We start from the raw sequence: 57,671 nt of genomic DNA, 5'->3' as shown, positions 1-57,671 counted from the left end.
ACACACCTTCAGCTCAGGCATTTTAGTAATCGGATCCTGCGCCGTATTCGTTAATTGGTTAGAAGGTGCTTCTTTGAAATGGTATGGCATGCTTACCAGCCCCGGCGGCACATCATCAGTGATCATGGCGCGTGTCTCGATATAGCCACGTCGGGAACGGACACCTACAGGCGCATAGCGGGTAATTTTCAGCGAACGGGCATCATCGGGATTGATAAACAGCACACCCGGCGGGATTTCCCGTTCAAGCAAAGGGGATTTTCGAGTCATAGAACCGCAGCCATAATGAAAATGGAGCCGGTTGGTGGTCAGCAGCAAGGGATACTGATCATCTGCCGGTTCATCAATTTCAGTGTAATGAACCGGTATCAGCTTCGCTTTGCCTATCGGGAAACTGTTGCGATGGAGAATGTCTGTCCCTTCCGGCGCATCCTGATTGCATGGCCACTGCAACCCCTGCTCTCGATCAATCGCTTCATAACTCATTCCCTGATAAGAAGGCGTCAGGGATGTCATTTCATTGAACACTTCTTCACTGTTTAACCAACTAAGTTGATTACTGCCAAGACGCTCTGCCAGCGCCTTCATCCATTGCCAGTCCCCCATTGCAGAGCCGGGAGGACTGAGTGCCGGAGTGATATGCTGTACGCGGCGCTCACAGTTGGTAAAGGTGCCCTCTTTTTCGGCGAATGACGCGGCAGGAAGAATAATGTCAGCCATTTTGGCAGTTTCGGTCATACTCAACTCGGCAACTACCAGCAAATCCAATTCCTTAAGCGCCGCCCGGACATGGTTCTGATCCGGATCTGTCACTACGGGATCTTCACCAAAAAGAATAAGCGCACGAAAATCACCGGCTAACGTCGCTTTTGTCATTCCTAGTGACGTCAGCCCCGGTTGATCAGCAACGTCCCCTTCCCATGCCTGAGAGAACTTTGCCTGAGTATCGGTGCTGTCCGCCCCCTGATAACCGGGATAGACATTGGGCAGACAGCCCATATCACAGGCTCCCTGCACGTTGTTTTGTCCCCGCAGCGGGTTAATCCCGGTTCCCGGCCTGCCTATATGACCACAAGCCAACGCCAGGTTAGAAAGACCAATCACACTCTGTGTCCCGCTGACAAACTGGGTGATCCCCATACCGTAGAGGATCATGGCGCTTTTCGCCTGACTGTAAGCCTTAGCTACCTGTCGTATCTGTTCGGCACTGACACACGTTGACCTCTCAACTGACTCGGGCGTGACATCCTCAACATTCTTCGCCAGTTCATCAAAACCTTCACAACGCTGGCTGATAAAATCCCGGTTGTGCCAGTTCTCTTTGATGATGACATGCAACATCGCATTGAGCAGCGCGATATTACTGCCCGGCCTTAGCTGAACATGCATATCAGCGACCTTGGCAAGACGAGTAACTCTGGGGTCGATGACAATCAACTTCGCCCCTTTTTGCTGCGCTTCGAATATCTGCCCGCCAAACACGCTGTGATTTTCTGTCGGATCTGCGCCGATAACGAGAATAAGATCAGTGGCAAAGATGTCTTTGGCACTATTGGTCATCGCTCCTGAACCTAATGTTTGCTTTAACCCGGCTACTGTCGGGCTGTGACAAATTCGAGCGCAGTGGTCGACATTGTTAGTTCTGAGCACCGCTCGGGCAAGCTTCTGAGCGGCGTAGTTATCTTCATTGGTGGCACGAGCACTACTAATCACCCCAACAGCAGCGGGGCCAGACTCTTCCAACACATCCTTCAGTGAACTACTGATAGTGTCCAGCGCTTCATCCCAGGTGATTGGCTCGAAATGATCTTTGATACGTTTGAGAGGTTCGGTGATCCGGTTGTCCGGATTAATGGCATAGGCTGTACTCCAGCCTTTTTCACAGAGTTTACCGTGACTCATCGGATGGTTGGGCAAAGGCTCAACACCCGTGAGCATTCCCTTTTCATCGACTTTCAGGTTAATCCCGCAACCTACACCGCAAAACGGACAGACAGTTTTAACAATTGAGGAAGTCATCGTCATACACAGCCTATGTCGAGTATTGGTCTGAGTATAGCAATCATGCCGAACCTCAATAGAAGCAGGCATGAGAATAGCGCCATAAAATCAGTAAGATTAATCCTTCGGCTTAGTCGGGTTCGCCCCTCTGAGGTAAATCACATGATAAACAAGGCCCACCAGCACACTACCACCGACAAGGTTCCCTAGAATCACAGGAATCAGGTTGCCGATAAATCCCATCATGGTGACCGACTCCGCCGCAATCCCGGCATCACCGGATAATTTCAGCAGCATCGCCAACGGGATGAAATACATATTAGCGATACTGTGCTCAAAACCGGCGGCAACGAAAGCTGAAATCGGGAAGATAATCGCCACCGCTTTATCAATCACACTGCGCCCAGCCAGTGCCATCCACACTGCCATACACACCAGCACATTACAGAGCACACCGCGAAAGAAAGCGGTCCAAAATGGCATATCACATTTCGCTTCCGCAATCTTGAGATAAACCGCGGCAATCGCCCCGTTATTAAGGTCGGTATGACCGGAAAGGAAAACCAAAATCGCCAGCCCTGTCGCACCGACAAAATTAGACACACAAACAACCAGCCAGTTTTTCAGCAGCTCTGCGGTAGTAATTTTGTTATCCGCCCAGGCCATTGCCAACAAATTATTCCCGGTAAAGAGTTCAGCCCCGGCCACAATGACCAGCAGCAAGCCCATCGAAAACATCATGCCACCAAGAACCTGCCCGGTGGCATAACTGAAAGAAGCGTCAGATTTAACCAGAGTGAAATACAAAGCGCCGAGACCAATGAATGCGCCAGCCAACACCCCCAGCATCACCATAGAGAGCAGTGGTAACCTTGCTTTCGTGACTCCGAGCGTATCGACTTTCTCAGCAATTTGCTTGGGAGAAAACGCATCAAAACCGTAAAGATCAGCCATGCCAACTCCTTGGTATTAAATCTGACAAGTCCCCGTGACAAAAATAAAAAGCAACGGGGGGAAATCTGCTTTTTAAGCTAGACCAGATTGCTGTTTTATCAATATAAAGCCCTAATAAATGTGGATGATTTTGCTTTCACATTGCTGATAAACAACTCTTATAAATGTGTCAAAGCTCTCAACAATCCCGATTCCATCCTGATTATTTCCTGCTGTGTGCTTAACTTAGTTTTAGTTCTTAAGGGGTTAGATGTTGGATTAAGGAGAACATGGATGAAAAACGGCCACCACCAACAGTCAACCTCTTCGTTTCCGCCATGGCATGCTGAAACGCCAGAGCATATAACTGAAAACTTAAAATCATCATTTGAAGGCCTGAGCGAACCACAAGCTCAGGAGAGGCTGAATCGTGATGGCCCGAATAAACTCCCTGAGGCTAAACGGCGAAGTCCCTTAGTTCGCTTCCTTTACCAATTCCATAATGTTCTGGTTTATGTACTGCTTATTGCTTGTTTTACCACAGCTATTCTCGGTCATTGGCTTGATGCCGGAGTGATCCTTGGCGTCGTGCTGGTTAATGCTGTTATCGGTTTCATTCAGGAAGGCAAAGCTGAAGATGCACTCAAAGCAATACGGCAAATGCTGTCACCTAATGCGTTAGTGATCAGAAATAACCGCCAAATGACAATTCCCGCGGAAGAACTGGTCTGCGGCGATGTTGTTATGCTCCAATCCGGAGATAAAGTACCGGCTGATCTCCGACTGTTTAAAGTCAAAAGTTTCCAGATCAACGAAGCAGTACTGACAGGGGAATCTGTCACTGTGGAAAAGCACACAGATACGGTCAAATCAGATGCGATTCTTGGTGATCGTTTCTGCATGGCGTTTTCCGGCACCTTAGTTACTCATGGTCAGGCAAGCGGCATTGTCGTTGCTACCGCCTCTGATACTGAAATTGGCAGAATCAGCACTCTGGTCTCAGAAATCGAGCATGAAACCACACCGCTGTTAATTCAAATGAGTCGCTTTGCCCGCTGGCTGACCGCATGGATCCTTGCCATCGCACTGGCAACTTTCGCTATCGGAGTCTTTCTTCGTGATTATTCAGCCACTCAAATGTTCCTCGCAGCTGTCAGTATTGCGGTTGCCGCCATTCCAGAAGGCTTACCAGCCATTATGACCATCACACTGGCTATTGGTGTACAGCGCATGGCACGCCGTAATGCCATCATCCGCCGTCTGCCAGCGGTTGAGACGCTGGGCTCTGTCAGTGTTATCTGTACCGATAAAACCGGCACCATCACCCGCAATGAAATGACTGCACGTTCCATTGTCACAACAAATACTCTCTACACGCTCACCGGTACCGGATATGACCCTCATGGTGTTGTTATGGTTGGAGAGCAAACCGTTCCAGCCGACGAACAACCTTTGCTAACTGAAATAATACGCGCTGCCGTTTTGTGTAACGACGCCTCACTAGAGCAAAACAGCCATGGCTGGTGCGTGCATGGCGATCCAATGGAGGGAGCGCTTCTGGTTGCCGGATTGAAAACCGGACAGGAGCAGGACACAGAAACTAAGCAATACCCTCGGGATGATCTAATCCCGTTCGAGTCAGAACACCGATTTATGGCAACCCTGCACCACAGTCATAATCACGATCACAGCAAAGATAGCTTTATCTTCGTCAAAGGTGCCCCTGAACGGGTACTGGAAATGTGTGAACAGCAAAAAACAGACTCCTCACTTGAGCAAGTAGATCACCAGTTCTGGCAACAACAAATCGAGCAATTAGCCTCGCAAGGACAGCGTGTACTGGCTGTTGCCTACAAACCGGCACGTAAGGGCCAGAAAGAACTGAGGTTTGCTGATGTCGAGGAAGATTTCATCATGCTGGGTTTGTTCGGGTTGATTGACCCGCCAAGGGAAGAAGCCATAAGAGCAGTCAATAAGTGCAAGCAAGCAGGGATCAGAGTCAAAATGATCACCGGGGATCATGCGATGACAGCAAAAGCGATCGCCCAACGATTAAAATTACTAAATCCTGATGATGTCCTGACCGGACAACAACTTCAGCACCTCACAGACAAACAACTTCAGAACGAAGTCGATAACGTTGATGTTTATGCCAGAGTCAGTCCTGAGCATAAAGTCCGCCTGATTAACGCTCTCAAGCAAAAAAGATCTATCGTTGCTATGACCGGTGACGGCGTTAACGATGCCCCGGCACTAAGGCGCTGTGATGTTGGCACAGCCATGGGCAAAAATGGGACTGAAGCGGCAAAAGAAGCGGCAGAAATGGTACTTGCCGACGATAACTTTGCCTCCATTGCCTATGCCGTCGAAGAAGGACGGACGGTATACGACAACCTGAAAAAAGCGATTTTGTTTATCCTACCGACCAGCGGCGGCGTTTCACTTTGTATCATTGCGGCTGTCGCCTACGGCTTTCACCAACTCCCGCTGACCCCAGTGCAAATTCTCTGGATCAATATGATTACTACCGTCACCCTTGCCCTGTCACTTGGTTTTGAGCCTCCGGAGAGCGAGGTGATGAAACGTCCGCCACGTGATGCTGATGAACCTATGCTTGATACCCTGCTGACCTGGCGGATTATCTTTGTATCATTCATTCTTATGTGCGGAACATTAGGTATTTTTCTTTGGGAGACAGGGAACGGACAAAGCGTGGATTACGCAAGAACTGCTGCCGTGAATACTCTGGTGATGTTTGAAATCTTCTACCTATTCAATTCGCGCTATATCACCGGCTCTGTTTTTTCATGGGAAGGATTCACCGGTAATCGCTTTATTCTGCTGGCTATCGCTGTATTGATTGTTTTTCAACTAGGCTTTACTTATCTGCTGCCTTTCCAGCTTCTGTTTTCAACGACAGCAATTAATGCAAACACTTGGTTTAACATTACTTTGATCGCCTCATCAGTGCTGTTTCTGGTGGAACTGGAGAAATACCTAGTTCGTCGTTTTCACCCTAACCGAACCAAATCGGCAGATAACATTTAATACAGATCCAGCAATATAGTCTCATGATCCTAAACCGCAGCCATAGTCATTAACTGAAGTCTGTGGTTTAGAAATTGCGTTCAAATATCTACTTACCTCTGACTCAGAATCAGATACGAATAAAATTATTACGTCAATATTAATTAAACAAAACAACTGACGCTAATTAATATAAATAGCAATTGAAAAAGTACCCAGTCATATAACGCTTACAGCATAAGTTATCGACGAACATCTCACAAAACTATAGCAAAATGCATTTTCAACTGCTAATTATTGATTCAGAACCAAGTAGCCATTAACTTGTGGAATCCTATTGAGAGTTTACGTACCACTACGTAAATATCTTGTTAAGTATAATGACAATGGAATTTAATAATGAAAATCAGTGATCTCATTACAGAGATAAAACAGAGTTACTATATTTCGGATAAAATCGCGGATGACATTAGTGAATTTGTATTCAATCAAGAACAGTCCGCAATATATTCTGGCTCTAAAGATCATTTCGCTGGTTTTTACATTAGAAATATCATCCGTGAGTTAAAGTCTGTCGACGACGATGCGCTTTATATCCAGCGTTTTCTAGCCGCACTTCTAAGCTCAGCATCAAATTTTGACTGGCTAGAAGCAGTAGATATTGATGAGTTAATAGCATTCTATCCAGATTTTTATACGTTGCTAGGTAACAACACAGAAGAAATTCTCGACAAAGTATTCACTCTTGATGAATGGGATGACATCAAAAAAGCCTTCTTCAAACTATCAAAAATCAGCTTCCCAGAACAGGAAGTGAGTGACTTTCTCCAACATGACAAGCACAAATCAGAAGGTTTCTATAACTACTCGCACCACCTTTACCTAAAGCTATACCTTCAACCAAAGATGAGGGAAGCCTATGATAAAAAAGACTGTGCTGAGTTTGATGCCATTTTCCGCGAGTACTTTATCGCTTGTCTTCAGGATCACAACAAAAAAATCCACAACCGTCGCGATAAGTTCAATGGCGCCTTGTACCGCACCGCATTGCCGCAGGAAGCCTTTGACCGCTTCGTAGCACTTTTTGACGGTACAGGAAACTGGGAAACGGATCTCGAGTTCGTTGCCTCTCAACTAGCGACAGACAAAGATCGCTATTCATCCAGCGAAAAAGAAGAATTCACCCTTCTCCACGATGAAGAATTCAAGGAGTTGATTCATTTCATCCTTGATTTGGATCTATTCCATCGGTTTGGCGATTCCAAATACGTATATAACTTCTCGAAAATTATCCTCGGACTGGATATCAAAACATGGATTGATCAATTACGTTTCTTCTCTTCCTACAACTACTGTGCATTCAAAAATGCAAATACATTAATGGAAGAACTGGACGATGCCATAAAGTTGTACCCTGCTCTCCAGACAAGCTTCATCCAATACCTGATGAATTATATTAGTCAACACTATCACTGTTGCCTGAGAAATTACGAAACACCCAAAGCAGAACACTTCACCAACAATCCACACCTGCAACTGCTGAAATTATTGTGTGAACGATTCGGCGCTACCAATATTTGGGATTGGTATTACAACGACAACCCAACCAAGCCAGAATGTGACATTATCCATGGACTGTTGGCTCAAATTTCAGATGCGCCGGAACTGTCAGAGCGCAAGGATCTTTTCGACCAAGCCTTACTGCGTAAATATATTCCTCGTATCACTAAAAAAGAGCAAGACAATGACGCCCTGCTACATTTCATCCTTACAGGGGAAAATGCAGATAGGGTTGCAAAAGTCGCGCTGGATAACAGCAACATTAAATACCTATCATGGCTATCCCAACCTTATTTGGAGCGCTTAGCGACAGTATTCTTTAATGGCAAAAACAACAAACTGGTTGTCGACTTTGTTGATAATGCCGCCAACGAATACCAGTCAAACCCTCTTCGCCAGCTAAGCAATGTTGCAATCAAGTACCCGCAGTGTGAAGCGAGTTATATGAAGGGGCTGATTGGCTATACTCAAAACATTAACAAGCAATGTAAACTCGATATTGATAGCAAAGTTTGCTATTACGAAGGGATCTACTACCCGGAGATAATGTCGAAAACTGAATTAGCCTACTTGCAGCAACATAATATTCCTTGTGTCAAACACATTGCTGCCGGCTCGGCATCCGTCAAGGCTCTGCTGCTGATCTGCCTGAAAGGCACCATTACCGATCACGATCAGGCAATATTGCTCATCGACATGCTCAAAGAAAAGCAAAAGGGCCTGAATGCCAACTTGCAAGCCTGTATTAGTTCACTGCCGGACGCACTAAAACAAGCCGTGCGATCAACCATCGCAGAACAGTTGGAAGATTTCAGCGGCCAAAAGGAAATCAATGCGGTTGAGTGTCTGTGCCAAGGCTCCCTTAACGAAGAAACCGCCCTTGACCTGCTGAATAAAGTCAGCGAGACCCAGTCTCGTACCCTGCTAATCCAGCATGGTAATATCAACTTTGTCCATCTCTACAAAACCGCCGATGGTCGTTTTGATTTGGCAGCTTACCTTGCCGAAAGCTATCAAGCACCGAAAAAACTGCCGGTCAGCGAGGAGATCCTTAATCTCATCGAAACCAAGGACGGCAGCAACGGTTACGAAGCGGCCATTCAGTTACTGCAGGTTTACCAGCATCATGAAGCCTTCGTGCCAAGTTCAGAAGGCGAAGCAATTCTGTCACAAATCACCGAAGACTCGCTTGATAGCTTCATGTGCTACCTGATCAGCCAGTACGCGGATAGCATCACAGCCAAGAACCGTTGGTTGCTGACAATCCCGGCCCTTCACGCCAGCATCAACACCGTCAAACTGCTAATGCCGCTTATCGAGCGTTGGGCGAACGGGTCGAAACACCAATTGGCAGCCCACCTCATCAAGCAGATGGGTGGCAGCGGACTAACTCAGGTCTACATGGGGCTGGATCGTCTGAGCCGCAATACCAAGAAACAAAGTGTAAAAGAAGCGATCCAAGAAGCCTTTGCCATCGGCGCCAGCCAAAAAGGCATCACTAAAGGTGAACTGGGTGATAGCTTGGTCGACAACATCGGCTTTGTCGACAATACCATTCCGTTATCATACTGCGGTCAGGACTTTGCTCTGATCCTCAACAAGGAGCTGAAGTTCTCTATCCGCAAACCAGACAGGAAAATTGTCAAATCCCTTCCGAAGCCAAAATTCGATGACGATGCGCAAGCCGCGGCGGCAGTCAGCAAGCACTTCACCGATCTGAAGAAGATGCTCAAGGATATGGTGACACTGCAAACCCACCGCCTGGAAGACGCCTTTGTCGTATGGCGCCAATGGCAATACGACAAATGGGCAGAGCTGTTCCTTGCCAACCCTGTCATGAATAAGCTCGCCAGCCAGCTTGTATGGGGGATCTACGAACAAAATACGCTGACACAAACCTTCACCGTCAACCCGGCTGTTATTACCGTAGATGACGAAGCACTAGATATCGCTCCGAACAGCCATATCGGCCTGGTTCATCCAAGTGAGCTGACAGCGGAACAACTGGCCGAGTGGCTGGATTACTTCGCTGACTGGGAAATTTCGGTACTGTTCGATCAGCTATCACGCCCGATGCTGACTCTGACACCAACCGAAAAAGATCCGCTGGCCTATGTCCCGAACCTTACTTTCCGCAAGTCGCCATCGACTGTGATCAACCGCCTGCGCAAAAAAGGCTGGGCTATTGGCTCAGTACGCGATGCCGGCAGCTTTGATGAGCTGTATAAGGAAATCGACGAAGGCGAACTAGGTATCGAAATCACCTTCGACGAAGCAGTATGGCACGGCGGTTATGGCTATGAATCAGACGAGAGTGACATCGCCATTGACAAGATTGAATTCTACCAAGCCGGAGCCCTGCCTCGCGGCAGCTACTGCTATGCAGAACTCGATGAGCCTGAATACAAAAAGCTCAAAAAAGATATCGAGCAACTGCCACTGCGACTGGTACAGGAACTGGTTCGCGAAGCCGTCAACGGGTATCAATAATCGATTCCACCCCGTTTATGGCATCGCTCCCGCGGCCTGAAACGGGAACTTTTTAATTAACAGCCAAAGCGACTTCCGCTTTGGCTGTATTGCATAGAGCAATATCATGAACGTACAGCGCCTGCCCGCAGAGCAGCAATACCAGAACCAACTTAACGCCCTTCGCGAAGCCGATACTTTTGCCAAACCCGCAGGCTGGCAGTTAAGCCCGAAAATGGTTCGCACCTTCATTCTTGGCAGCGAACAGCCTATTGCGGGCCAAGCCATTACCCGCAAGATCTACGGTAACGATAGTGCCGTCGAACGCGCCATTGTTACCCTGCTGGGACAGCAAGGCCTGTTATTGGTCGGCGAACCCGGTACGGCCAAATCCTTGCTTTCTGAGTTACTGACAGCAGCAATCTGCGGTAACAGCACCCTCACGGTACAAGGCAGTGCCGGCTTGTTTGAGGAAAATATCCGCTACAGCTGGAACTATGCCGCCCTGTTGAAATCAGGACCGACGCTTGATGCCATGGTGCCGGGTCCGCTCTACCAAGCGATGAAGAACGGAGCCATCATGCGTTTCGAAGAACTCACCCGCTGCCCGACCGAAGTGCAGGACAGCCTGATCCCGGTTCTTTCTGACCGTATTTTGCATATTCCCGAAATCCAGCATGAGCAGAACTACCTGCTGTCACAACCGGGATTCAACATCATCGCCACGGCCAACCTCAATGACCGCGGTGTAAACCAAATTTCCTCTGCCCTAAAACGCCGTTTCAACTTCGAAACACTAAAACCGCTGGCACAGCGCAAGGACCGTATTGAGCTGGTACTAAGCCAAGTTAACGACAGGCTACAATATGACGACATCGGTCTGCGCCTGGATCAAGATACCGCAACCCTGTTAGTGACCGTGTTCGACGAACTCAAAGCTGGCACGGTTGCCGGTATCGCCATTGAGTCGCCATCAACCTTGTTGTCTGTGCCGGAGGCTATCAACCTCGCCTACCATGCCGCAATGCAATGCCATTACTTCGGTGAGCAAGCCATCACCCCGGCCCACCTTGCCACCTACCTGCAAGGTGCCGTGATCAAAGACAACCACAAAGACGAAGCCTGTCTGCATGATTATCTGCGTGTAATCAAACGCAAGCGTAGCAATGATCCGCTATGGTGTTCATTCCTCGAAGGCAGCCAAGATGCCGGACGCTAACAAAATGGCTTTGGAGGCACTCAACGGCAACCCCAACCTGATCTGGGCACCGGTTCGTCACCATAGTCCAATCTGTAGCTGGCAATTGCTGCGACTGATCAAACGGCACAAGCCCGATGTGATTTTAATTGAAACCCCTGCTGATGCGCAGTCGCTAATCGCCTACTTGCAATCCAGCGAGACAAAACCGCCCGTAGCCGCGTACATGTACAGCATCGCCAAAGACAACCAAGCTCGACGCGGTTTTATCCCGTTCGCCCCAATGTCACCCGAATGGAATGCCCTGCAGGCCGGGAAACTACACAACATACCCTGCCAGTTTATCGATCTGCCATATACCCACTGGCCAATACAATTGGGTGAGGACGAAGACGAGGAAATATCAAACACAGATCCGCTGCTCTACGATAGCGAAGCTACTTTCAGCCAAACCTATATCGAGGCATTGCTTGCCAAGAGCCATTGTGAGTCATTTGACCAATGGTGGGACCGCTACTTTGAGCATCAATACTCGGCTTCAGCTGAGTCCTTCTTCGAACAAATGCAGTTGTTTGGCAGCCAGATGCGTCAGCACCAAACCGGTGCCGAACCACATACCCTGCTGCGCGAACAGTACATGGCAAGCCGTATCGCACCATGCCTCGCCGCCGGACAAAAAGTCCTGGTCGTATGCGGCGCATTCCACTGTCAGGGAATTTGGCATTTCCTCCAGCAGGAACAGTCTCTTAATCTTGAGCCGGAACGCGACCAGCGATCCGGCTGCCACCTCGTCCCTTATCCGCTGTCACGGCTAAGTCACCGCCATTATGGAGCCAGCCTCAGCCACAGTGGTTACTATGCGCACTGGTGGAAAAAGCTGAAAACGGCTCCACTCAAAAAGCTCGGGACTCTAACCCGTCATGTTCACACTGAACTGGCCACTGAACTAATGAGCTTCCTTACCAGCAAAGGCCACAACGTTGCCATGCCGCAATGCGTAGACTTGGTTGTGGCCGCTGAACAACTGGCACAGCTGCGTGATATTGCCCCGGGACGAAGCGAATTCATCGAAGCTGCGCAACTGACTTTTATCAAAGAAACCCAACACGCATTCCATGCCTGGATTGATGAGTTCTTTACTGAGTCAAAAGCAGGAAGCCTTGCCAAAAATTTACCAACTGCGCCGATTGTCATCGATTTTCGTGAACGCAGTAGCCAATTGAAGCTACCTTCACAGCTGATCGACGGTGAAACCCGCAAGGAACTAGCTATCTACCGACAGGCCAACCACCTTCGGCAATCACATTTTTTGCACCAGTTGGCGTTCCTGAGTGTTCCCTACGCGACACAATTGGGTGGCCCTAATTTCGCTGACCAATCTGAATTACAGCGGGTACGGGAACAATGGTTAATCCGATTCAGCCCGGAAACCGAAAGTGCTCTTGTCGAACAGAGTCACCTTGGTAGCACGATAGAAGAAGTGATCCACAATACCCTCCGCCAGCGACTAAACCGCAGCGATATGACAAGCTACCAGAGCGTCACGTTACTGCTCGCGGTCCTGCAAATGGGCATGCCAAACTGGTTATCGCCGTTACTTACACTGGTCAAACGCCAAATCGACAGCGAAACGGATCTGACACAACTCTATCCCTCACTGTCATTACTTTTCCAGTGCCTGTCGGGCAACCGGCTGCTTGCTCACAGCCACCAGCATGAGTTTGAGCAGGTAATACAGCACAGTTTCGTTCGGCTCTGTGCCCGCCTGCCAAGACTGGTCGATCCGCGCCATGAAAAAGAACTATTACCGCTGCTGGCAGAGCTTCTGAAGCTGACGCAACAACGTGCCGATATTTGCCAGCCGAGCTACCTGCAAGATGCATTAATCGCTATCCCGGCCAGCCAGTACACCGATTCCCTTCATGGTGCCTGTGCTGCCATCGCAACAGTACTATCCCAAGCAGATAACTGTCCGATTCTGGGCGACGCCCTGCAAAACGTCATCGAACAGTGCCACCGAGAGCCAGATGCTTTGGGTGATTTTTGCTATGGTATCGCCATCGCAGCTGACTATTTGCTATACCAGCAAGCCAGCCTGAAACAACAATTAGATCAATTTCTAACCTCGTGCGACGAAACGCTATTCCTGCAAGTTCTGCCAGCCATGCGACGGGCATTCCTGCAACTCAATTACGATGCTTTTGCGCAAATCAGTGAACTTTGCCAGCAAGATCCCGATCAGATCGCATATGAAAGACAACCCGATGCCTGTGACATTGCATTGATGCAACAAATCAGACAGCACGCACTGCAAGGTTTAGAATTCTGGGGGATCGACTATGAATAATCACGAACTTTCCCGCCGCTGGCGCCTGATCCTCGGTAGCCGGTTTCCACAGACACTCGGCGAAGACGACACGCGCAAAGATGAATGTCTGGATGAGCTTTATGACAGGGAGTATCAGGCAAGGGTGCCATGGCACCACATCGGCGGAAGACACTCCGGCTCGCCCTGCCCGGTCGACTGGCTGCACAAAGTGCGCCGAGCCTTCCCGAAAGCAACGGCCGATATCTTGCAACGTCACGGATTAGACCATTACGGTTTGACTGAATTGCTGATGGACGAAGAACTGCTGCGTCAACAAAAGCCGGATATGGCACTGCTACAAACCTTACTGGCCTTCAAGGACAAACTACCAGAAAGCCTGTCGCCAGAGATCGAGCGTATTATCAGCACCGTCTGTGAAGAACTTGAACAAGTGTTATCACAGCCGGTTCGCAGCATGTTCAGCCGCCAACGGATCCCGCTGACACAAGCTCGCCCCATGCCCTTGTCCTATACCGACTGGCAACGCACGATAACGCGCAACTTGAAGCATTACCAGCCGGAAGACGACACGTTTATTCTGGAAAGACCATTTTTCTACCAGACCCAACACAATCAGATCCCGTGGGATATCTACCTGGTAATTGATCAGAGCGGCTCAATGCTCAGCGCCCTGATCCACGCTTCAGTAATTGCTGCGATATTCTGCCGCTTGCCGATGCTCAACATCCGGCTCTACCTCTTCGATACCCGGGTTGTCGATTTTACCGAACAGGCCGATTCACCACTCAATGTGCTGCTAAATGTGCAGATGGGTGGCGGAACAGACATCGGTAGTGCACTTGCCTTTACCCACAGCCAAATTGAGCACCCACAACGTTCTATCGTTGTCCTTGTCAGCGACTTTGCTGAAGGCGGATCGCCACAGCCACTCTATCAAACTGTCGACAAGATGCAGCAAGATGGCATTACCCTCCTCGGCCTGACAGCATTGGATCAACAGGGCAATGCCCAGTACAACAACCATGTAACCGAACATTTGCTCGTGAAAGGTATGCCCATCGCATCAATGACACCGGAAAACTTGAGCCAATGGATTGCCGAGGTGATAAAGAAATGACGCTGCTAGCCTGGACCCAACAAATTACCGATGAATTCCTGCTGACCTGGACCAATCGTGGCCTGCTCCGCCGTGCCAAAAAGCAGGCAGCCAATGCAGATATCACTCAATGGCAGATCGAAGAAAATACAATTAGCGGCCACATTGATAGTTTTCAGGTCACTCTGGCAACCCCCGAACTGACTGCCTTACAATGCGATTGCGGAGCCCTTGAGCCTTGCAGCCATAAAATAGCCTTTATACTTGCTCTGCAATCCCTGCCTGCATCGCAACCCGCAGCAAGCCCCGTAGCATTCGAACTAGCCCCATGGCTTGTCGAAAACTATGCAGAGCTGGAAGCTATTTTTGGCAAGACCAAAAGCCAGAAAGCGCTGACAAGCTGGCATAAAGGCGCACCCATAAAACTGAGTACTCATCCCGATCACGCGCTGATCGACTGCCAGATTGGCAAAAAAACCTATCAAGTATATTTGCCCGCCCAAGTTGACTGGAGCCGCCTCGTTTGCTCTTGTCAGGAAACTCGTTGTCAACACCAAGCCTTGGCAATAATAGGGCTATCGGTGCAGGAGTCTCGCTTCACCTTGCCTTCTGAGCAACAACAAACACAACTAAAAGAGCCTCAGCAAGAGAAAATTAAGGAGGTCGAACACTGGCTCAACCAAATACTGGGCTATGGACTGAAGAACGTCTTACCGATCCAGCTAACGCAAGGAGAGAGCTTCGTTACCGAACTGGGTCAGCACGACCTACCGAAAATCGCCACCTTGCTGGGAAAACTGCTGCGAACCCTTGATGGTGTGACCAAACGGCATCTCACCGCAACGGCTGATATTGCCCTTGAACAAATTGGACAGTTGCTGCTTTATCTGCGAGCAATTCAGGCCGCACCGAGCCAACTCCCCCTTTACCAACTGGCAGGTCGACACAAAAGGCAATATACCCCTGTCACCTTACAGGATGTCATGGCTGTCAGCGCTGAATACTGGCATAGCGAAGACGATGCCAGAGGCTACCGTTTCTACCTGTATGAACGACAAGCCGCGCGCTGGTACTGCATTAGTGAAGGTCGCAAAGCCCATATGGATCGCAGTTGGGACCACCGTGCCGCACTAAAGGGACAACGGATTATCACGGCAGACAATCAGACGGTTTCCCTACCTGAACTGGCCTTGCAAAGTGTCGATTTTAAGGGCCAAGTGAGCGATAACCAGTCGTTGAAAATAGACCGCCTGCTTTCAACCCCGCAAACTATCAGTTGGGACAATTTGGTGAACGACCCGTCCTTGTCGGTCCATGCACAGTGGCAACGACTGGGAAACCAGTACAGTCAACCTTTTTTCGACCCACTGACCGATGCATTAGGCTGGGTGATCACTGACAGCGATATGATGGTGGCTTGGCACTCACACCAAGCCTATGGCAGCTGCACCGTAGAGACCCTATGCGGTCAAACGCTCGCCATTACCCTTGGCGCACATTGCCAAAGGAAAGCGGGATACAAGGGCCCCAAACTGTTATTCGGACGTTGGGCGCCCAGCGTATCAGCGGTGGGATTCCATGTATTGGATATATTCACTGCAACGGACTTCAATACTAAGGCAAAAAGCCATGCACAACCATAATCTCAGCACCTTTTTCAGCCAGTGGCACCAGATCGCCCAAATTATTTGCCTGCAGGGAACAGACAACCTGACACCATCAATCCGCACCCAGCTAAAACGATGGCAGCAGGATGCTGAACTATTGGGTCTTGTCGAAGTGCTTCCCCTTAGCCAACAGCTGACCACTGATGCAAACAATAATACCAGCACGGCACCAGCGTTCGCTCAACTGCTGGTCCTGATGCAGGCCATTGAACGCTCTGCCATCAGCTGGCAGCTCTCTCAATAGTTAACCCATTTTTGATCAATACGAAAAAAGGAGCGCTTTGCGCTCCTTCCAATTATCTTTTCGCTTGAATGAGTTAAATGTTTTTCTTCGGCTCACCAGTGGCAGTCGGATTGGCTGGATCACCGCTCCATTCATACCAGCCACCATCAAACACACTGATATCTTTCCAGCCCATCACATAGGTGTAGAAGAAAGTTTCTGAAGCTCGCCATCCGGTACCGCAGTAGAAAGAGACTTTCTGATCTTTATTAATTCCCCATGGCTGCCAATAACGCATCATGACACTTGGGCTGACCATAGTCTGATCCGGATTTCGAAAATCTTCCAGGTGCAATGAGTCAGAACCGGCATGCCCCCATTTAGAACCGACAATCCGACCTTTCGGCTTGATGTAGGTATAACCGCTGATCTTACCAATATACTCATCCCAAGTACGGATACTCACCAGTGACTTATGCTCAGGATCAGTCAGAATATCTCTCGCTTCCGGCACATCAATGATGTACTGAGGATTTGCCGGAATCTGTTTACCAAAATCAACCGGTTCAGCATGGTTACGCATAGGTTCTGTCTGATAACCGGCATCAACCCAGGCAGTCCAGCCACCATTGAGTAACCGCACATCCTTAACTCCAGCGTACATCAGAATATTAGCTGCACGTGCTGCCGGAATATTATCGCGGCCATACAAAATTACGGTTGTATCAAAGCGAATACCTAGGTTTCTGATCGTTTCTGCCAACTTTTTATCATCAACCTTATTCCACAATGGTTCAGATTCGATATCGTTGGTATTGAGGTACTGGGCAGAAGGGATATGTGAAACCAGATATTTTGTCGGCGGACCGTATGCCACCTCCACAATTGCATAACCTTTATCCGGTGAAAAACTGACTTCCTGACTGTCAACCAGTTGCTTCAACCATGATGCTGGAACCAGTTGCTGATAGTTTTCCAATGCTTCAAGTTCGCCTTTATAGGCGGTTACATCCTCTTCGATGAGCCCGACATTCTTCATTCCCATCTGAGCTAATCTCTGTTGCAGTTGCTGCGCTTTATCGGCTTCGCAATACAGAAAAGTGCTCTTACCCTTTTGAATACCATGCTTATCAAGCAAAGCGGCAAAATCGTCTGAATTGAGGCCATCCAGCCAATCCGCGTCAATATTGAACGCCCCTGGATAATGGCCACCACGACTCTGGTCTGCTTCCGGCCAGCCGTTGTAATGATTACTGGAACGGCAATCAATGACCTGATAGTCATTCGAACTCAGTTCTGCCAAATCATTGAAACTTGCAGCCATCGCCGGATAAGAAAAAATTGCAACAGAAGATAACATTAACAGTCTGTTTTTTAACATAATAAACCGCCAAATATAAAATTAATGGCATATGTTACCTTATCGATATCATGCTTTATTGCTCGGTGATCACACTCCCTGAATTCCCAAAAGCTGCCATACTCTGAACAGCTTATATAATTAAAAATATTTATTATTACGGTTACAGGTGTGTTGCGTATGTCTGTCCAGCAAATCTTGACTGCCCGACTAAATATCTCATCAATACTGTCAACAACAATCACAGCCATTGTGCTGACAGGCTGCAGTTCATTTTCAGACTCAGATTACAACATGCACACTTACCGCTTCCACGATTCAGCCAAAGGCTTTATTAGCCTTAATGACACTCGCATTAACGGTGCAATTGTCGATAAAGGCCTTTTCTACCCTAAAAGCGCCTTCTCATTTACCTACCGTTATTGCGCAAAAAACACACAGAGTGCAGCCGCTGATATAGAAGAGTTCGATCTTCTGGCTAAAAGGGTCTGTGATGCTAACCATGGCCAACTAATCCACCAACAAACAGGAACATGGTGTGTTGATGATGCCAATACAGTACAAGAATACCCTTTGTTCTATGCCAAAATTTCAAGGACCGAATTATGGGCAGATTTATGCCTGGATGGCCCTTTTGTCACTCTGAAAGTCATAGAAAATACTGAAGCAAGCCGGGATCAGTGGTTTGAAGCAGCTCAGATTCTGGGCTATCAGCCCTACTCTTCCAACCGCAGATTAGTTGTACCAGACTCAACACACGGACACCTCTACGATGCTCCTAAGGAGCCAGTGGCAACAGAATTCTGGAACGAAGAGAGTGAATATATCTACACCCAAATCGGCGCTGTCGTCTGCCTCTATAACCGACCTGAAGATACTAATATTGGTTACACCTATCGGGGAACAGTCCACAGTGTCGGCAACGGAATGGTGAAAGTCGCCGCAACCACTAAATTGAGAGGCGATATTCGAACAGCCCCGGTATTGGAAGAAATTGAGTGGCACCGGCTGGCGTATATTACCGCCGCTGCCAACTCATGGTTTGTTTGTGGTTAGTTATTAGTAACTTAAGCAATATATAGGTTGATTAACGCAGTTCGAAGAAACGCACCTGCTCTTCTACCTGCTGGCTGACATGATTCATCTCGTTACTGCTGGCAACGGTATCTGAAGATATCTGGGCAGCTCTGTTAGACAGCTCCTGTACCACATGCATATTGGTACTGATTTCAGCCGCTACCGAACTCTGCTCTTCCGCTGCCGTTGCGATTTGTTGAGTCTGAGCATTTACTTGCTGGATCATCGCCAGAATCTCTTCAATCATCTCATTACTTTCAACAACCCTGCCTTCTGCAGACGTCGCAATTTCAGTACTCTCAGCCATCATACTCACCGCATGCTCACAGGCAGAACTCAGTTGAGTCAGCATGGTCTCAATTTCATTCACTGAAGACTGAGATCGCTGAGCCAGGCTACGAACCTCATCAGCAACAACGGCAAAACCGCGCCCCTGCTCACCAGCACGCGCTGCTTCAATCGCCGCATTCAATGCCAGCAGGTTAGTCTGCTCAGAAATGCCACGGATCACATCAAGAATACTTTCGATCCGGCTGGACTCATCGCGAAGTTGCCCCACTACAGCCGAAGCCTTATCGAGGTTGCTCACCAGCCCCATCACCGCATCTTTAGTTTCATGAGATGATTCAATTCCTTTATGAGCCAGTGCAGTCATACTGTCAGAAGTATGCGCGGTTTCAGAAGTATTATTAGCGATATCTTTACTAGTGATAGTCAACTCTTCAATTGCTGTCGCTGCCTGAACTGTATTATCAGAAACCTCTGTCGCAACACTTTGGATATGATTATTCGCTTCAAGCAATGTCTGGCTGTTATTAGTCACAACCATGGTTGAACTGCTAATTGCCGCCAGAGTCTTGTTCAGGTTCTGAATGGTGATATTCAGGGCATCGCTAAGTTGCGCAATCTCATCTCCGCCTTCAACATCACAATGGGTAGTCAGCTTGCCTTTCGCTAGGTCATCTGCTGCATCTTTTACCTTATTGATGTTGCGGATCATTTTATTCGAGAACCAGACAGCAACGATGCCGGCTACAGCAAGGGCAATGACCATTGAGATATAGTACATCCAGGTGGCATTATCGATAGCATCAGTCGCATCTTTATACGAAAAATCAGCCGCCTGCTTATTAATTTCTGTCAGCTCTTTGAATTGCTTATCCAGCTCGGTGTAAGAATCACGAAATGCGGCAAACACAGGAAACGGAGCTTTGTGATTCTCGCTGGCCTGCATCGCTTTCACAAAGGCATTGGTCTTGTCCTGAAAAGTCAGGATTTGACGCTCCAGCTTTTCGACCAGAGCCATGTCACCATCAAATTCACGTCTCAGTTTCGTCATCAACTCAGGCGTTTTCTTTGTTGAGCGATCGATGTTAGTAATATAACCATCAACCTGATTGCTTAGATTCAATAGATAGGAAATCTGCAAACCTCTGACATTCAACATAATGTCAGTTTGCAGGCTTTTAATATTTTCAAAAGAGATAGTCGCAGAAAATGTGTGGCTATAAAACTGATTAAAATTACTGGCTACTCGATTGTTTGCTGATTTTATAAATAGTGATGAAAAAATGAAAATGAAAGAAATGAGGAAAACCAAAAAGAGGAGTTTGGTCTTTATCGATAGCTGTTTTATATTCATATAGCAATAAATCTCTTTTAATTATTGTTTATCAAGAGATTACATAAACTACAGGGTAAGCAACCTCAAGATAAATCATTTATTTCGTCCTGTTAAACCGTCGCCATTTAACAGACCTGCATAATACATCGCCGCAAGGTTAGGTACAATTACAAGTTTCTTAAAAAGGAAGAGCGACTCAAAACACGAATAACACTACTATAAATAAGAGATTTCAGAATCAGACTCACATTTTTCACCATATTAATAAGGTATTGTTTTAAATATCATTCTCCAAACATAAACAGCTTATACGACATAATTCAATGATAAATATCGATATAAAAAAGGCCTGATACCCCAAATAGAAATGTGACATCAGGCCTTATAACATGTTGTTAATTTACAGTTTAAACTTACCCACCACTGATATCAGCTGACTGTTTGCCGCCGCAAGGCTTAGTGTTTCATTCAGTGTCGCTTCTTCATTTTGAGATAATTGACTCACAATGCCTCGTATCTCATTCATATTCTGGGTAATTTCCCCGGCAACTGAGCTTTGCTGTTCTGCCGCTGTCGCAATTTGAGTATTAAGGTCATTCATGTGGTTAACTGACTCTGAGATGGTATCAAGATCGCGAGCTACAAGGGATGTCGTTTCTGCTGACTTCTCACACGTCGATTTCGTCGTATCCATTGCTGTAATCGCATCATTAGAACCGTTACGGAGATTGTTCAGTGTCTGCTCAATTTCACCGGTACTTTCCTGCGTTCTGGCCGCAAGAGCACGTACTTCGTCAGCAACAACTGCAAAGCCTCGGCCTTGTTCACCGGCACGTGCTGCTTCAATCGCTGCATTCAGTGCCAACAGGTTAGTTTGCTCGGCAATTTCACCAATCACTTTCAGAACGTTGGTGATTTCTTGGGTGTCTTTTTCAATGGCAGTAATGCTGTCAGATGTTTTTTCAACTTCATCAACCAGCTGCGAAACCGTGGTTGTCGCCTGTGTGACGACGTCTTTAGATTCAACAACCTGCGAGTTTGTTTTATGCGTAAACTCAGATGCTTCTGCCGCATTACTTGCCACATCGCTGGCGGTCGCACTCATTTCTTCCACCGCGGCAACAACCTGATCGGTTTCAGAGGTATGAGCAATCAGTACCTGATGATTAACTTCAGTCTGCTTTTTAAGCTCATCCACACTGTGAGATATATGCTGCGAAGCCTGAGAAACATCACGCATCATTGTTTGCAGATTCGCAATAAAGACATTTATTCCCTGTGAAATCTGACCAAGATCATCATCGCTGGTCACAGGTAAACGACGGGTAAGGTCACCATTCCCCTGAGATAAATCCGTCACCATTTCTTTCAATGACAAGATCGGGCGGTACAGGAAGTTCAGTATAGCCACAACCAATACGATCCCAACAGCTAACATCAGCAGCGAGGTGAAAATAGCATTTGTCAGCGCCTTATCCACTTCAGCATAGGCAACTGACTCATCGACACCGATAAACAGATACCAACGCTTGCCGTTAACCAACTCGATTTCACGGGAAAAAGCCACCTTGTTTACACCATTCAGTGTATAAGGCATCGTCAGCTCATGATTTGCCACCACAGCCTGCCACACATTCGCCATGCCCAGGTTATCCAAGCGAACGCCAACCTTAAGAGCAGGAGAATTGGATGCCAGCGCCATTCCCGTTTCATCAACAATCGACGTTACAGCGCCGGGAAAGTTCACGTTTTGAACGGTTTCAGAAAGAATCGACAGCTCAATATCCCCAAGAATAACCCCGTTACTTACGCGCTTAACAAGCGAGATTAGCTGCTCACCAGTACCTGAGTCGGTATAAATGTCAGCTAAAGTCAGACTGTCAGACCTCTTTCCCTGTTTATACCAAGGGCGGACACGAGGATCGTATTTATCTGTATCAGCAATACCGTTAACCCAGACATCATCGCTTTCATTCATGAAGGCGCGGCCATCATCCAACCCAAAAACAACATAACTGAATCCGGATCCCTCTGCCGTTAATTTCGCCAGCTTTACAAAACTCTCCGGAGTCAGGTTCGGATCGTAATTATCAGCAACAGACTGAACAGACTTTGCCTTATTAATGAACCAGGTTTCTATCCTGCCAGCCTCATAAGACAAGGTCGACATTGATTTATCATTCACTGCATCAATCGTACTTTCTTTCAATGAAAGATAAGCAAGCCAATTAGAAGCGAGCAGACTTGCTGCTACTAATAATGCAACAGATATTATTATTGTTTTTTTAAACCCGAGCGAGTTCATTTATTCAGACCCTTTAATAATGGATATAACTTTATAGGGAAGAAAAGCTTAAAGCTGTATGTCACTCATACCCTAAAGCAACTCATAACAGCTCAATATTAATAACAACACGCATTTGATTATTCTTATTGGCTATGTATGCAAAAAGTTCGCATAATCTTCCACAACAGAAGGGCGAGAATTCTAATTAAGGAGAGATAAAAAGCAAGGTGAACTCAGTCAACTTGGTTATAGTTTCGCCGGAATTTAGAAAAATAACATATGAAAATTATGTTCTGCGATAAACACACGAAATGAATCAACTAATTTCATAACATATCACCACGGCATACTGTTAATTTGCATGAAGAAAATGAGACAAGATAAAAGCAAATGTGAAGAGTTACTTCAAATTCATGTTTTTATGAAAGCTCCAAATAATAGACAATGCATTGCTTAACAATAAATTCATAATACAAACCGGCATTTCCATTAAGCATTTCTTTAGAGCAAGATCACATTATTTCCGCAACATGTATCATTTAAAATCTGGATTTGTACAAATTGAGCATTTTATAATTAACGTGTTTCACCATACCCAAAACATAAGCAACCATACTCATTAAATATTGCTCCCCTTATTATTCAGGGATTTGAAGACCATGAAATTAACAATAAAGACGAAACTAACTGCACTCTTGTGCATTCCCCTACTCGTTTTGGGGGGATTTTTTATTGCAAGTCAATTAAATACAGAAAAAAACGTCCTGGAAGTTGAAAGTAATAATGTAAAGCGCCAGGTTGCTAAATTAATGAATGACAATTTAATGGGTCAGGTTGACACAGTCAGCCGCTCCATTACGGGTTATTACGAGCAATCAAAGCTGGAAAATATTAAAAAAGATCTAGGCACAGAGATCACAACATTTCGTAATACAATTAAGCATATGTATCAGAACAGCAATTCTGTATATGATGCCAAAAACAACATTAACGCTTTTATTAATGAGTATCGCTGGGACAATGGTCGCTATATCCTTGCATATGATGCAGAAACCATTGTTAACGTTGCTAACGGTGTTAATGCCAGCATTATCGGAACCAGCTCTTACGACAAAACCGATAAGAAAGGTAACTACTACGCCCGCGATATCGTTAATGCTGCTAAAAATAATGAAATTGGCTTCAGCCAATATTACTTCCTTAACCCTACAACCAACAAAGTTGAAGCAAAGATAACCGCTTCTGTCTACTTTGAACCACTCAATCTCGTTATTGCTACCGGTGAATACATCAGTACCCTGAAGCAGAGCAAACTTCAGGCTGCACTGGACACCATCAGCTCCAGTAAATATGGTCAGAACGGTTACTTCTGGGTACAGGATAAAGATGGAAAAATCCTGGCTCACCCGAAAAAAGAAATTATCGGTACTGTCATTCCTTCAACGACATCTCTGATTGCTAATCAGATTCAGGGCAAATCAGATGTTTTCGTCAAGATCGCATTTGAAAACCCGACAACCAAGCAAACCGAAAAAAAAATGGTCTACGCCAAAAAGGTATTCCCTGAATGGGGATGGACCATTGCGACCGGTGCTTATGAAAGTGACATCCTGACTATTCAGAAGGGTCTGACTGACGCAACTCAGGAGATCTTCGATGAAAATGTCAACATGAGCATCACTATTACAGCGATTCTGCTAATTCTGGCCGTGATCATTGCTGTAGCGATTCTGAATGTGATTATTAAGCGTCTGGTGATCCTGAAAGAGCGTATTGATACCCTTTCAACTGGCGAAGCAGACCTGACCTCTCGTATTGATGTCGCTTCAGACGACGAACTTGGTGATATCGGTATTTCAGTCAACAACTTCATCAAGTACCTTCAGTCTATGATTCTAGAGATCTCTCAGGCTTCAACTCATATCACTGAAGGCATCAAAGAGCTTAACCAACAGTCAGAACGAAACAATCAAGCACTGGCTAACCACGCATCAGAAACTGATCAGGTTGTCACCGCCATTACTGAAATGAGTTCGACCGCTGAAACCGTTGCCCAGAGTGCGACAGATACAGCGTCTAACACTCAAAAAGCCAACGATGAAGCAATGTCATCAAAGACTATCGTTTCTGAAGCATCTAACAGCGTTATTGCTCTGGTTGATGAAGTCAGCACAGCTTCTACCAGTATTAACACCATGAACGAGAGCACACAGCAAATCGTTAGCGTGCTGGGCGTGATTGGTGAAATTGCCGAGCAAACCAACCTGTTGGCACTGAACGCAGCGATTGAAGCAGCCCGTGCCGGAGAACAAGGCCGAGGCTTTGCGGTTGTAGCTGACGAAGTCCGTTCACTGGCAGCTCGCACCCAGACAAGTACCGCGGAGATCAACGAGATCCTGGCAAAACTACGTGATGATGCATCAAGTGCTGTAGCTGCTATGGAAGTAACAAAGACCAGCTGTGAAAGCACAGCAGAAAGCACAGCAAAAGTGTCTGACAGCCTGGATGCAATGACCAGTTCGATTGTTGAAATCAACGATCTGAGCTCTCAAATCGCAACGGCTTCAGAAGAACAAAGCTCTGTGACTGAAGAAATCAGCCGCAACATGAGTAATATCCGCGAGATGGTTTTCGAACTGACTCAAAACAGCCAGGCGACTGTCGACAGCACGCAAAACCTATCTGCTGCGAACTCCCAGCTAAGTGCACTGGTAAGCAAATTCAAGTTACAGTAAGCGCACAAGCAGTAACACTTAAACAAATAATCCCTGCACAAAAACCGCTGAACTATCAGCGGTTTTTTATTCGAAGGTCTTACAGTTCAAATGCCGGAATCAACGAAACCAACGTCAGGGCACCCAAGCATAAATTGAACATCCGCTGCTTTTCAGCCGAGTTCAAATGAGCTTTAATCCAGCTTCCCAAACAAGCCCAGCAACTGTTCGCAAAAAAGCCGAACACAGTAAACACCACAACAATATTCAACACAGATAACCAATATTGCTCCGGCACACTATAACTGGTGACCAAAGCCAGGCTTGCCATCCACGCCTTGATATTACCAAGCTGGAAAACAATTGCCTGCAAAAACGAAAGCGGCGCTCCCCTGTTCTTTGAACCAGACATACCACTGAGAAAAATCAATTTTGCCACCAGCCAAAGCATATACCCCAAACCAGCATAACGAAGTGACTTATAGACTACGGGATGCTGCTCCAGAGCCACCGCCAGTCCACCAGCACAAAACAGAAGCAGGCAAACAATACCGAAGCGAATCCCGACAAGATGCTTCAAAGACTGCCTTACACCAAACTGAGCGCCGGAACTGGCCAGCAGAAAGTTATTCGGCCCCGGTGTTATTGCGGTAATAAAAGCAAATAAACTCATTGCTGGCATTAAATCCCATACTGTTTTCATCCTGATTCCCTGAAATGCTGATACCTGTTACCGACACAGCGTAACCATGGGAAAAGGCCAACACCTATTGTTTATTCGTCACCATGACAATTCTTCTGTTTCCTTCTGCCTCTTCCTTATTTATTCTTTAATCAAGAACAAAATGTAACCCATACAAAGGTGACAATGTTTATTCCCGATATCTCCGGTCGGCCGGGGCCTAAGTTTCAGGCTTTGGCCGATGCACTGGCTGAAGCCATCGAAAGTAATGAGCTGAAAGCTAATTCCAAACTACCTCCACAACGCATTTTGTCTTACCGGCTAGGGGTTACTGTCAGCACCATTACTCGAGCTTATCAGGAACTTGAACGTCGGGGATTAACAGAACCTAAAGTCGGCAGTGGTACCTATGTGAAAGATCGTGAGGCTGAACAGCAGAGCTTCTACAATCCCATCACCACCCGTAGCGGTATTGATCTTGCGGTCTGCCGTCCGCTACTTCTCAGCCAACAACACCATCTCTCAACCGCATTGCAAGAACTGTCTCTTGAACCGGTCGCTCAGAAAGCCGTGCTTGATTATTACAGTGCCGATGGTTTGCAGGGCCATAACCAAATCCTTCAGCAATGGCTGAGCAAAAAGATGCGGAGCGAAATAGACAACCGTCGGCTGCTCTGGACATACGGCGGCCAGCACAGTCTGACAACCATAGTTCAAGCCCTGACCCGCCCGAGCGATACCATTCTTGTTGAAGGGCTGACCTATGCTGAATTTATCCGCACTTGCCAGCATTCCGAACGCAAACTGGTGCCAGTCCGAATGGATGACCAAGGTATTGATCCTGACGATCTGGAGCTGCACTGCAAAAGGCACAAACCACGGCTACTTTACCTGACACCGGCAATCCAAAACCCGACCGGTATTCAGCTCAACGACAGTCGCCGCCTGAAGGTGATTGAAATCTGCCGACGTTACAAGATAATGATTATTGAGGATGATGTACTTTACTGCCCGCCAGAAAACCGTATTACGCCGATTGTCGCTATAGCGCCGGATATTACCTTTTATGTCGGCAGCTTTTCCAAGTACTTTGCTGGAGGGCTTCGGGTCGGCTATATCGTCATGCCCCTACACCTTAAAAACACCATGGAGAAAGCCCTTCGTGCCAGTTGTATGAATATCAGCCCGCTAATGACAGATCTGGTTTGTCGCTGGCTGAGAAACGGGGCGATGGAGGCTGTCGATAATGAAATTGCAATGGAACTGAAAGCCCGTCATCGACTTTTTAATCAGTATTTCCACCAGCCCAATCCGGCAACTGTTCCGGGATTCAACTGTTGGCTGAAGCTGCCAGAGCCTTTGACCGGATACAGCTTCAGCAAGCAACTAAGTGACAAAGGCGTTGTGGTAAGAGAGGCCGAAATGTTTACCGTGGGACGTTATCCGGCTCCTGCCGCAATCAGGATATCCCTGACAGGACCATCAAGCCGCAATGAACTTAAAACCGGACTGGAGATTATCAAAAACGAAATCCAGCGAAGCAGTTAAAATAAAGGCTATCCATACCTGTCAATTAGGACGTATGGATAGCCTGAGCACTTAATGTTTTAACGCAATACGATGCAAAGTAATGTAATTACAATCGAATATCGTATTTCCTTCCGATATCAACAACAGCTGCTACTGCTACAACGTGAAGCATACTGGCTACTACAACTCTCACCACGGTTACCCAAACCTTCGTCACTGTTGCCGAGATAAGTCGCTTCAGACAGGTAGAAACCGCTAAACACATCTTCAAAATCAGCAAATACAGAACGCTCTGCCAATCCTGTTGCTATTAACGCCTGCTGCCATGCCTTCACTTTCGGAAAATCAGACAGAAAATCATACTTGGTATGCTTCTCAATAATGTCAGCACGATGAAGTAAAGGCAGCCAGGCAATATCAACATTGCTCAGTGATTCACCTTTAAAGTAAGGGCCGTCACCTAATACTTTTTCTGCCTTTGCAAAAGCTTTGCTGAGGTTAGCCGATCTTTCTGCTAGGGTTTCACAATCCGGGCTTCTCATTGCGCCGCACTGAACAAGATACTGCTTCGCACCCTGGTAACTCCATGCCCGATCGATTGCTCGCTGTTCTGGCGACACATCGCTCTCAAGCAAACCATAAACCTCATTGATATACTCAACGATGGCTTCTGACTCAAATAACGCAGTACCATTTTCGGTGACCAGAACAGGCACCTGTCCATTAGGAGACAAATCAAGAAACCATTGCGGCTTATCTTTCAGGCTGATGTACTCAATATCATAGGCAATGTTCTTCGCTTCCAGTAAAGCTGTTACACGTTGAACAAATGGACAGATTTTAAAACTAATTACTTTGATCATCTTTTTCTCTCATTGTTTTCAAAAGTACTTATAAGACGAAGAGGAATTAAAAAAGACGAAAAAAAATCATGATTTTTTCAGCATTTATTGCAAGAGTTTGATTTTAAATCACAATCTATGACGTTGCCGTGCTGATCAAGAGAGAGATGGCAGCAATCTTCAAAGGATTTACGCAATAACATCCGACCTTTCTGCACCCGGGATTTCAAAGTGGAATAGCTGATCCCCTGCTTTTCCGCATACTCTTTTTGAGACAGGCCATGCACATCAATTGCAGAGATCAATTCAGACACATCTGCTGGCAACGCCTGAATAAAAGGAAGCAGGCACGGAGACAGAGCGTCTTTGATATCAGAATCTTTCTGTTCATACCAAAGGTCGTCAGAACTTAGTCCACGTGTTTTTGCTTTATCCCGATAAAAATCAATGATGGCATTACTTGAAACCTGGAAAAGCCAAGACTTAATACTGTCCTGCTCTTTAATCGCATGCAGGTTTTGGTAGGTTTTTATCAGAATATCCTGGAGCAAATCATCAACATCATCGGCATCAGATACCCGTGAATGTAAAAAAGCCCTGATTGCCGCCTGATACTCTTTCCAAACAAACTCGATATTCATTTGCTGCTCCGTTGAACTGCTTCTTACTTAAATACTAACCGCGCGCATGATACGCCTAATAGAAAAATAAAAAAGCCTGCACAACAACCTCCGTACTCGTTTTATCCTCCGGAAAAGATGCCGCTGCACAGGCATTTAGAAATACGCTCAGTCAGTAAGGGACTAATTCCGGTTAATCGTAATATCAGAGACGAAACCGTGTTCTGTTGCTATCAAAGCCTGTTTTAACATCATGGCTGCTTCATCCGCTGTCATAAAACTTGAGGTGTCCATTTCTTTGCCGCTGGTTGTCCAGAAATCAGTTGCCATCCCACCCGGATAAACAGCAATAAGCTTCATCGGACTCCCTTTCAGTTCCAATCGCACAGACTCCACCAGCCCTTTGACCGCCCACTTCGCGGCACAATAAGTTGATTCACCCGCCTTAGCAACCTGAGCAGCAGTAGACATCACAATCACAACATTAACTTTATGAGTACGATAACGAGCGACCAGCTCACGCAACAAATAGATAGTCGATATGACATTATTCTGAATTAAGTCATTGATAGCCTGAGGGTCTTGCTCCTCAATCGAACCAAAATACCCGCTACCTGCGCAATGGATAACCGTATCCGGCACTTGTTCCAAACCATCCAGTAATGCAGCAACATCGGCAGGATCACCCAAATCAGCAGGATGACTCTGCACGTCACCGCTCATTTTTCCGACCACATCTGACAAGCGTTGCTGATTACGTCCACTAAGCAGCAACGTCTCCCCGTCCGCGTTATATAACTTCGCAAGTGCCGCGCCAAGGCCGCTACTTGCCCCTGTAATCAAAATCATATTGATGCTCCAAAATCCTTCACGAACTGATTCACGTCATTTCTGTTCAGCAATCTGTATTTATCTTTTTCAAAACTTTGATAGAGCCTCTGATGAAACTCGCGTGAGTTCTTATTATGGCGGTGCTCGTATTGTGACGCCCAGGTCAGCAAGGCCTGAAAGTTTGCATCTGCCGCCTCAGGATCCAGTTGTTTTGAGCTTTCAGAGCCTCTGCTTAATAAAGCTTCATAGCAATCCTGCCATTGGAAATCGAGATAAATCATCATATCTGCGCATTCCACTAGAGGTTCGATTAAGGCGCCGAAAACACCTTCAACAACCCAGTCGGATGACTGTTTAATCTCTTCGATGGCAATAGCTACCTGTTCTTCACTACGTTTCTGGTTATAACCGCCTGGCATCCAGAAAACAGAATCGAGATTCACAACATCTGAACCATTGTTTTCTGCCAAAGCCGCTGCCAACCATGTTTTCCCGGAACCTGAATTTCCCAAAATTAAAATTCGACTCACCTTAGACTCCAATGTGGTGTTTCCTTAAAGCGATGAATACTGACTGCGGATCATCTCTATAAAATGCGCCACAATCGGCGAGTTATTTCTTCGGTCATAAAGCGCACACAAATCAGCCGGAAGTGACTCTTTCAACCGAATAAACTTCACGTTATCCCATTTATTGCTACTGAAACTCTCTGGCACAACAGAGATCAACTCGCTGGTAGCCACTACCGCCATAATCGTACCGGGTTCAATCACCTCCTGCACAATCTGTGGACGACACCCTTTTTCCTGACAGGCATGGATGAACATTTCTGCCGAAGCTGAATTGCGCGTATCGAGAAAAGCAAATTCTTCATTATCCAACTCAGCAACAGAGATAACCTGTCGCCCGCTCAACGGGTGATCATCAGATACGACAACACATAAGTTTTCCCGAAACACGGTTTCAGAACAAAGCGGATGGATATTGAAAGAATCGGCATAGCGAGACAGGCCGACGTCGATACTCTTATCGAGTAAACGCTTTTTCTGTTGCCGCGGAGAAAGTTCCACAAAATTAAAATGATAGTTGGGATATTGGTTTTTAAACCGTTTCAGCACCGAACCAAAACCAGCGTAAAACACGGAGCTCACAAGCCCGATATTGATAACCTTGTTTTGCTCCCGTCCGACCTTAATCGCATTGTGTAACGCGCTGTCGATGGTATCGAAAATCCGCACACACTCTTTTTTCAGCTGCAAACCGACTTTGGTCAGCTCCACATTGCGCGAATCACGAATAAACAAGTCATAGCCAAGCAATGCTTCAAGTTCTTTGATTTTCGCACTGAGCGGTGACTTAGTAATGTTTAAGCGTTCGGCTGCCTGGCCAAAATGCTCATGCTGAGCGACTTCATAAAAATAGCGCAGCATTTTCAGTGAAATACGCCCTTTCGACACAAAGCTTTCTGTTATCTCGTTCTTCACCATTTTTGCAGTCCTGCACTATGGTTAGGTTTACCGTTATTTTGCATATTCTTGTTATAGACAATGTGACCCGAATAACAGCCTTTGCTGCTATTTGCTAAATTCAACCAGAGTGCTCACATTCTCGCCAAGTAACTATTCTGTTTTTGCTGACAAACATGCTTTTTTTAGCGATTTTTCGCGAACAATAGTGAAGCTAAAGTGAAGGCCTGACCCAAAGAAGTATCAGAAGGTAACAGACATGCATAACGATCCAGTTAAAAACGCCCTTGCCATCATTCAGGCTCGTAAACCCGGCTTCCAGCCAAAGGCTGCTTTTATTTTAGGTTCCGGCCTAGGGATGTTGGCCGACGAGCTGAAAGGCAAAACAGTCATCCCTTATGAGGAGCTGGATGGTTTCCCGGTAAGCACGGTTGAAGGTCACTCAGGCGAGCTGGTACTTGGCACCATGAATGGCGTGGATGTGGTTTGCATGAAAGGTCGCGGACACTACTACGAACACCAGACAATGAAAGTAATGACTACACCGGTTCGCACGTTTAAAAAACTGGGCTGTGAATTCCTACTGGTAACCAATGCGGCCGGCTCCCTTCGTCCTGATAAAATTGATGTCGGCTCTCTGGTGATCTTCCATGACCACATCAACACCATGCCGGAATCACCGATGACAGGCGCAAACGATGACGAATACGGGCCACGCTTCTTCAGTCTGGCTAATGCTTATGACAAAGAGCTACGCAAAAAAGCATTCAGCGTCGCCGAAACAAAAGGAATTAACGTCAACCCGGGTGTCTTTGTTTCTTATACAGGCCCGAATTTCGAAACCGCTGCCGAAATCCGCATGATGCAAATCATGGGCGGTGATGTTGTCGGAATGTCCGTTGTACCGGAGGTGATCTCTGCCGCGCATTGCAACTTACCGGTACTGGCAATCTGCGCGATCACCAACATGGCGGAAGGACTGAGCGATGTTAAGTTGTCTCACGAACAAACGCTAAAATGCGCAAAAATGGCGGAAGCCGATTTCATTCACCTGATCAAGGCATTCATAGATACGCATTTTAAACCGGCTGAATAACAGTTAAGTAACTGACAATTAAGTCTGCTAAGAGCCTTTTATGCTGTCGGTTAACGACCATTTTTGAACAATACCGACAGCAATTCCTCGACCAATACAGTTACTCTGTCAACTCATTAAATGCCTTATATCGGGACAACATCTGCAATCCTTCAGCTACCGGACGATAGGTAATATACCCGCAGTAAGTATTTACTCCCTTAGCAAATCCTTTATCAGTCCTGAGAACGGTAAGACCCTCTGATGCTAAACGAGTTATATAACCTAACGTCGCGTTGGTCAGAGCGATAGTTGATGTTCGCGGATAAGCACCGGGCATATTTGTCACGCAATAATGTGTCACTCCATTCACTTTATAAACAGGCTCAGAGTGCGAGGTTGGTTTTGAAGTTTCAATACAGCCTCCCTGATCGATACTGACGTCAACAATCACACTCCCCGACTGCATTGAAGCCACCATCTCTTTTGTCACAAGGTGCGGTGCCCTGCCCCCTGGATGCAATACACCGCCAACCAGCAGATCAGTATCAGCCAATTCGCTGGCAATAGCCTCCTGTGATGATAGAGCCACCCTGTGATTTTCCGAACGGCCCTGCTGCAAAGCACTAAAACGCTCTTTATGACGGGTAAAAATCACTACTTCACTACCGATTCCGTCAGCAACTTTTGCCGCATGACGGCCAACAACACCGTCACCCAAAACGACAACCTTACCGTAACGCTGACATAAAACCGTCCCCAACTGCATCCCTTTGCCATCGGCAAACTTCGCCAGGTAATAACTACCGATTGTGACGGCCATATTGCCGGCAACTGCACTCATGGGAGCAAGCAATGGCAACCTGCCGTTTTCGTCCTCAACGGTTTCGTAACCAATCGCAGTGGTACCGGCCTTTAAAAGAGCTTCTGTCAGAGAAGGGGCTACACCAGCCAAGTGCAGATAGGTGAAGAGCATTTGTGATTTCAGGTAAGGATATTCACTCTCAAGCGGCTCTTTGATTTTAACCACCAGCTCGCTGTCCCAGGCCTGTGCAACATTGACAACCTGACAACCGACCTCCATGTATGCCTCATCAGTAAAACCAGAACCAGCTCCGGCACCCGACTGCACTTTCACAACATGCCCGGCACCGATCAATTGTTCGGCACCCAGAGGCGTCAGCGCGACCCGGTTTTCTCTGTTTTTTATCTCCTTGATGACACCGATATCCACCGTGGCTTCCCCTTGTCATATTCGTCAATGCATTGAGTGTAGTTCGGAAATTACCGTGTACTGTTGAGCAAAAAAGACAATGCAAAAAACGTTATTCCGATCTCATTAAAATATGAAGCATGTCGAATACATGAACCACTTCAACTCATATAATCAAACATCTGTTTAAAAGGATTTTAATATGTTGCTATACAAAACAATCATAGGCATCAACAAACAGCTCAATAAACTAGTCAATATCCCGTTTACTCAACTGGAATCAGGCGCAGATAGTTTGACAAAAGCCGGAGAGTTAATGTCATCGGTCGGTGCGAAAAAAGCCATGATCGTAACAGGGCGATCCAGCTCAATGGCTATCATGCCGCAACTGTGCGAATCACTGAAAGCGCATGATATTGATTATGCAATTTTCAATCAGGTCATGCCGGATCCGACTATTGCTACTGTGGCAAATGGTGCAGACTTCTATAAACAATTTGAGTGTGACTCAATTATCGCCATCGGTGGAGGATCGCCAATTGACTGCGCCAAAGTCATCGGTGCCAAAGTGGTCAAAGACAGACCGGTGCGAACTATGGCCGGTAAACTGAAAATCAGAAGAAAGCTGCCACCATTCCTGGCGATTCCAACAACGGCCGGAACAGGCTCTGAAGCTACTGTCGCCGCGGTTATTACCGATCCTTCAGCACAACAGAAATTAGCTATCATAGATCCTGTGCTTCTGCCAGATTTTGCTATCCTTGACCCCAAGCTAATGACAAGCCTGCCACCGGCGATGACAGCCGCAACCGGAATGGATGCCCTTACCCATGCCATCGAAGCTTACATCGGCACTTACCACACAACACTAAGTGATAACTACGCCACAGAGGCAATACAAAAGATTTTCACCAACCTGCCAATAGCTTATGAAAATGGTCAGGACCTTAAAGCCAGAGAAGAAATGGCGTGGGCATCTTACGAGGCTGGCTGTGCTTTTACCCGGGCGTTTGTCGGCTATGTCCATGCTATAGCTCACCAACTTGGCGGGATATATCACATCGCTCACGGACAAGCTAATGCTGTACTATTGCCGGGCGTACTTCGCCTCCTGCAACCTTATTGCAGGCAAAGATTAGATAACCTGGCTGATATTATTGGCCTAACTGGAGGCGACGCATTTATTGAGGCGGTAAGCAATCTCAATAAACAACTAAATATCCCTGAAGGTTTTAAGGAACTAAAAGCCGAAGATATTCCGATGATAGCCAAACGAGCTTTGGAAGAAGCGCACGGCACATATCCGGTTCCCGGTTATTTAAGCCAGAAGCAGTGTGAACAGCTACTTCATTCATTACTGATTGAAGAAACCGAAGAAGAAGCACTGACGGTGTAACAACTGAATACACAGTTCATGAATTCATACGCTTCAGTCTAAAGCCTGTTTTAAACCTTCCACATAAGCGGGGTATGCCGAGATGGTATTATGCCCCGCTCCTTTTATTACAAATACCGCCTCCAACTGCTCACCAAAACGTTCAACCAACTTCTCACTTCTGGTTCGAGGGATAACCCGGTCATCTTCAGCAATAAAAATATACGTATCGGCGGTGATATCTTTTACCCGCTCGGAAGAAAGATATTTGTCTTTTATCAGCATGGATACCGGAAACATCCAATAATGATCTTTGGCGACATTTTCAATACTGTCGAACGGCGTCACCAAAATCAGCTTATCCACCTTCCGGTTCGCCGCTACATATGTTGCAACTCCGGAGCCCAGACTCCGCCCCATCAGAGATACAGATTCATGCTGCTTGCTGATCTGCTGAAATATCTCTTTAGCATCACTATACAACGCCTGCTCTGTGGGCTCTCCGGTATTATCGCCATAGCCACGGTAAGGGATAAGATAGATACTGTATTGCGGCAAGACCTGCTCAAAAAAAGGAATATTGTCTTCAATGTTTTCGGCATTACCACCGTAGTAAATCAGCGCCTTCGGCAAGTCCGCATTGAGCACCCAGCCCTTCAGCTTCATCCCATTCACCAAAAAACTGATACTATCCGCCCCATATGACTGTCGTGCCGGTTGCGGGAAATAGAGGAACTTTCGCTGCAAAGAACAGAAGGTCAGCGAAAAAACCACATAAATAGCCAACAGAGCAATCAAAAAACTTTTCATGTCAAAACCACTTCATTTCTATCATGAATCTGGTCATTTCGTGTTACCAATATAGCACCAAGGAATAACCCCATATGCATTTATTTGCTCTTAACTTACTGTGATGCTGTTAGCGTTATGTGCATGCTTTCTATGCACGCCATTGACATTGATATAATGAAGGTCATATATGTGCAAATCTGTTTTATGCATAGTTCCAATAAATGATTCGAATATTAGATCTTCTCGTATTCTCCAAGGCTGCGAATGCCGGCAGCTTCTCCGCCGCCGCTCGTCAGCTAAACCTCACCCCAGCTAAAGCAAGCAACTGTATTCAAAGACTGGAAAAAACTCTCGGTATACGGCTGTTTGTCAGATCAACCCGAAACATGCGTCTGTCAAAAGATGGTGAGCGATACCTTCCATACGCTCAGGCCATATTAGATGCGGTTGATAACAGCCGGCATGCCATATCTGAGTCTCGGGAAACAATACAAGGAAAGCTCCGTATCTCTGCGCCTTCAGATTTTGGTCGCAACCGTTTAATTCCGTGGTTGGATAATTTCCAACAAAAACACCCCCAACTTGCCATACAGATTCATATTAGTGACCAGCCTATTGATTTGTTCCAACAATCTATTGACTTGTGTATCCGATACGGTGAGTTACAGGATTCCAGTGTTGTTTCATTACCGCTCATCGCTATGAACCGACGAGCTCTGTGCGCGTCTCCTGCCTACCTGGCTGAACATGGCTTCCCCAAAACCCCTGAAGATCTGAAACAGCACAACTGTATTTGCTACATCCTTAATGAACGTATTTACGACACTTGGCGTTTTCATTACCCGAATGAGATAAAATCCATTCATGTTGAAGGTAACCGCATCTGCGACGATGCAGATTTAGCAAAGAAATGGGCTATTTCAGGATACGGTATTATCTACAAATCCAGGCTGGACTTATTCCCTGAAATTCAAAGTGGCAAATTAGTAGAGATATTTCCTTCGGAATACGGTGAACCAGCTCCGTTACAACTTCTTTGCGATCATCGCCATTCATTAACTCCGGAAGTCAGGTTGCTTCATGAATACATAAAAGCCCACTGTGATGAACTCTATACATGCTCAAAACGTAAATCAGCTTAATGCTAAATCAAACAATCACCGGATATAAAAAGACCTTGAGTAAATCACTTACCCAAGGTCTGATTTAGTGTGTAACAGTAAATCCTGTCACTCTCGTTGAACTAACAATGACGCTTAAACCACAGAAGTCAGAATTGGCTTCAATGAATATTCAGCATTCGTATTCGCCGTATTAGAAATTCCTTCCTCGCTGCCAAATGTCGCCATCGCACCAGTCAGTTTCATCAACTTCACGTTATCAACGTACACTTTCTCTGAATTATATGCCGGGTCATTGTTTTCCTGTCGGTTATCAATACGGAGTTTTAATGGTCCGGATGCCAACACATCACCTGCATTACCATCAATTTCCATTTCAAACTGATACCATTGAGGATTCGCGTACGCCCCATCACCTTTAGTGAGATCACCGATAACTGGTTTAGCATTAGCGATCAGATGATCTCCGGCGTAAACCTCAACACTCAAACTTAAATCCACAGCTTCCCTGCCATAACCAGCAAACGCCAGATCCATCGATAACAGATAATCGGCAGACTTATCCAATTGCTCATTTGTGACCTGTTCAACAGCTACAGGACCATATCGCAACGCCATCATGCGCTTACCGTCTGGAATGATAGCGTTCTTAATTTCATCAAAACCAATATCCAAACCAATAACGCCGGAGTTGTAATAAGTATCCCGCTTAAAATTCCATCCCTTGGCATAAGCCAGGCCAACAGGTGTTTTTCTGTCAGAAAGCGTTTCTTCAAATGAAGCATTTACTACGTCGACCATATCGTAATTATCAGCGTTCAACAGCTTATAGTCAGCTGAAATTGTTCTCGCCGGATCAGACAATAACGACTCGAGCTTAGATACCAGTTGCTCTGAACGATATGTTCCGTCACTGAAACCTATACCTGCTTCAAAAGCCGATGACATCCCTTCAGCTAATTCAGAAATACTCAAATAGCTTCCGCTGTTCTTTCCGATCGTACCTTTATACAAGGACTGTCCGTCAGCACTGATCTGCAGTGTCGCTGTATTATTCTCATTGAGCACAGTCATTGAGATCTGATCTGAACGGTATGGTTCAAAGCTCAGGCCCAAATTACCATTGCTACTTATGTACTCACTCACATGGTATGGCTCATTTGCCGCCTTGGCAGTCAGATACCCCGGAACATCACTGACAATCCATGTTTTGTCACCGTCCTGAACAGTCAGGTATTCAACAGTTTGATCTGTCGCCAACATTGCCACCTCTTTCTGATTAACAAAGAGCTGATACCTTGGTGTTAAGGTAGCCGTAAATGCCTTGATGGATTCAGGTGGTAAATTAGCAAAACGATCATTTACGGTAAGATCGGCAATTGAACATCCGCGAAGATTCAGAGTGTCCCCTTTACCACCATCATGATTGTAAAGTGAAACCTTATGCTCAAGAGAGGTTAAGTCGACATAATTCCGGCCATTATCACCACTAATGATCGTCATATCATTGCCTGCAGACGTGCCGCTAACCTTATAATAGTTATTTCCATCACCACCATTAACGATACCGCCGACAGCATTAACTAAATACTGATCATTACCAATTCCACCTTCGACAGTTCCGTCTCGGGCTACATCAATATTTAAGTTCCATTTTGCTTCTGCCTGCTTAAGTTCACGTTTGGTGAAAGCATCCATCAGCCAGTCGGAGATCTCTGCACCTTGTAATTCACTCGCTGACTTACCAAAAGCGATTTTATTGAATCGTTGAGCAAAGTTCAGGCTCAGAGCCTCAAGATCCGTTTGCCCTGCTTTAAACGAATCAAGCCATGCAAGATCACGAAAGATCACTGCCCCATGCTTGTCTTTAAACTGCAAACCGCCTTCTTCGCTCAACTCTGGTGTCAACTCACGGATATCTGCAAAGTTCTTTAATGTCAGCTCATTACCAAAGTCAGACTCTTTAACTGATGCTTCAGCAAGGCCATTACTCTTAACGAAATAGCTCAGTTTAAGCTCCACATCATCACCGTTTTTAAGGTGTAGTGCTTCAAAGTTACTTTGATCAAACAAGATCACTGGCTTACCGTTTTCAATCTTGCCGACAAAATACTTAGTCACATCACGCTCACCCATCATGACACGAACATGATCACTGAATATATTCGAAGACATTAACAACTGTTCATCAGCCTCAACAGCCAGCTTGCCATTGCCGGGAATTGTTGAGTGTTGATATTGACCACGGTTGTCACGTGACAGCTTGATGGAAACTTCTTTCTTTTCTTTACCCGCATCCAACAAGTAGTGATCCTGTCCTTCGCCACCAATCAACTTATGCTGTCCGGTTGAAGCCGAGAGTACATCATTACCCTCACCGGCAAGCACAATATCTGAACCGCCTTCCGCATGCATAAAGTTAGCATTGCGGTTACCCAGCAATTCATCACTTCCCTGCGAGCCAATAATGTTATTGATATTATCGAATGTCACTTTCGGGCTATTATCGCCACGACCTTCCAGATAACCCAAACCAAGATTAGCTTTCACACCATTGCTATATTCAAGATGAGTTAAGTTAATCGTATCGCTTCCGCCGACATTTGAAATGTGCGTATACATACCCAGCTTGTTGATGTTTACGACATCATTTTTCGCCGTGGTTGTTACTGTCATTTCATTAATATTGCTATCGAGCGTGATTTGAATTCCCTTGTTGTTTTCCTTTTCACCAGTTTCTGGGGCGCTATAACCGGAGAAGTCTATTTCACCTTTAGCGGCATTGAAGTCAGTTCGCACCACAAAGTTCTCAATATCATTGGCTTTGATAGTGTCATTATCGGTATGTTCATTGCTCACTTTCAACGTAAAGCTATCAGGCTGATGATTTTTATCTCTCAGGCTATATTTCAAGACTGCGGTATCCGTACCATCTCCGCCATCCAGCGTTAGCTTGCCTCCCTTTGCTTGCTGGACATCCGCATAACGAGCCACAGAAAGCACATCATCCCCGGCTTTACCTGAAAGGAAATTATGCTTGGTATGTGACACAGATTCATTGATACTCAGATAATTGCTGTTCTGATCACCTATCAACTGTGCTGAGATATCGGTGTTAGATTTATTATCTCCCCGGTAACCATACACATTGGCATAGGTTTGTTTATCAACATCCTTAACCGCAACGTTCTCGTAACCTGTCACCGCCGTTTTGGTAAATCGCAGATATAATTCAGCCAGCAGGCGCTGACTCGGGTCATATACCCCCTGAGCCATGCTGGAAATATGATCGGAAACCATACCGGTATCCCGCACTTTCATTGGAGTATATTTATCCAAAATCACTGATGATTCACTGATATGGGAAATATCAAGGCTGCTGCGTTTAAATTCAGGCCCCCAGACTTTTTCTTCGCGGATATACAGAAATTTACCATCGGTTAAATAAGCTTTGCCCGAATCTGACCCCAGGTGCCATAAATCTTTATCAGACATAGAGGAGTTTGAAACAGATTCTAGCCGATAGTTATATCCAACAGTGGCATCAGCAAAGCAGGTTAACAGGGCACCAAGCTCTTCAAACCTTGGGCTGACGTTTTTAACATATTGCTTGTTGTATCGATTGAAGAAGTCCTGACCCGATGAATAACCATGGTTGTTCTCATCAAAATTACTAATTTCCGAAAGAAATGAGCGCATTGCATTTCTGACTTCATCAACAGAAACAACGCTTCTGTTTTTGAACAGATAAATCAGCTGTTGTTGCCATTCAGCTGTCATTCCATTAGTTGCACGACCAAGCTGAGAAAGATTCTGATCTCCCGAATACTCCGCCAAGCGGTTAATATAATCGGCTACCCCTTCATAAGTTGATTGTCTCATCCATTCACGATCAAAATTAGTTCCTGCATTATCAAGTGCATCGTACAGTGTTGGTTTTAGGTCGTGATAAAGCATCAAATCTTCAAGCTGCTGGCTCCAATCCTTTACCCCTTCATTAAAAAAACCATCCTGAGCAAAGTCATAATTATCCAAATCATTAATTCGGAACTCAGTTGGCACACCAACAAAGGCCTCTTTCCGAGACAAATCAATCGTCATGGTGTCCGTTTCAATCATATAGTTTGAGATTGGCTCACCGTTATACAAAGTTTTTTGACCATTGAGGATCTTATCTGCAATGCCTTTTCTTGCACCATCACGGGTAACCAAACGTCTTGATAAATCAAGACCTTCTCCCTCATGGGCCAGCAAGGTGTCATTACCCAGGGTATCATTCGCATAGATATCAACACTTGGCTGAATCGCAACAACATCATCACCAGGGCCACTTTCATAAGAATCGGCATCTTGCCTGCCATCTAGGAAGTCATCGCCTTCACCGCCAAGCAGCAATTGCTTATCGACATTACCGATAAGAGTATCGTTATTCTCTTTGCCGTTAAGAGTCTTGTCCCCGCCGCCAACCATTCGGATATAATCATTAAGCGGGCCACCTTCCAGCGTATCGCTCTTAAAGGTGTTATCAATGATGGCAATTCGCAGCTCTTTCGCCTGCTCCCTAGCTTGTTCCGTCAGTTTAACCAGCTCGGTATGAGATGCTATTTGATCATGCGTTGCTGATGATTCCGTATCCAGATCGGCACCTTTGGTATCGACGATATACTTGAAGACATCATAACCTTGCTCTGCAAACGAGTTTGAAAACTGCTGTACCTGATCTTTAAATGCTTTTGAATCGATAAACTCATCAAAAGCCTGCTGAAGTTTTTCTTCATCAGTTCGGGTGTCTACCAGCTCTGCCAGTCCGGCAATTAATGAAGAAATGAAATCAACCGCACTGGAAACAACATCAATAACAAAAGATGCCAAAGTACCAATTCCCGGAATAACATCCAGTGCAGCACCAACACCATTCAATACCACGTTAATTGAGTCTAAGGTCGCAGCTACGGCATACATAGCACCACGACCGCCATTACCGCTGGCTAAAGCATAATGCGCCTGAATCGACTTTTGTACGACACTATTGACGCTGCTCATCACACCAATAATGTTACCGGCCACAGGAGCAAATCGACCGACTTTCTCCGCGCTTTCTTTACCTGCATTTTCCGCTAATTTATAAGAAATCAACGCGCCAATATCAGCAATACCTTTTGATGTACTAAAAAAGCTGCGTGATATCGTCAGGTTAGTCATATGCTTTTGTCTGGTGTATTCAGCATCACTGATTTCGCCAGTCATATGCTTCTCTTCAAGCGCACTCAGGTCACTGAAACCACCAATAAAGCCTTTACCACCAACCACAATATTCAGACTAGATGCAGCAGCACTTAATTTCACTGTTGTGCCAAATTTATTTGAAGACTCAACACGATTTCGCCACTTAATTTCATTATTTACAGGGCGGATTCGATCGGTTCCTGTTGCCGCATCATTGACATCATTTAATTCCGACTCAAGGCGAATTTCTCGACTAACTAATGCTGTCTTATCTACATTTTTATTAAATAACTTATTAAGCGCATCATCCTGAGCTGCTTGCGCTAAATCATTCTGCAATACAGCCATAACTTTATTATAATTATGAACTTTCATTACTTCCTTGAAGTGATCAGGAAGTAAACCTTTTGCCGCTATCGCAGCATTCGCGAAATATTTATTTTCTGCATAAAGTTCAGTTAATGAGGTTGTAATACCATCAATAGATTTATTAGCAGGTTGGCTCATTGCGTGCAGGAAGTCATTATAAGAGTCTCTTATCCGACTTCCCCAGGTAGATTGGCTTTTCAGCCCACCTTCTGGTAATTCAAGGTTGCTAAGCAACATCTCATCAACCTTGCCATTCTGTGTCATTTCACAAAATTGGCTCAGCTGATTAATTACATCCTGATCTGTTTTTAATGCTGAGACAGACGAAATCTCTTCTTCAGACAGCCCATATTCCCGCATTGAGTCTGTCATTAAATCAATGATCTGACTGAAGGTCACTTCTTCTGCAGGCTTGCCGCCCGCCATCGCCACCATACTTTCAGTAAGCAGTGCCTGATACTTCCTGGTAAACACTTTAACCACATCGGCATTCAGTGTGCTTTCGGCATTGTTGTTTCCTGTTGCCATATTTTAGCTCCTGTTTATCTATTATGAGGTACAAAAAGGTTGCACCAACCCATAGCGCTCAACTGAGTTGACCACTAAAAATTGATTATTCAGATGTTGTTAAGATATTGTTCCGTTATCCATTACTTATCTAAGAAATAGATTTATTTTTAACTTAATTATTCAAACCGAATTAAAACCAACGATTAATTATTAGATTTACTTCCCCATCTGTAATTTCCAAAGTCGGGCATAATGTCCGTTACATGCTAATAATTCATCGTGAGAACCATCTTCTATAACCTTGCCTTCATCAATTACCAATATCCTGTCAGCATGACGGAGAGTATTTAAACGATGGGCAATACTGATCACCGTACGCCCTTTACAAATTGCATCCATATTGGCTACTACTGCTGCTTCAGATTCATAATCGAGCGCACTGGTGGCTTCATCCAGTAACAAAATACCGGGATTGGTAATTAACGCCCGAGCCAATGCTATTCGCTGACGCTGACCACCGGAAAGCTGTGAGCCTTTCTCTCCGACCTGAGTGTCATATCCTTGAGGTAAGCCAGTAATGAAATCATGGGCACCGGCTAACGTAGCTGACTGCACAACTTCGGCATCGGTTGCCCCCGGACAACAAAGGCGAATGTTTTCAGCAACACTACCGGCAAAAAGCAGACTTTCCTGCAAAACCACGCTCATACTACGACGAATCGCAACCGGATCTGCAATCGCCAAATCAACGCCATCAATCAACACCTGACCATGCTGGGGAACGTACAGACGCTGCATCAAACGAGTCAGTGTTGACTTGCCGCACCCTGACGGGCCGGTTATGCCAACAAACTCTCCCGGTTGAATATCGACACTGAGGTTACGCAAAACTTCCTGACCATCCTCATCATAACGAAAGCGCACCCCTTTAAAGCTAACACTCCCCTGCAGACGAGGAACCGACGCCAGACCGCCACTGCCACTTTCATCCTCTTCGTCAAGAATATCGCCCACCCGACGCAACGAAATCAGGGTATGCTGAAAGTCCTGCCAGATCTGTGCCAGACGCAATATAGGCTGAGTGACATGGCCAGAGAACATATTAAAAGCCACCAGCTCACCTGGCGTTAGCCGCCCTTCCATCACTAAGCTAACTCCCCACCAAAGCAACAGGGCTGAAGTCAGCTTTTGTACCAAACCAATACCCTGACCAGCCCAGATCCCGAGCACTTTGGCGCGCAACGAAGCCCTTATATAAGCAGCCAGTTGTTTCTCCCAGCTGTGAATTGAACCCGGTTCGGTCGCCGTCGTTTTAATGGTTTCAATCCCGGTCACAGACTCCGTCAGAAAAGCAGTATTTTCAGCTCTTAACTCATATTCTCGCAGTACCCGTGCTCGCAAAACCGGTCCGATCGCCAACCAAAACAAGAAATACACCAACAATGATGCCAGCACCAACCAGGTAAGTCGGTCTGAATAAGAAAACATTACCGCGACAAACAGCCCGACAAAGGTCATATCGAGCAATAAAGTAAGTGCTGAACCCGTTAAGAACTGGCGGATTTGCCCCATCTCACGCACCCTAGCAATAATCTCGCCGGTCTGCCGTTGCTGAAAATAGCCCAACGGCAACGCCACCAAATGTTGATAAAGACGCGTCGACAATTCAGCATTCACTTTGCTGGCGAGATGGGCAAACAACCAGGATCGCAAGTGACCATAAACGGGTTCAAAAACAGCCAGCACCAACATCGCAATTCCCAAAACGTGTAAACTGGATATCCCGCGGCTAACCAAAACCCGGTCAATGACATTTTCAAACAGCATAGGTGTCACCAGTGCTATCAATTGCAGCATCAGTGATACCAGCAAGACGTTCCTGAACTGGGAAAAATGTTTACGCAGGGTCGGAAAAAACCAGCTAAGACCAAATGCACGCTTCTTGCTAACCTCGTTCATTTCAGCCAGCAAAATCAACCTGCCATCCCAGTATTTCGCCAATACGGCTCTTTGGTATTGGCGCGTCCTTTCTGTTCTCGGGTGATAAAGAGTTACCGTTTCGCCATCAACCTCTTCCAGCACTAACCAACCATGTACCGTTTTCAACAAACTCGGCACCGGCAAGTTAGCGAACCTGGTTATATCTGACTGCCCCTGGCTTGCCCGAAGGCCTATCCATTTGGCACAACGACAAAGGTTCTGCGAACTAACCGATGCTTCAGCCTGGCCTAACAAGTGGCTGAGCTGAGCAACTTCAACCGGTACGTTAAAATGTCGGGCGGCGTAAACCAGCGCATGTAAACCATAATCTTCCGGATCGTTAGTCGCATCCAAGGCATCAACAGCAGAATCAATGGCCGCCATCTCTGTATCAGGAAAAGATAATTCGCTCATACTATTATCGCTCCCGTAACGCTTCAGACTGGTATTGCTGCAAAGGACTCAGCAGATAATCAATCACCCGCCTTTTCCCTGTCCGGATTTCAGCCATCACACTCATTCCAGCCTGCAATGGAACCAAGTGTTCATCCACTGCCACATAAGTCTGCGCTAACTGAATCCGCGCCGGAAAGACCAACCCTTGCTGCTCATCCTTGACCGCATCCCGTGATACATTCATAACTTTGCCTGCAATGGTGCCATAGCGAGTGTACGGGAATGAGTCAACCTTAATTTCAACGGACTGCCCGGCATGAACAAAACCGACATCCTTGTTCAACACCATCACATCGGCTTCCAGCATCGCATCATCCGGTACAATCACCATTAGTTGCTGCGCTGGCTGAACCACCCCTCCTAAGGTATGCACAGCTAATTGCTGCACTACGCCATCAACCGGAGAACGCAGACTTTGCAGACGTTGTTTTTCTTCCACTTTGATTAGTCGCTGACTCAGTACAGCAATACTCTCCTGAGCCTGATTAACCTGGTCGTAATACTCACGGGATATCTTTGCCAGATAGCTGTCTTTACGATCTTTCAGGCTCTGATACTCAGCATTTAGTACCGCTAACTCAGTTTGCTGCTGGGACCGAGAACGCTCAAGCTCAAGCAGTTCGCGCTCCTGTTCAAGCAATTCAACCCGGGATAACAATTTACTTTTTGCTAATAAGCGCCGAGCTTTCAGCCTGGCTTCAATATTGGAAGCTAGCCTATTAAGGACCTTAATATCGGTCTGACGTGCCTGTTGATTTGCCTGATTCACCGCCAACTCACCGTTGAGGCTTTCCAACGTTGAAACCACCTCTTTCCAGACGCTGGCAAGATGCGCTCGGGTCATCGCAACTTCTTCTGTCGGAGCATCTTCTGGCGCAATAAATTGATGTATGGGATCGTCAGTCAGCAATGCCCGGAAACGCGCCAGTTCCAACATCTTGAAATTGAGCTGCTCCTGTAGCTCTTGCACTTCGGCTTCCACCCCAACCGGGTTAAGGTTGATTAACACATCCCCTTTATTCACGCTTTGCCCGTCATGAACATGGATCGCCGCAATTTCTCCGGCTTCCAACGACTGAATCACTTTAGAGCGGCTATGAATAAGCAACCGCCCCGTTGCATTTGCATGGATATCCAACTGGCCGATTACTGCCCATATCAAAACAATAACAATCAATGAGGTCAGCGCTATCGCAGTGATCCTTGCCAAAGGGGCCGGTGGACGTTCAACGACTTCCAGGTAGCCGGGCTGAAAATCAAATTCTTCACGGGTACGTTTCGGATCACCTACTTCCTTCCTGCGAAATTTTAATTTATCAAACAGTTGGAATCGCATTATGCCTCCTCCTTACGTAATTCCTGTTGCAAGCGCCAAAGACGGGCATAGCACCCTTCTTTTGCCAGCAATGTCTGATGGTCGCCGGATTCGGTGATCTGCCCGCTTTCCATCACAATGATCCGATCACAATTACGGACAGTCGAAAGTCGATGAGCAATCATAAGAACGGTTCTGCCTTTAACGATATCGCCCATATTGGCCTGAATAATTGCCTGGGATTCATCGTCCAGTGCACTGGTCGCTTCATCAAAAATCAGTAACTTCGGTTCCCCAATCAGAGCTCGGGCTATAGCGATTCGTTGCCTCTGACCACCGGATAATGAACTGCCGGCTTCTGCCAACACTGTGTCGTACCCCAATGGCAATTGCAGAATAAAGTCGTGAGCACCGGCAAGTTTGGCGGCATGAACCACTTTCTCAAGCGGTGCGGATGGTTCTCTTATCGCAATATTCTGGCGAACCGTGCGGTTAAACAGGTAATTTTCCTGTAGAACTACGCCAATTTGACTACGTAAATATCCAGGCGAGAGCTGCATCAGAGGTACGCCGTCAATCGTGATTTCCCCAGAATCCGGTACATATAATTTTTGTAATATTCGGGTCAGTGTACTTTTTCCAGAACCGGAAGGGCCTACAATCCCAATCGACTCCCCGGCAGCAATATGCAATGACACTCCATTAAGAACCGGAGCGTGATCGGGCTGATAACGGAAAACCAAGTCTCGAACATACACTTCACCGGCTAACGGGGCTGAAGGCCGAATATCACCGACTGTCTGCTCAACCGGAAGATTGAGCATGTCTCCCAACTTATCGACCGCAACTCGTGTCTGGATAAACTGTTGCCAAAGTTCTATCAGCTTCGCGATTGGTTGGCTGGTATGTGACACCATCATGTTGAACGCGATCAACTGGCCAATAGTCATTTCCAATCCGATCACCATATGAGCCCCCATCCAAATCACGCTGATACTGGTGACTTTTTGTAGCAACATAACACCATGGTTAATCAAGCTGTTGATGGTCTGAGTTTGGAAGTTTGCATCTACCATATCGGCAGTTTGAGATTCCCAACGGCGCTGCATCCGTGGCTCCAGAGCCAAACTTTTTATGGTCTCCGCACCACTGACAGACTCATTCAGGAAAGAGGTATTAACGGATAATGCCCGGAACTGTTCTTCAATCCGTTGCTGCAACGGTGCGGTACTAAGCCAGGCAAGAAGGAAATAGAGAGGAAGGACAGCAAGAACCAATCCGGTAAGTGGCAGGGATATCCAGGACATGACACCAAAGAAAACCAAGGTAAAAACGACATCGACACAAAGAGTCAGCATCGAACCGGTAAGGAAATCTCGAATGCTGTCCAACTCCTGAACCCGGGTAATAATGTTACCGACCTGCCTTTGCTTAAAATACAGTAATGGCAGCCCCAACATATGACGAAACAACTTTACGCCCAGAGTGATATCAATCCGGCTGGCCGTATGTGAAAAAATATATTCCCTCGCGCCTTTTAATATCACCTCAAACAAACCAGTGATCACTAGCGCCAATACCAGGACATCCAAAGTTGACAGCGCCTTGTGAACCAGCACTTTATCCATAACCACCTGAAAAAAAAGTGGCGTCGCAAGTGCCAATAACTGCAACATTAATGAAAATATCAGGACTTCACCCAACAAACGTCGGTATTTCAAAAACGCAGGCACAAACCAAGACACATCAAATTTAAGCGATGGAGCCTTAATTTGAATTACTTCACCGCTCCACTGCGAACTCAAATTCTCACTAGAGAGTATTTGTGGTTGATTCTCTTCCGGCGACTGAATCAAAAACCGGTCTTCCGCCATTTGAGCTAAAACACAATAATGGCCCGATAAGCTTCGGTAAGCTAAAGGTAATTTCTGTACAGTAAGCCGACTCAGTGTTAATTTCGATACCTTAAAACCAACATTATTTTCACTGCCATAATCTGTAATTTGTGCCTTTAACGACTTTAACTCCGGTGAGACCGAAATGGGCTTAGCATCACCGGTTACTAATTGTGTTAACATCTGGCAGCAAGTGAGCGCTGATAAGCAAACATCCTCCTTTTTTCGAAGGTGCTCGCGCGTGTCCTTACTCATAAAACGCTTTTCTCTCAGTTTTTATACAAGAAACTTTATGTATTGAGCCAACAAAAAAGCTTAAACAGTCCGGATTACCAACTTATTATTTTTGAATTGTCCAGAATTGAGCATGGGTAGACTAAATATATGATGGTGGGCTGTATACCAAACTGAATAAACATCGGATTTAAGGGTAGTTTCTTATTAATGAGAAAAAAACCATTAAAACTAATAAAGACTTTCTTAATTTTCGGGAAAATCTCTTACTCACCTCACTTGGTTTTCTACATAAAAACGATAAAAGACACAGCCATAAATACACAGATTGATCAGCACAGCAACGAATCCCAACACAATCTGCACATTAAAATTCAGCTGCTCCGGATAGATAACAGGAATAATGTAGTGCTCAACGAATCCGCCGGAATAGCCTTGCTCACCGGCAGCCCTTCTGAACCGAATTTCCAACGGTGTTAATGGACAAATCCATCCTTTAAAGCTGATCAAAGCTACCCACACCGCAGCCGGGAGATGGACAAAAACAAGCAGACGTCGCCACATCACCAATAAGCCGCCCAGCAAGGCGAAGATGATAAACAGCAAATGTATCACGACAACAAAATCAGCCAGAATGCGATAAGTCAGGACAGACTCCTTTATAAAGGCGTGTTACAAAAAGAATAGCAGAGACGTAATCAGAAAGAACCTCGGGCAAAAATCCTTCCAACTGGTCAAATAGGATTCAGAAACTTCGCAAGATGAGTGTTATATCAAGATAGTTACTGTGAATGTATTTACCAACATTTATACTCTTTCAAAATATCCGAATAAAACATAATTATGATAAAGAAAATTAATATCTTCTTTGCCGTTACGTTGGCTGTACTACTGGTTATCTCAAGTGTTATTTCTTTTAATTTCCTAGATAGCTGGAAAAACAAAAACATCCAGAAAGCAAATGATGAAACAGTAAAAATTGTTACGGAAACGTTCGATTCTAAGCTTGCTGAAATGCAACGTCTGACTACACAACTGGCTTTCATGCTACCGATTAAGCAATGGGGAATCAGTTCTTCAGATATGCTGGAAAGATTTAAGAAAACCATTGCCATCAACCCAGCGATCAAAGATCTGTACATTACGGATCTGACCGGACAGGTTTTCAGCGGACAGGAAGGTGGTTATGTCAACAAAGATGTTTATGATCCCAAACAGATGAATAAGAAATGGTATTTCGCTATTGTGGAAAACCACCACTCTTTTTATATGTCCGATCCACGAGTCAATATTTCAGGTGACTTGATTTCTGTGCTGGCAGCCCCTCTCTATGAGAATGGTCAACTTACCGGAACCTTATCTATCGATATTAACCTCAGCAAAATTATGCCTGAGCTGAACCAGGAGTACGCGATTACAGATAAGCGCGGACAGGTTCTGCTAACAGACGCAACCACGCATGATTGGCTTGAGAAAAACATTTTCGAGCTAAGACCCGAATTCAAACACGTAGACCATAAGCCTTACCTTTATAAAAACCCGAAGGGAGATGCTTTCAGCGTTTCTAAGCAGTCTATTAGTAAGCATTTTGACTTGTATGCCTTTACACTACAAAACGACGCAATAGCCATGCAAAAAAGTCTGTTTACCGGGCTGATCTCACTCTTGATCTTTGTTGGTGCTTTACTTTCTGCAATCGTATTTATTGTTGTTCGCCGTGAAGTAAACAATAACCTCGGGGAAGAACCGGAAGCTCTTGCTGGTAAAATTCAGATGTTTGCAGATGGCAACATCACATCAGTAAAGTTCAACAACAATGGTTTGATTTCGAAATCACTTGGTGAAATGCAGAGTAACATCCTCAATATTGTCACCTCTGCAAACAATGCCATGGCTGATCTTTACCAGAATCAGGATCAGATTAACCTCATCATCCAGCAAAATACGGATAATGCAGATAAAGAAGTTGCTGATATTGAGCAGGTAGTCGCTGCAGCGACTGAATTATCTGCCACAGCAACAGAAGTCGCTCAAAATGCTGTCGATGCAGAGACAGCCACAAGTGCAACACTTCAAGTTATCAATAACAGTGCCACGGTATTATCACACTCAGAAACCATTTCTAACCAAGTCAACCAGTCAATTCAAGAGTCAGCAACTGTTGTGAATGAATTGAAAGAATACTCGACTCAAATCAGCTCAGTCGTCGATGTCATTAACTCAATTTCCGATCAAACCAACTTGCTGGCATTGAATGCCGCCATTGAAGCTGCCCGTGCCGGTGCTCATGGCCGCGGTTTTGCTGTGGTTGCAGATGAAGTTCGCGCACTTGCCGCTAAGACTCAAAGCTCAACTGTCGATATCCATGAACTGATTACCAAACTTCAGGAGCAGTCTGAAAAAGCTGATTCATTCATGGTAAATAGCGCAAATCTGGTTGGAGAAGCAAAAGCCATCTCCAATGAACTGAATGACGCATTTAAGGAAATCTCACACCACGTTGAGTCTATCTCCAAAATTAACGCTATGGTTGCCACTGCATCTGAAGAGCAGTCATCGGTAACTCAGGATATTTCGCAGAGAATGGAAGGCATTAACAGCAATGTTCACCAGAACCTTAACAATGCACATAAAACCAATAATGCGAATAGCGAAATCGCTAAGCTGACAGAAAAAGTCCAAAAGGAATTACTGTTCTTTAAAGTTTAAAAAACAATTAACAAAGGAGCCCATCAATTTTGGGCTCTATCAAATAAAATCTATCCCAACATACAGAACCGAACGACAACTTAGTAAAAAACTTAACCATAAATTCCTTCTTGGCATAAAACAATAATATTCAAATGCAACGAAGAAGTGTTTTTTTCTTGCTTTTCGTATAAAATCACACATTTCTTAAATGTTGGCTATTTACATTTATTTCCAAGGAATAAAAATGAAAACGAAAACCGGACTAAAGGCTATATCCGCTTTAATTATGACTTCTGCCCTTGTTGCCTGTGGTGGTGGCAGTGATGGTGGTAGTGGTGTAACTAACAATGCTTTCACAGCAGAAAGTGTAACAAGCAAATACACTGGAAATACGAAACTTGCAAACCTAAACCGTGATAATGCAGCTGATTTTGCAAATAGTGCCTATAGCATAACAAGTGAATTTGCTGATAAAGATGATTTATTTAGTAACCAACTTAGTATTCCTAATTTAATTGGCTCACTCGATCAAATTCCAAGCATGTCTCAGAACTGTGATCTTGGTTCTTTAAATATAGAAAATAGCCTTACCAACGGCCTTGGCTCTCTATCGATTACATTCAACAATTGCCAAACACAAACCAGTAACAACACTCAAAAAATCAACGGCAAAATGCAACTAAACATTGACAGTTTGGACGCATATGGTGCCCCATACACATACAGCTCAACCTTTAGCAATTACTCACTTAATCTTAACGATAATTCAAACTCTGCAAATTTCTCCGCCTTCATCCATGGAGAAAATAAAGTTGTTAAAGAAAACGAAGGACGTAAGTCTATTACAAACCTCGTTAACAGTATGGCATCATCTCAAAATGCAAGTGACAATGAAAATGTAATGGTTCAAAGTTTCACTGTTATTGAGAAAACTAATAGCATTAATCAAAAAGAATATAGTATGTCAGGTGAATTTTATGATGCTACACAAGGTAAGGTTAATGTAAGTACAGTAAAACCACTAATCTTTAGCTCTCCTAACCTGCTGGAATCTGGTTCATTTGTATTAACAGGCAACAATAATAGTAAAGTTAAAGTTGAAATTGATAACTATGTAACATCACTGCATGTTGACGCTGATGGTGATGACTCTTATGAATATACAGCCCCGTACTTTAGATTAGAATCGGAATAAGTAATTATTCCCATTGCTCTTAAATTTTCAACAGGCTGCTATGGGCAGCCTGTTTTTTTTAACTTTTCGCTCGAATGAGCACCTGCAATCAACTCTATAAAATAGCAAAAGTTTATTTCACGAAAACCATATTGACGTTAACAGGCACGCTCAGAAGAATTGAATTTAACTTAGCGATTTCCCGCAGCGCTTCAACGCCTTTTTCCAGACCGAACTGCTCAGCGCCTATATTTACCGGCCAGATTGTCGAAACTAAAAGGCCGCCGTTTTCTAAGCCCGTAACTTGCATTTGCGCCTTTAACTCCTGTTTCATGCCATGAAGATCAAGAGAAAACACAACCTCCATTGCCTGTGTTTTGCCTGCCGTCATATTACTTAGCATTACCGGGTCAACATTGGCAGACAGAGTAGTTAAAGGGTATTTCTCGGTAACGAACAGCTCCTTTTTCATGCGCTCATCCCGGATTGGGATTCGAGTATCGACACTGGTTAAGTCGATAGTGACACTGACTTCCCCACCCTTAGTGATCGAGCCGCCAATATTTCGGAACTGATTATATTCAATCACAGAACCATTCTTGACCGTCGAATAATTTACACTCGACTGAGTATTATCGAGCCGCCAGTCTGCTATCGCTCCCGTACTGACTCCCATCCCTAAAACCAGTGCGAAAAAAAGCCATACCCCATCAATCCAACGCATAAAAAAGTCCTATATTGATGTCATAATTTTATCAATATAGGACACAATTTTGCTGTCAGGATTATTATTCTTGAGCCAAATGCCTGAAAACGTTAATTCAACTTAAACCTGTTAATCATCCCGATTAATTCACCTGATACCTGCTTCAGGTTATCACTGGCACTAGCCATTTGCTCGGATTCCTGAGCAACAGAAAGCGACATATCTCTTAAGCTGACCACATTCTGATTGATATCATTTACAGTGAGACTCTGCTCTTCCGTTGCCGTAGCAATATGTTGATTCATCTCTTCAATTGTCTGCACTTCACTGTCTATCCGATTCAATGCCTCACCAGCTGAAGCCGATATTTCTGATGCATTTTCAGCTTTACTCGCCCCCTTACTCATCACTTTCACTGCATTTTCAGCACCATTTTGCAGCTTTTCGACAATCTTCTGTATTTCCAAGGTAGATTCCTGAGTTCGCTGCGAAAGGGTTCTGACCTCATCCGCAACAACAGCAAATCCCCTGCCCGCATCGCCAGCTCGAGCAGCTTCAATCGCAGCGTTCAGTGCCAGCAAATTGGTCTGCTCGGCTATTCCACGTATCACTTCAAGGACGGTATCGACATTGCGGCTATCAGCCGCCAGCTGAACGACCACCTCACTGGCATTACCGATATCCTGTGCCAATAGGTGAGCTTCATTGATGTTTCGATCAATGGTGACTTTACTTTCCTGTGTTTCTTTAGCGGCAGATGTGCTGGCATCACTGGCTTCCACTGTCCTGCGACTAACTTCTTCAACAGTGGCTAACATCTCAGTCATTGCCGTCGCTAACTGTTCCACATCTTTCTGTTGCTGACCCAGATTGCTGTCTACAGTACTGATCGAGGAAGACATCTGATTTGCGGAGGTTGCAACCTGCATCCCGGCATTACTTATATTCTCCATCATGGTCTGAATAGAGCAAACAAACTGATTGAAGTGCCGTGCAAGCTCAGTCAACTCACTTGCACCGTCTTCTTCAAGCCTTTGGGTCAGATCGCCTTCCCCTTTTGAAAGCTCTTCCATCGCATCAACCGTTCGCTGCAAAGGCCGGGTTATTGAACGAATGAAATAAGTCACAATGAGCGCAAGTACAGCAAGAATCAATCCAGCATTCACAAGTGAGGTCATTTCTGCGCGGTAAATATCAGCTTGGAGGGCTTCCATATTCATTCCGCTGCCGACCAGCCACTTCCAGGGGCCAAATTCGATCGCATAGCTGGTTTTAGGATCCAATTGATCTTTGTTTGAACTGTTTGCCCAAACATAATCAACAAAACCACCGCCATTACGTGCCTGTTGATAAAGCTCACGAACAAAAGGCACACCGCTGGGATCTTTCAGCGCCATCACATTTTTACCCAGTAACGATTTGGCACCATGAGCTAACTGCACCCCATGTTCATCGCCGATAAAAATATAATTACCATTATCAAAACGCATAGCAGACACTGTATCCAGTGCCGCCCGTTTCGCCTGTTGTTCAGTCAATTCGCCGGAAACACTCAAATCATAATAGTGGCTGACTACTCCGACAGCACTCTCCACAAGCGTCCGGACACCTCTTTCATAATTGGCTCGCATATGCTCACGGCTTTTTGCGGCATTCATTAGAGTACTGGCGACTAACCCGATGGCAAATAAAACCAAAATCGCCCATACCCGAGCAGAAATACTCAGTCTTGATAACCTGCTAGTCATAACAATATTCCCTCTGTTATTTTTATGGCTAGTCAGATCCGGTCAGAACCCCAGGCAGTGAACCTAGGGAGGATTAAATAATGCTACCTTTTCAACAGCACAAGCCATCCAATACGGCATCGCGGGATTTGTGCCAATGTTCATTTGAAATTCTGTGCCCATCTCTTAGCCAACTGATTGCTATTTCAAAAGCTTTTTATATGTAATTACATACATACTAGGCAGCAATATTAGAGTATTTGCTCATTATTAAACGGAATATTTATAAAATTTGAACTTGCTCAAACTATGACCAAGAACAAAAAGTAAATAAACCTTATAAAAACCAAGGGGGTTGGGAGGATATGAAGGGAATCATTCTAGTTACTCAGCCCGCTCAAAGGACTCTGAAGGGCTGAGTTCGATAACAGAAAAGAGCTCTCTGCTGAAAAAGGTATTACGATGCTTTCTGAAGACTCTCTGGCAGCAATTCAGCAGCAATCTGCTTAAGAAGGAAAGTCTCACGTTCAATAGACATACCTTTCTTATCGCTGTTAGCAATAGTTTCTTCGTTATGAGCAATGGCATCAAAAATATTGACCCAAACCGGCCTCATACCATTTTTGATTTCGTAATCTTCCAGGCGAGTTTCACCAAGCTCAGCATCAATGGTGCAAACATAGCAGTAAGATTCCATATGCATGATGTCGAAATCAGGCTTGTACCACGGGCGATATTCTTCATAAATACCAAAAGACGTAATATCGCGAATATTGCGGGCACCGGTTTCTTCTTCAAGCTCACGGATCAAACCTTCAACCGCATCTTCACCTTCGTCAATACCACCACCCGGCAAGGTGTAGTCGTGATAACGCTCGGTGTAGAGCATCAAAATGTCTTCACCGTTCAGGATAATGCCCCTTGCCGCCTTGCGGTGAAACATGCTGCCCTCAAGCGCTTCAATGTCAGGGTGTACGGTTGATTTAAGTAATCGCATGGCTTTGCTCATTTACATCTGTACGTCAAAGCCGTGCATTCTATCTTAAAACGTGATGATTAACACCTATAGAGGAGCCGTGTTATACCATGTGCCGATTCATTCTCTCTACCAGCCTCAGGCTCGGCGTACAATCATAAATTCCCAGTGCTGTCGCCACACACTGCGCACCTAAAAAACGACGATTGAATACTTGGCCACTGTGGTTAAAGGCGGTCTGAAGCCCTTCTTTGAGCAATCGGGCTTTAGTACTAAATGGCGTTCTGAATTGCCACTGATTCTGGTATCGCTCTTCAACAGGTAAAGGACAAGGAATATGATCCGGATAGGTTTGCCAAGGTGTTGTCAGGGCCTGAGGATAGCAACGCTCTAGCCAATTCATATAAATGCCGTGCCACAAAGCCGATTCTGTTTTCATAGAAAACATGGCTTCAAGCACACCCCGGCTGTAAAACGGCAGACAAAAATCCAACCGGAAACGATCCATTTCCTCAAATGGTAAAGCAAGGTGATGATGCTGGTCGTTCTCCCACAAAAACAGTTGATAAGCTTTCAGAAGCGGTAAATGGTCATATTCTGCCAGAGATTCAAGAATCGTATTTCGTAACCTTTTCTGGAGTTCATCTCCCTCCCTGACAAGCCGAGCTGGTATGTATGCCATCTGCTGTTCTATATAACTATCAGCCAGTAACTCCGGGTTGCCCGAATGACAGGCATCAACAACTTTTTGAGACGTATAAATCTGGCCAACACAAACACTGCCTCCGTTACCGGACCAAAACAAACGCGGCCGATTAAGCTCTGCGTAATAATCAAAATTATCAGCAGTCCAGTTGATACCAAGCCGTTGTTCCACCGTCAGCATCTGAGTATCTGAAACATAAATTCTGTGCAACGGAATTTTCTGAGCATCAGCAAAACTCTGGCTCAATAACTCATCCTGACTTTCACCTCGAGAAAAGTTAAGGCACTCCAGTCCCACGCCCTGCCGCTTCAACTCAGTCGCAATTAATCTGGAGTCCAGGCCGCCAGATAACGTACTAACTGTATTCCTGTCATCCCCTAGATAAAGACTGACAGTATGTTTGAAATTACGATCCAGCCTTTTAATACCATCATCCAGCGAGCAATCTCCGTACGGTACATCAGCCCAACGGAAAATGCGCTCACGCTTCATTCCTTTTGAGGTTATCGTCATCATTTCACCGGGCCGTGCAGCCCTGACTTGCTGATAGCGCGTTTTGTCACCCAGGGTGTACCCCAGCGTTGCCAGCTCTGC

37 protein-coding genes (2 of these 37 cut by a window edge) are annotated in these 57,671 nt (G+C 45.6%); 15 read left to right on the top strand and 22 right to left on the bottom strand.

Going from position 1 to position 57,671, the window contains the following annotated elements:
* Both fdhF and C942_RS06885 read right to left on the bottom strand, forming a co-directional pair.
* Window positions 1-2,019: the 5' portion of a formate dehydrogenase subunit alpha gene (gene fdhF / locus C942_RS06890; RefSeq protein WP_007463983.1), read on the bottom strand. 72 nt of this gene lie to the left of the window's left edge; the window shows 2,019 of its 2,091 coding nt (coding positions 1-2,019); it begins with the start codon at window positions 2,017-2,019; its stop codon lies beyond the left edge, outside the window.
* A gap of 99 nt (window positions 2,020-2,118) precedes the next feature.
* Window positions 2,119-2,955, bottom strand: a complete 837-nt coding sequence (locus tag C942_RS06885; RefSeq protein WP_007463981.1) for a formate/nitrite transporter family protein — start codon at window positions 2,953-2,955, stop codon at window positions 2,119-2,121.
* A 273-nt stretch (window positions 2,956-3,228) separates the two neighbouring features.
* On the opposite strand from C942_RS06885, the gene C942_RS06880 reads away from it, so the two are divergent.
* From C942_RS06880 to C942_RS06850, 7 genes are all read left to right on the top strand, one after another.
* Window positions 3,229-5,982, top strand: a complete 2,754-nt coding sequence (locus tag C942_RS06880) for a cation-transporting P-type ATPase (RefSeq protein WP_007463979.1) — start codon at window positions 3,229-3,231, stop codon at window positions 5,980-5,982.
* 378 nt (window positions 5,983-6,360) lie between these two features.
* Window positions 6,361-10,011: a DUF4132 domain-containing protein gene (locus tag C942_RS06875; RefSeq protein WP_007463976.1), complete on the top strand. Its 3,651-nt coding sequence runs from the start codon at window positions 6,361-6,363 to the stop codon at window positions 10,009-10,011.
* A 106-nt stretch (window positions 10,012-10,117) separates the two neighbouring features.
* Entirely contained in the window at window positions 10,118-11,209 is a 1,092-nt protein-coding gene (locus tag C942_RS06870; protein ID WP_007463973.1) for an ATP-binding protein, read from the top strand.
* Complete coding sequence (locus tag C942_RS06865) at window positions 11,196-13,535, top strand: DUF5682 family protein (protein ID WP_036798955.1); 2,340 nt, start codon at window positions 11,196-11,198, stop codon at window positions 13,533-13,535. The genes C942_RS06870 and C942_RS06865 overlap by 14 nt, the downstream gene beginning before the upstream one ends.
* The gene (locus C942_RS06860; RefSeq protein WP_007463969.1) at window positions 13,528-14,634 is read left to right on the top strand and encodes a VWA domain-containing protein; all 1,107 of its coding nucleotides are present in this window, start codon (window positions 13,528-13,530) and stop codon (window positions 14,632-14,634) included. Before C942_RS06865 ends, C942_RS06860 begins: the two co-directional genes overlap by 8 nt.
* Window positions 14,631-16,256: a hypothetical protein gene (locus tag C942_RS06855; protein ID WP_007463967.1), complete on the top strand. Its 1,626-nt coding sequence runs from the start codon at window positions 14,631-14,633 to the stop codon at window positions 16,254-16,256. The genes C942_RS06860 and C942_RS06855 overlap by 4 nt, the downstream gene beginning before the upstream one ends.
* Window positions 16,243-16,524 (top strand): hypothetical protein, encoded by a 282-nt coding sequence (locus C942_RS06850; RefSeq protein WP_007463964.1) that lies wholly within the window; start codon window positions 16,243-16,245, stop codon window positions 16,522-16,524. Before C942_RS06855 ends, C942_RS06850 begins: the two co-directional genes overlap by 14 nt.
* A 73-nt stretch (window positions 16,525-16,597) precedes the next feature.
* Here C942_RS06850 and C942_RS06845 read toward each other — a convergent pair whose 3' ends face one another.
* Entirely contained in the window at window positions 16,598-17,884 is a 1,287-nt protein-coding gene (locus tag C942_RS06845; RefSeq protein WP_007463962.1) for a rhodanese-like domain-containing protein, read from the bottom strand.
* A 159-nt stretch (window positions 17,885-18,043) separates the two neighbouring features.
* Here C942_RS06845 and C942_RS06840 point away from each other — a divergent pair, with 159 nt between their 5' ends.
* Window positions 18,044-18,919, top strand: a complete 876-nt coding sequence (locus C942_RS06840) for a hypothetical protein (protein WP_007463961.1) — start codon at window positions 18,044-18,046, stop codon at window positions 18,917-18,919.
* Window positions 18,920-18,950: 31 nt separating this feature from the next.
* On the opposite strand, the gene C942_RS06835 is transcribed toward C942_RS06840, so the two are convergent.
* Together C942_RS06835 and C942_RS06830 are read right to left on the bottom strand one after the other, a co-directional pair.
* Window positions 18,951-20,582, bottom strand: coding sequence for a methyl-accepting chemotaxis protein (locus C942_RS06835; protein WP_007463960.1), 1,632 nt, complete (start codon window positions 20,580-20,582; stop codon window positions 18,951-18,953).
* Between the two features lie 382 nt (window positions 20,583-20,964).
* Complete coding sequence (locus C942_RS06830; RefSeq protein ID WP_232428142.1) at window positions 20,965-22,734, bottom strand: methyl-accepting chemotaxis protein; 1,770 nt, start codon at window positions 22,732-22,734, stop codon at window positions 20,965-20,967.
* A gap of 776 nt (window positions 22,735-23,510) precedes the next feature.
* Here C942_RS06830 and C942_RS06825 point away from each other — a divergent pair.
* Window positions 23,511-25,586, top strand: coding sequence for a methyl-accepting chemotaxis protein (locus C942_RS06825; protein ID WP_007463957.1), 2,076 nt, complete (start codon window positions 23,511-23,513; stop codon window positions 25,584-25,586).
* 79 nt (window positions 25,587-25,665) lie between these two features.
* Here the strand turns inward: C942_RS06825 and C942_RS06820 are convergent, their stop codons facing one another.
* Window positions 25,666-26,268, bottom strand: coding sequence for a LysE family translocator (locus C942_RS06820; RefSeq protein ID WP_036798949.1), 603 nt, complete (start codon window positions 26,266-26,268; stop codon window positions 25,666-25,668).
* 165 nt (window positions 26,269-26,433) lie between these two features.
* On the opposite strand from C942_RS06820, the gene C942_RS06815 reads away from it, so the two are divergent.
* Window positions 26,434-27,795: an aminotransferase-like domain-containing protein gene (locus C942_RS06815; RefSeq protein WP_007463951.1), complete on the top strand. Its 1,362-nt coding sequence runs from the start codon at window positions 26,434-26,436 to the stop codon at window positions 27,793-27,795.
* 119 nt (window positions 27,796-27,914) lie between these two features.
* On the opposite strand, the gene C942_RS06810 is transcribed toward C942_RS06815, so the two are convergent.
* The 5 genes from C942_RS06810 to C942_RS06790 form a co-directional block, all read right to left on the bottom strand.
* Complete coding sequence (locus C942_RS06810; RefSeq protein ID WP_007463950.1) at window positions 27,915-28,640, bottom strand: glutathione S-transferase family protein; 726 nt, start codon at window positions 28,638-28,640, stop codon at window positions 27,915-27,917.
* 77 nt (window positions 28,641-28,717) lie between these two features.
* A complete protein-coding gene (gene sigZ, locus C942_RS06805; protein ID WP_007463948.1) occupies window positions 28,718-29,260 on the bottom strand; it encodes an RNA polymerase sigma factor SigZ in 543 nt (180 codons plus the stop codon).
* A gap of 162 nt (window positions 29,261-29,422) precedes the next feature.
* Entirely contained in the window at window positions 29,423-30,088 is a 666-nt protein-coding gene (locus tag C942_RS06800) for an SDR family NAD(P)-dependent oxidoreductase (protein WP_007463945.1), read from the bottom strand.
* A complete protein-coding gene (locus C942_RS06795; protein ID WP_036799158.1) occupies window positions 30,085-30,600 on the bottom strand; it encodes a P-loop NTPase family protein in 516 nt (171 codons plus the stop codon). Before C942_RS06795 ends, C942_RS06800 begins: the two co-directional genes overlap by 4 nt.
* Before the next feature lie 24 nt (window positions 30,601-30,624).
* Window positions 30,625-31,557, bottom strand: a complete 933-nt coding sequence (locus C942_RS06790) for a LysR family transcriptional regulator (RefSeq protein ID WP_007463943.1) — start codon at window positions 31,555-31,557, stop codon at window positions 30,625-30,627.
* A gap of 238 nt (window positions 31,558-31,795) precedes the next feature.
* Here C942_RS06790 and xapA point away from each other — a divergent pair, with 238 nt between their 5' ends.
* Window positions 31,796-32,632: a xanthosine phosphorylase gene (gene xapA, locus C942_RS06785; protein ID WP_007463942.1), complete on the top strand. Its 837-nt coding sequence runs from the start codon at window positions 31,796-31,798 to the stop codon at window positions 32,630-32,632.
* A gap of 100 nt (window positions 32,633-32,732) precedes the next feature.
* Here the strand turns inward: xapA and ald are convergent, their stop codons facing one another.
* The gene (gene ald / locus C942_RS06780; protein ID WP_007463941.1) at window positions 32,733-33,845 is read right to left on the bottom strand and encodes an alanine dehydrogenase; all 1,113 of its coding nucleotides are present in this window, start codon (window positions 33,843-33,845) and stop codon (window positions 32,733-32,735) included.
* A 181-nt stretch (window positions 33,846-34,026) separates the two neighbouring features.
* On the opposite strand from ald, the gene C942_RS06775 reads away from it, so the two are divergent.
* Window positions 34,027-35,220, top strand: a complete 1,194-nt coding sequence (locus C942_RS06775; RefSeq protein WP_007463940.1) for an iron-containing alcohol dehydrogenase — start codon at window positions 34,027-34,029, stop codon at window positions 35,218-35,220.
* A gap of 33 nt (window positions 35,221-35,253) precedes the next feature.
* Here the strand turns inward: C942_RS06775 and C942_RS06770 are convergent, their stop codons facing one another.
* Complete coding sequence (locus C942_RS06770; protein ID WP_007463938.1) at window positions 35,254-36,009, bottom strand: alpha/beta hydrolase; 756 nt, start codon at window positions 36,007-36,009, stop codon at window positions 35,254-35,256.
* A gap of 203 nt (window positions 36,010-36,212) precedes the next feature.
* On the opposite strand from C942_RS06770, the gene C942_RS06765 reads away from it, so the two are divergent.
* Window positions 36,213-37,133 (top strand): LysR family transcriptional regulator, encoded by a 921-nt coding sequence (locus C942_RS06765; protein ID WP_007463936.1) that lies wholly within the window; start codon window positions 36,213-36,215, stop codon window positions 37,131-37,133.
* A gap of 114 nt (window positions 37,134-37,247) precedes the next feature.
* On the opposite strand, the gene C942_RS06760 is transcribed toward C942_RS06765, so the two are convergent.
* The 5 genes from C942_RS06760 to C942_RS06740 form a co-directional block, all read right to left on the bottom strand.
* Window positions 37,248-43,235 carry a calcium-binding protein gene (locus tag C942_RS06760; RefSeq protein ID WP_007463933.1) on the bottom strand — a complete coding sequence of 1,996 codons (5,988 nt, stop codon included), beginning with the start codon at window positions 43,233-43,235 and terminating at the stop codon, window positions 37,248-37,250.
* Window positions 43,236-43,433: 198 nt separating this feature from the next.
* Window positions 43,434-45,581 carry a type I secretion system permease/ATPase gene (locus tag C942_RS06755; RefSeq protein ID WP_051035747.1) on the bottom strand — a complete coding sequence of 716 codons (2,148 nt, stop codon included), beginning with the start codon at window positions 45,579-45,581 and terminating at the stop codon, window positions 43,434-43,436.
* Window positions 45,582-45,615: 34 nt separating this feature from the next.
* Window positions 45,616-46,989, bottom strand: a complete 1,374-nt coding sequence (locus C942_RS06750) for an HlyD family type I secretion periplasmic adaptor subunit (RefSeq protein WP_007463929.1) — start codon at window positions 46,987-46,989, stop codon at window positions 45,616-45,618.
* Window positions 46,989-49,046, bottom strand: a complete 2,058-nt coding sequence (locus tag C942_RS06745) for a peptidase domain-containing ABC transporter (RefSeq protein ID WP_036798946.1) — start codon at window positions 49,044-49,046, stop codon at window positions 46,989-46,991. Before C942_RS06745 ends, C942_RS06750 begins: the two co-directional genes overlap by 1 nt.
* Before the next feature lie 321 nt (window positions 49,047-49,367).
* The gene (locus C942_RS06740; protein ID WP_269744762.1) at window positions 49,368-49,730 is read right to left on the bottom strand and encodes a DUF2784 domain-containing protein; all 363 of its coding nucleotides are present in this window, start codon (window positions 49,728-49,730) and stop codon (window positions 49,368-49,370) included.
* Between the two features lie 210 nt (window positions 49,731-49,940).
* Here C942_RS06740 and C942_RS06735 point away from each other — a divergent pair, with 210 nt between their 5' ends.
* Together C942_RS06735 and C942_RS06730 are read left to right on the top strand one after the other, a co-directional pair.
* Complete coding sequence (locus C942_RS06735) at window positions 49,941-51,806, top strand: methyl-accepting chemotaxis protein (protein WP_007463917.1); 1,866 nt, start codon at window positions 49,941-49,943, stop codon at window positions 51,804-51,806.
* A gap of 226 nt (window positions 51,807-52,032) precedes the next feature.
* Window positions 52,033-52,983, top strand: a complete 951-nt coding sequence (locus C942_RS06730; RefSeq protein ID WP_007463914.1) for a hypothetical protein — start codon at window positions 52,033-52,035, stop codon at window positions 52,981-52,983.
* A 112-nt stretch (window positions 52,984-53,095) separates the two neighbouring features.
* Here the strand turns inward: C942_RS06730 and C942_RS06725 are convergent, their stop codons facing one another.
* The 4 genes from C942_RS06725 to C942_RS06710 form a co-directional block, all read right to left on the bottom strand.
* Window positions 53,096-53,686, bottom strand: coding sequence for a YceI family protein (locus C942_RS06725; protein ID WP_007463912.1), 591 nt, complete (start codon window positions 53,684-53,686; stop codon window positions 53,096-53,098).
* Between the two features lie 92 nt (window positions 53,687-53,778).
* Window positions 53,779-55,416 carry a methyl-accepting chemotaxis protein gene (locus C942_RS06720; protein ID WP_007463910.1) on the bottom strand — a complete coding sequence of 546 codons (1,638 nt, stop codon included), beginning with the start codon at window positions 55,414-55,416 and terminating at the stop codon, window positions 53,779-53,781.
* Window positions 55,417-55,852: 436 nt separating this feature from the next.
* Complete coding sequence (locus tag C942_RS06715; protein ID WP_007463907.1) at window positions 55,853-56,392, bottom strand: NUDIX hydrolase; 540 nt, start codon at window positions 56,390-56,392, stop codon at window positions 55,853-55,855.
* Between the two features lie 82 nt (window positions 56,393-56,474).
* Window positions 56,475-57,671 carry the 3' portion of an asparagine synthase-related protein gene (locus tag C942_RS06710; RefSeq protein WP_007463904.1) on the bottom strand. The gene runs 474 nt beyond the window's last position, so the window shows 1,197 of its 1,671 coding nt (coding positions 475-1,671); its start codon lies beyond the right edge, outside the window — the gene reads right to left on this strand; its stop codon occupies window positions 56,475-56,477.

The organism is Photobacterium marinum (assembly GCF_000331515.1).
Classification (GTDB): Bacteria; Pseudomonadota; Gammaproteobacteria; order Enterobacterales; family Vibrionaceae; genus Photobacterium; species Photobacterium marinum.
Note: the sequence above shows the minus strand (reverse complement) of the source record. Positions and strands in the feature narration are given on the sequence as shown.

Coding starts and splice junctions, on each gene's coding strand:
- C942_RS06745 (WP_036798946.1), bottom strand. CDS start 49,046: ATGTTAACACAATTAGTAACCGGTGATGCTAAGCCCATTTCGGTCTCA.
- C942_RS06755 (WP_051035747.1), bottom strand. CDS start 45,581: ATGGCGGCCATTGATTCTGCTGTTGATGCCTTGGATGCGACTAACGAT.
- sigZ (WP_007463948.1), bottom strand. CDS start 29,260: ATGAATATCGAGTTTGTTTGGAAAGAGTATCAGGCGGCAATCAGGGCT.
- C942_RS06715 (WP_007463907.1), bottom strand. CDS start 56,392: ATGCGATTACTTAAATCAACCGTACACCCTGACATTGAAGCGCTTGAG.
- C942_RS06815 (WP_007463951.1), top strand. CDS start 26,434: ATGTTTATTCCCGATATCTCCGGTCGGCCGGGGCCTAAGTTTCAGGCT.
- C942_RS06845 (WP_007463962.1), bottom strand. CDS start 17,884: ATGTTAAAAAACAGACTGTTAATGTTATCTTCTGTTGCAATTTTTTCT.
- C942_RS06800 (WP_007463945.1), bottom strand. CDS start 30,088: ATGATTTTGATTACAGGGGCAAGTAGCGGCCTTGGCGCGGCACTTGCG.
- C942_RS06775 (WP_007463940.1), top strand. CDS start 34,027: ATGTTGCTATACAAAACAATCATAGGCATCAACAAACAGCTCAATAAA.
- C942_RS06760 (WP_007463933.1), bottom strand. CDS start 43,235: ATGGCAACAGGAAACAACAATGCCGAAAGCACACTGAATGCCGATGTG.
- C942_RS06860 (WP_007463969.1), top strand. CDS start 13,528: ATGAATAATCACGAACTTTCCCGCCGCTGGCGCCTGATCCTCGGTAGC.
- C942_RS06750 (WP_007463929.1), bottom strand. CDS start 46,989: ATGCGATTCCAACTGTTTGATAAATTAAAATTTCGCAGGAAGGAAGTA.
- C942_RS06820 (WP_036798949.1), bottom strand. CDS start 26,268: ATGAAAACAGTATGGGATTTAATGCCAGCAATGAGTTTATTTGCTTTT.
- C942_RS06830 (WP_232428142.1), bottom strand. CDS start 22,734: ATGTCGACCTTGTCTTATGAGGCTGGCAGGATAGAAACCTGGTTCATT.
- C942_RS06790 (WP_007463943.1), bottom strand. CDS start 31,557: ATGGTGAAGAACGAGATAACAGAAAGCTTTGTGTCGAAAGGGCGTATT.
- C942_RS06735 (WP_007463917.1), top strand. CDS start 49,941: ATGATAAAGAAAATTAATATCTTCTTTGCCGTTACGTTGGCTGTACTA.
- C942_RS06835 (WP_007463960.1), bottom strand. CDS start 20,582: ATGAATATAAAACAGCTATCGATAAAGACCAAACTCCTCTTTTTGGTT.
- C942_RS06730 (WP_007463914.1), top strand. CDS start 52,033: ATGAAAACGAAAACCGGACTAAAGGCTATATCCGCTTTAATTATGACT.
- C942_RS06865 (WP_036798955.1), top strand. CDS start 11,196: ATGCCGGACGCTAACAAAATGGCTTTGGAGGCACTCAACGGCAACCCC.
- C942_RS06720 (WP_007463910.1), bottom strand. CDS start 55,416: ATGACTAGCAGGTTATCAAGACTGAGTATTTCTGCTCGGGTATGGGCG.
- C942_RS06885 (WP_007463981.1), bottom strand. CDS start 2,955: ATGGCTGATCTTTACGGTTTTGATGCGTTTTCTCCCAAGCAAATTGCT.
- C942_RS06870 (WP_007463973.1), top strand. CDS start 10,118: ATGAACGTACAGCGCCTGCCCGCAGAGCAGCAATACCAGAACCAACTT.
- C942_RS06855 (WP_007463967.1), top strand. CDS start 14,631: ATGACGCTGCTAGCCTGGACCCAACAAATTACCGATGAATTCCTGCTG.
- xapA (WP_007463942.1), top strand. CDS start 31,796: ATGCATAACGATCCAGTTAAAAACGCCCTTGCCATCATTCAGGCTCGT.
- C942_RS06850 (WP_007463964.1), top strand. CDS start 16,243: ATGCACAACCATAATCTCAGCACCTTTTTCAGCCAGTGGCACCAGATC.
- C942_RS06880 (WP_007463979.1), top strand. CDS start 3,229: ATGAAAAACGGCCACCACCAACAGTCAACCTCTTCGTTTCCGCCATGG.
- C942_RS06770 (WP_007463938.1), bottom strand. CDS start 36,009: ATGAAAAGTTTTTTGATTGCTCTGTTGGCTATTTATGTGGTTTTTTCG.
- C942_RS06840 (WP_007463961.1), top strand. CDS start 18,044: ATGTCTGTCCAGCAAATCTTGACTGCCCGACTAAATATCTCATCAATA.
- C942_RS06810 (WP_007463950.1), bottom strand. CDS start 28,640: ATGATCAAAGTAATTAGTTTTAAAATCTGTCCATTTGTTCAACGTGTA.
- C942_RS06725 (WP_007463912.1), bottom strand. CDS start 53,686: ATGCGTTGGATTGATGGGGTATGGCTTTTTTTCGCACTGGTTTTAGGG.
- C942_RS06765 (WP_007463936.1), top strand. CDS start 36,213: ATGATTCGAATATTAGATCTTCTCGTATTCTCCAAGGCTGCGAATGCC.
- C942_RS06825 (WP_007463957.1), top strand. CDS start 23,511: ATGAAATTAACAATAAAGACGAAACTAACTGCACTCTTGTGCATTCCC.
- C942_RS06875 (WP_007463976.1), top strand. CDS start 6,361: ATGAAAATCAGTGATCTCATTACAGAGATAAAACAGAGTTACTATATT.